Genomic DNA, 54,729 nt, shown 5'->3' on the forward strand with positions numbered 1-54,729 from the left:
GCGAGGGCGGAGGGGTCGTAGGTCGCGAATTGCTTGGTCGAGGCGTTGTAGAAGCCCGGAACGTCGCCGGAGATCACCGGATCGCCGCCGGTGATGTCGCCATCCAGCGTCCACAGCACCGAATGCGAGGCGCCGGTTTCGAAATTGACGGCGGTGCCGTCGGGGCCGAGGTGGATGGAACCGCCGATATAGCCGGGGGCCGACAGGTTGAGCGTGCTGTTCGTGCTGTCCGCAATGTACAGGGCGTCGCCCTGCTCGCTGACCAGGAAACCGCTGTTGGTCACGGAAACATTGGTCGCCTCGATCACAGTGATGCCGGTCGAGGCGGCTGCCGTGGCCCTGATCGAGCCGCTGTTGGATACGGTCGTGTTGTTCGAGAGGTAGGCATTGTAGATGCCGTAGGAGTTTTCACCCTCGACCAGGATGGAGCCGCTGTTGGTCACCGCCGCGCCGTCGGAGCTCCAGTAGAAGATGCCGTGCGTCTCGAAACGCCTCGTCGTGATCGAGCCGCTGTTGACGATGACAGTGCCGGCCGAAATGATCTGGAAGATCCCGTCGGCGCCTTCGCCTGCGGTGGAGATGACGCCGCTGTTCGTCACCATGGAGTTGTTGGAACCGGTGTTGTTTATCCCGTCCGCTCCATCATCCGACGTGAAGATTGATCCGGCATTGAGAACGGTCGAATTGTTCGACAGGCTATTGACAATCCCAAAGGATTCGTTGCCGGCCGTGGTGATGGTGCCGTTGTTCGTCACCGTCGTGCCGTACGAAATGGCGTTGAATATCCCCCCCGATTTGCTGGAAATCGAGCCGTTGTTGGTGATGGTCGAATGGTCCGAGTCGAAGTTGGTAATTCCGATTGCGCCAACGCCCTCGGTCTCGATCCGGCCGTCATTGACTACGACGATGTGGCCGCCGGTCGCCTCAACGCCGGAAGCGGCGCTTGTCTCGATGCTGCCGTCTTCGGTGATCGACAGCATGTCGTCTCCGTCGAGCGTGAAGCCGCCATTGGTGGTGTTTGTCGGGGTGTCGATCGTGAAATCGTCCGAGAGGGCCGAAGAGGCGAGCGTTCCCGTCACAATCAGAAGTGACGCAATACCGAGTTCGAGCCTTGCGGCATGGCGTTTCGACAGAAACATGATCCGGTCCCCCTTCGAAGCAAGCCCCGGCAGCCTGCCGACGGATTGCAACTTTGATAGGCCGACCGGCCGGAATACTCAAGTTTGATTGTCTGATTACCGAGATGGCGGTGTTTATGTATTTGAGATGCAAACTTTATTCAGTCATGCGTTTTTCAGTTTTGAAGTTGATATGTATTGGTCATTGCGGTCCGTTGCTATTCTTTGGAGAAGAAATTTCGCTATGAATTAGTATATATATTTTGATAACAGGTTTTTTCACTGATTTGCGTTTGGGTCGCCGGCCTCGCTTCGCCTTGGGTTTCTCGGTCGAGGCGCTGTTCGGCGCGATCTTTCTGCTTGTCGTCGTGCATGCGGCGGTTCGCGCAGGATGGGGAGGTGCGAATGCCAGGGTCGCGGCAGGCCTGTGATGCGGCATTTCCCGCATGCGTGGCGTCATTGGAACATTCCGGTCGCCGGAGCCGTTCTGCGGGGCGGGCAGGGTGGTTTTACGAGGCTGGCATTCCCGCCAAATCGCGGGCATGCTCGCGTCAACGCTCCGGAGACGACCATGCCCTCAGCCAAGCCTTCCTTCGCCCCGCCGAAACCCTGGACCGAATGCGCGCGCGACCTCGTCAATGTCGCCATGGGCCGCAAGCCCGCCGAGATGGTGGTGCGCAACGGCAAATGGGTGAACGTCCATTCGGGCGAGGTGATCCCGGCGACCGATCTCGCCATCATCGACGGCCGCTTCGCCTATTGCGGGCCTGACGCCTCGCATTGCATCGGCGAGGGCACTCGCGTGGTCGACGCGCGGGGCCGCTACCTCGTGCCGGGCCTGTGCGACGCGCATATGCATGTCGAGAGCGGCATGGTGACCGTGACCGAGTTCACGCGCGCCGTCGTTCCGCACGGAACCACCTCGATGTTCGTCGATCCGCACGAAATCGCCAACGTGCTCGGCCTGTCGGGCGTGCGCATGATGCATGACGAGGCCGAGGCCATGCCGGTCAACGTCTTCGTGCAGATGCCGTCCTGCGTGCCCTCGGCGCCGGGGCTTGAGCATGCCGGCGCGTCGCTCGGGCCGCACGAGATCGCGGAGGCCATGGCCTGGCCGAACATCGTCGGGCTGGGCGAGGTGATGAATTTCCCGGGCGTCGCCGCCAACGACCAGACCATGGTCGGCGCCATCGAGGCGACGGTGAAGGCCGGCAAGACGGTGGGCGGCCATTACGCCTCGCCGGATCTCGGGCTTGCCTTCCACGGCTATGTCGCCGGCGGGCCGGAGGACGACCACGAGGGCACGCGCGCCGACGACGCCATCGCCCGTGTCCGCCAGGGCATGAAGGCGATGCTGCGCCTCGGCTCGGCCTGGTACGACGTCGCCGAGCAGATCAAGGCGGTCACCGAGCAGGGGCTCGACCCGCGCAACTTCATCCTGTGCACCGACGACAGCCATTCCGGCACGCTGGTCAAGGAAGGCCACATGGACCGCGTCGTGCGCCACGCCATCCAGCAGGGCCTCGCGCCCGTCACCGCCATCCAGATGGCGACGCTCAACACCGCGCAGCATTTCCGGATGGAGCGCGAGATGGGCTCGATCACGCCCGGCCGCCGCGCCGACTTCCTGATCGTCTCCAACCTCGCCGAACTCGCCATTGACGAGGTCTACGGGCGCGGCGTGCAGCTCGCCAAGGGCGGCAAGCTCACCGTCGAGATCCCGCCCTACGACTATCCCGCCGAGGCCAAGAACACGGTCAGGCTGGGCAAGGAACTGCTGCCGGACGATTTCGTTATCCCGGCTCCGAAGGGCAAGGCGGAGGTCGACGTGCGCGTCATCGGCGTCATCGAGAACCAGGCGCCGACCCGCGCGCTGGAGGCGCGGCTGCCGGTCTCGGGCGGCATCGTCGAGATGGACCGGCCGAACGACGTCTGCCAGATCGCGCTTGTCGAACGCCACCGCGCCACGGGGCAGGTGGCCAACGCCTTCGTCTCCGGCTTCGGCTACACGCAGGACTGCGCCATGGCCTCGACCGTGGCGCACGATTCCCACCACATGATCGTCGTCGGCACCAATCGCGAGGACATGGCGATCGCCGCCAACCGGCTGGGCGAGGTCGGCGGCGGCGTCGTGATGATCTCCAAAGGCGAGGAACTGGCGTTGGTCGAGATGCCGATCGCCGGGCTGATGTCCGACGAACGCGCCGAAATCGTCGCCGCCAAGGCCGACATCCTCGGCGCCGCGATGCGCGAAATGGGCTGCACCCTCAACAACGCCTACATGCAGCACTCGCTGCTGGCCCTGGTGGTGATCCCGGAACTCAGGATCTCCGATGTCGGGCTGGTCGATGTGCGCACCTTCGAGAAGGTGGACGTGTTCGTGTGAGGACTGCGAAATTTTGCTGCTTCGTTTACGTGACCAAGAGTCGCTACGCCAATGGGATGCATATTCTGCAAAAGCTCGAATAATGGCTTTTCAAGCGTAGAGCACATTGTGCCAGAATCGTTGGGGAATTCTCGCCGTATTCTTCCGAAAGGGGCGGTTTGTGATAAATGTAATAGTTACTTCTCGCGACGTATCGAAGCACCAATCCTAAATCATCCGTCCTTTCGGAATCTTCGTGCGAGATATCAGATTCCGACTAAGAAAAACAAACTTCCCTTTATGCAGGGCTACTCCCTAGGGACCGATGTTGAAGTTGGCCTACGATTGGCGAGAGACCAACGAGGATTCGACTTCTTCCCCCTCTTAACGGGACAGACAAAGGAATTCGAACGTCTCGATAGATTGGATGCATTCGGATTGCGTAAGAACGTTCTCGTTTTTCCGGTTGATGTAAATCCACCGAAAAATGAAATGTCTAGATTCTTGGCGAAAATGGCGCTCGAAGCATTATTCGAACGATTTTTGATTACTGAACCGCAGAATGCCCGAGAAATTATTCTAGGTGATCACTACGACCGTATTCGAGATTGGGTGCGTTACGGAAAATGCGAATCTGAATGGCCTTACTATTTTCGGCAGTACTTTCCGGAAGAAACGCTCATGAAGTGCCCGTATACAGGAGTTTGGAAGCGTTTTGGATTTGGGTATGACTTGCTAATCACCGAGCTTCCTGAAACGTATTTCGTTTTCTTGTTTAGTGGGTATGAATTCGTAATAAATCTCGGCGGTCCGGGGATAAAAGGTTACGAGAATTGGCTTAAAAACAATGACGGCAAGAGTTGGCTTGTTGAAAAGAAAGGCTATTTTGTCCGCAAGGTAGCCTATTTAGGCGGTAGTCGCCATTACTTCTCTAAAATGGTGGAAATCTAAGGTCGGGCTGGCGAGCCGTGCGGCAAAGCGCGATTGGAACTGCCGGAATGTCGGAGCCGGCTAGTAAAGCGATATTTTAATTTGGACAAAAGCTGGATGATCAAAACCCTATTTCAACCGGACGACGTCCTCTCCCTCTGGTTTCCCGATAACGGCCACTGGAACGATACCGAGACGCACGCCGCGTTCTGGACGGAGCGCATGCAGGGCGGGATGGATGAACGCATCATCGCCGATTATGCCGATCTCGCGAAGGCGGCGGCCGCGGGGCTGCTCGACCATTGGGCGGAAACGCCGCGCGGGCGGCTGGCGCTGCTGATCGCGCTCGACCAGTTCCCGCGCTCACTGTGGCGCGACACGCCGGGCGCCTACGGGCAGGACATCAAGGCCTGCCGGCTGGCGCTCGCCGGCCTCGACAATGGCGATTTCGACGCGCTCGCGCCGTGGGAGCAGGCCTTCTTCATCATCGCGATCTCGCATTGCGAGGGGCCGGACCACCTGGAGCGGATGCATCGCCTGAAGGACGTCACCGAGCGCATCATCGCCGCGATGCCGCCGCAGTTGGCCGAACTCGCCGTCGGCTTCCGCGCGCAGACCGCCCGCGTGACCGGCATCATCGAGCGCTTCGGCCGGCATCCGCATCGCAACCCGATCTATGGCCGCGTCTCGTCTCCCGAGGAGCAGGCCTATATCGCCGAGGGCGATTTCCCGCATCTGAGGCGGGCCGACGCGCCGGACTGAGGGCCGCCCGCGGCGCCTTGACCGGCGTCAATGGCCGACAATTTCAGGCACGATACTCTGGTCTTGCGCGGGTTCGGATTGTGGGGGATCCGACCGCGACAAGGATGAGTACCACAATGAAAACAACAACAAGCATCCCCACACGCGGCATCATGCTCGCAACCGTGCTCGCATCCGCGCTGGCGATCGGCGCAGGCGCGCCTACCGCCATGGCCGAGGAGTTCACGACGGTCACCGATCTCGACACGTTCAAGGCGCATTTCATCGGGCCGAAGATCATGGACCCCGCCGACAGCGCCAATTTCTTCGTCGTCAGGGAGGACGGCACGATCGAGGGCACCTGGCACGGCGCGACGCTGACCGGCGCCTGGCGTTGGGAGGACGAATATTTCTGCCGCACGCTCTCCGCGCCGCGTCCTGCACCGGAGGATTGCCAGCAATGGGGCTATGCCGACGGCAAGGCGCAGCTCGTCAGGAATCGCGGCGCGGGCGACCCGACCGTCTATTCGCTCGGCGAATAGGGCAGGCGCCGGCCGCCTCAGCGGTCGTGCATGCCCTTGCCGGCGAGGATCTTCGGCGCCGCCTTGTCGATGCGCGAAACGCGCGTGGCCGACTGTTTGGCGCCGGAGAAATGCAGCACCCATCCGCGCTGCCGCCCGGGCGTCAGCCCCTCGAAGGCGTCGCGGAACTCCGGGTCGCCGTCGAGCCGGTCGACGAGTTCGGCGGGATAGGGGAGGTCGTCCTTCGGAAAGTCGACCTTCAGCCCGGCCTTCTCGTTGGCGATCGCGCCGGCGATCAGCGCCCGCAGCGCGGCTTCCTGCTGCGCGACCTCGTCCACGGAGGTGAATTTCACGAAACGCGAGGAGCGCGAATTCTCGCCCGGCATGCGCAGCAGCCCGTCGGGATCGTCCAGCAGCACGCCTTTGAAGAAGCCGACGACGGCGGCGTCCTTCATGTGGTGCAGGATGGCGATGTTGCCGTCATGGGCGGTGTAGACCGGCCCGCGCCATTTCCACTCCTCGCCCACGGGGCAGTCGAGCAGGATCGCGCGCAGCGCCCGCAATTCCTCGCGCCACCGGCCGTCCTTCTCGAAAAACGCATCGATCTTCGCGTTCACGTCAAATCCGCCTTCTCCTCGAATTTCGTGCGCGCCTTTGCCACCCGGTCCTCGTTCTCGACAGCCCAGATGCCCAGCGCGTGGATCGGTTCGAGCAACGATTCGCCGAGTTCGGTGAGCTGGTAGTCGACGCGCGGCGGAATGGAGGGCGTCACCGTGCGGTCGACGATGCCGTTTCGTTCAAGATCCCGCAACACACTGGTCAACACTTTCTGGCTAATCGTGCCGATTTCGCGCTTCAGCTCGGAGAAGCGCTTCGGCCGCTCCGACAGGCGTATCAGCACCAAAACCATCCATTTCGAGCCGATTGACTGCAATAATTCGCCGACTGGCCGGCACACATGGCCGATTTCATTGATGTGACTTGGTTTCTTCATGGTGACCCGGTTGCAAAAAAGTGCCGTCTTGTGCGGCGCACTCATCCTCTTAGATAGGATCCCGGTATCAAAAAGCGACGGCGGTATCAAATCGCTACCGCGGTTTCTTTTTCCTACCGCATGGACGCCCCGCAGCGGGGACAGCGAAGCAGAATTCGAGGGAACCATCATCCGGAACGGCCCGTTCCGGAAACGGGATCGCCTTGCCTGACGGCGCCCATGCCCAGGACACGCGACTAAACGGACACCCGATCAACCGGACCGCAGACCGGCCGGACAATCGATCAAGGAGAATGAACATGTCACTGAAGCTGAACGTTATCGTCACCTCCACGCGCCCGGGCCGCAACGGCCTCAAGATCGGCCAGTGGGTCGCCGACTTCGCCCGGGAGAATTCGGATTTCGAGGTCGAACTGGTGGATCTCGCCGATTTCGACCTGCCGCTGCTCGACGAGCCGAACCATCCGATGGCGCAGGACTACAAGCACGAGCACACCAAGCGCTGGAGCGCGGTCAACGCGAAGGCCGACGCCTTCGTCTTCGTCTCGCCGGAATACAACTACTTCCCGGCCGCCTCGACCGTGAACGCCATCCAGACCCTGCACAAGGAATGGCACAAGAAGCCGGTCGGCCTCGTCGGCTATGGCGGCGTGTCGGGCGGCGTGCGCGCCATGCAGTCCGCCAAGATCCTGATGACCACGGTCTCCATGATGCCGCTGCCGCAGGAAGTGCCGATCCCGTTCGTGTTCAACTTCCTGACCGAAGACGGCAAGTTCAACCCGGCCGACGAAGTCCAGCAGGGCACCAAGGCCATGCTCGGCGAACTCGCCGGCTGGGCCGAGACCCTGAAGCCGCTGCGCGCCGAAGAGCTGAAACAGGCCGCCTGACCGGTCCTGCGCCCCGATGCTTCCGGCCCCGCCTCTCGACACCGAGGGGCGGGGCTTTCGATGTCCGGGCCTCACCACAGCCGCGTCGGCCGCCAGACGATGATCTTCGGCCGCCGGTCGAGGTCGTAGTCGCGCGCCTCCACGGCGCAATTCCTTTCCCCGCACGCCCGGCAGCGAAACGGCAGGTCCTCCAGCGACCGGGCCGGATCGACGAAATGGGCGACGTCGCTCGCCAGAAACCGCGCAACCCGATCGCAATCCCGGCAGGCGACGATCAGCAACATGCGCCGTCGGGCTGCTTGGCGAAGGGTGCGGATGCTTGGTGCCATGTTACGGTTCTATCGAACAAAACATGAACATGGTCAATCGACCATAGGTGGAAGGCGAGGGGCATCGAGCTGTCACCCTCATCCGACGCGCTGCGCGCGCCACCTTCTCCCATCAAGGGAGAAGGTGGGTCCGGCGCCTTGGGCTGTCCTTCGGCGTGTTTTTTGAACATCCAACCACCTGCGGCGACACGCGCCCCTCCCTTCTCCCCTCGTGGGAGAAGGTGGATGCGGCGGTTCCGTGAACCGGCGCAGACGGATGAGGGGGCGCCGACACCACAGTAAAATCACCCCCAACTTATCCACCAACCCGCCACCGCCCATACCCTTGCCCGATGACCGACACGCATCGCCCCATCTTCGACTGGCAAGTCGCCATCGACCGCAACCGCGAGGCGTTGTTGCGCATCGTCGCGGTGCTGTTCGTGCGCGCCGGGCTGGACGAAGGCGGCGCGGATCAGGTGACGCGGCGCGCCTGGCGGGTGATCCTGCGTGTGTTGCGACCCGCCGAATCCGCCGCCCGCCGGCTGATCGTCATCGCCGCGCGCAGCATTGACGTCGGCCCCCTGAAACCGCGCCCGGCGAAGGAGCCGACTGCCCTCGAACAGCTCCAGGCGGCCGGCCTCGTCGTCACACACACCGGCCTCAATCTCGGCCTCGCCCGCATGTGGCAGCCACCACCCGAAGCCCCGCAACCCGCACAACCGCGCCTCTCGACCTTCGTGCTCACCGATCCGCCGCGCCGCTTCGACCCGAAGGGCTGGGACGGAAGGCGCCCGTTCCCGCGGGCCGGGTTCGACCTTGCCGACGACCACGAGGAGGTCAGCGCCGACCACCTCTGCGCCCGCCTCAAGGCGTTGAAGCGCGCGCTGGACGACATCGACGGACACGCCCGGCGTCTCGCCCGCCTGCAGGCGCGACGTGCCGCAGCCCTCGTCGCGCCAGCAAGCGAAGCGCAGTTCAAGGGCGTAGGTCGGCGAACACCCGCGAGAATCCGACAACCCCTCCGCCACGGCTGGCCACCCGGCCACCGTAAGCTCTCCGCCCACACCGTGGACAGCGTGCTCCGCGAATGCCACGGCCTCGCGCTCCAGGCGCTGCGCGACGACACGTCGTGAGAAGCTTCCACCGCTCCGGATCTTGTAATCCGCACTCGAAGACGAGCCGCGGTGCTGATGCTGCGCGCCTGTCTCTGCGTACGGATGCCAACTCCCCATTCGGACGCCTCAACTCACCTGTCCGCGTCACGGAATGGATCCTCGGCTCAAGGCCGAGGATGACGGCGGGGAGGAGGCATCGCGGCTAACGTCATGCATCGGCGATTAGCCGAGCCATATCCCCCACTCCGTCATCCTAGGGCTTGACCCTAGGATCCATTCCGTGAACGTCCCATTCCACAGAACATGCAGAAAAGGTGCCCTCCCATACGGCCCCCTCAGCCCAACCGCCGTCCGCACGGAATGGATCCTAGGGTCAAGGCCGAGGATGACGCGCTGGGAGATACGGCCCGCCAAGTCGCCCGCGTCCACCCTCCGCCAATATTCCTCCACCATCCCGCCGAGCCTGCTAGACTCGCGCCGGCACCGAGATCCTGAAGGGAGACGCCGATGCAGATCAATGTGAATTCATGGCAGCTCTGGGCGCTGCTCGCCGCCGTTTTCGCCGCGCTGACCGCGATCTTCGCCAAGGTCGGGATCGAGGGCGTCAATTCCAGTTTCGCCACGCTGTTGCGCACGCTGGTCGTCGTCGCGGCGCTGACGCCCTTGTTGTGGCTGACGGGCGAGTACCAGCCGCTCTCGACGCTGTCGGGGCGCACGGTGCTGTTCCTCGTCCTGTCCGGTCTCGCGACCGGGGCGTCGTGGCTTTGCTATTTCCGGGCGCTGCAACTGGGGCAGGCGGGGCAGGTCGCGCCGGTGGACAAGCTCAGCGTCGTCTTCGTCGCGATTCTCGGCGCGGTGTTCCTCGGAGAGCGGCTTTCGGCGGTCGGCTGGGGCGGCGTCGGGCTCATCGCGGCCGGTGCGATCCTGGTTGCCGTCGGGTGACGGGACAACACGCCGCAGGCGATCCAGTCTGGAATCGTTCCAAAGAGGAAAGGCATTGATTTTCGTCAATCGTCGCGTCGGCGCGGAGCCTAGGCTCGCCTTCGCAGATGCAACATCACTCCCGAAACGCATCTGTGAAAACGAGGTGGGACATGAAACCCGTACTGAAGACACTTCTCATCACCACAGCCGCCGCCCTGTTCATGGGAACGGCGGTCCAGGCCGATGAATTGCGCGACGAGGCGATCGAATATTTCAAACCCTTGCCGTCGACCATTCCGGCCGTCAACGACAACCCGATCACCGATGAAAAGATCGAACTCGGCAAGGCGCTGTTCTTCGATCCGCGGCTGTCGGCCTCCGGCGTCTTTTCCTGCAACTCCTGTCACAACCTTGCGACCGGCGGCGACGACAATCTGGAAACCTCCATCGGCCATGGCTGGCAGAAGGGCCCGCGCAACGCGCCGACCGCTCTGAACGCCGTCTTCAACATCGCCCAGTTCTGGGACGGCCGCGCCGAGGATCTGAAGGCCCAGGCCAAGGGCCCGGTTCAGGCCGGCGTCGAGATGGCCAACACGCCCGAGAACGTCGTCGTGACGCTGAACTCGATGCCGCAATATATCGAGTGGTTCAAACATGCCTTCCCGGACGAGGCGGAGCCGGTCAATTTCGACAACATGGCGAAAGCGATCGAGGCTTTCGAGGCGACCCTGATCACGCCGGCGCCGTTCGACGCCTGGCTCAATGGCGACGATTCCGCCATGAGCGACGATCAGAAGGCCGGTCTCGTGGCCTTCATGGACAAGGGCTGCATCGCCTGCCACAACGGCGTCAATGTCGGCGGACACGACTACTATCCGTTCGGCCTGATCGAGAAGCCGGGCGCCGACGTCCTGCCGGAAGGCGACAAGGGCCGCTTCGCGGTCACCGAGACGGTGGACGACGAATATGTCTTCCGCGCCGCGCCGTTGCGCAACATCGCGCTGACCGCGCCCTACTTCCACTCCGGCAAGGTGTGGGATCTCAAGGTCGCCGTTCAGATCATGAGCGAATCGCAGCTCGGCGAGGAACTCGGCGAGGACGAGGCCGACCAGATCGTCGCCTTCCTGAATTCGCTGACCGGCGAAATGCCGGAGGTGACCTATCCGATCCTGCCGGCCGAGACGTCCGCGACGCCGCGTCCGACGGCGGAGATCATGCCGACCGAATGAGCGGTCGCCACACGGACGAAGGGGCGCTCTCGGGCGCCCCGGTTCTGCGCTTTGCCGTTTCCTGACGCGGTGGAAGCGCCCGGGAGCGATCCGCTCCTACTCGCCGCCGGCGTTCCATCCCTCCGAAAGCCGGCGGTTGAGTTCACGCATGTCGGTCAGGATCAGGCCACCGCGCGCGCGTTCGACGACGTTCTCGCGCTCCATCTTGGCGACCTCGCGGCTGACCACCTCGCGGCGGCATCCGATCCGCTCGGCCAGTTCCAGCTGGATCGGCGGCGGCGAGATGATGCGCTGGCCGTCATGACCCTTGCGCGGCCGCGACAGGCGGATCAGTTCCGAATAGAGCCGGTACTTGGCCGGCAGGAAGGCGTGTTCGGCAAGCCGCGTGTTCAGCGAGCGGATCAGCGCCGACATCGAACGCATCAGTTGCAGCGACACGTCGGGCGAATCGCGCAGGATGGACAGGAAGACCTGCTGCGGCAGCGAGATCACCCGCGTGCGCGTCAGGGCGGTCACGTTGGCGGAGCGGGTCGTGCCGTCGATCGCGGCCAGTTCGCCGAAGAACTCGCCGTCGGCGAATTCGCCCAGGATGACCTCGCGGCCCGTGGCGATGCGCAGGATCGCGCGCACCCGGCCGGACTGGATCATGTAGACGTTGTGGCTGTCGTCCTCGTAGTCGAGAACCAGTTCGTCCTCGCCATAGTCGGTGATGTGGGCCAATGCGGAAAACCGCTCGTCCTGCTCGTCGGTCAGGGCGGCAAACAGCGAAAAAGATTTCAAAGACACCATGTGGGATGGTCCGGGCGCAAGGCATCGCCAAATGGATGCGGTATTATCGTCGCATACACTTCCGACGTGTCAAGCGAAACCCCGGAAGCCTTTCGGCTTCCGGGGCGGGAACGGAGAATACCGGGCGGGGCAATGACCGGTATCCTCCGGGAGGGGCCTTAGATGTAGGGCGAGATGCAGGGTTTGCGCGGGCCGACATAGGGCTGGTAGCTGTTGTCCATGACGCGGTACGTCTTGTACTTGGCGAAGCACCAGTTGTAGTGCGCCTGGGTCGCGTCGTGGGCGGTGGCCTGCTGGTTCTGCTGGTTGGCGATCGCCGCGCCGACGATGATGCCGCCGACGATGCCGATGGCTGCTGCCGCGCCGGCGCTCATGCCGGGCTTCGGTGCCGGCGGAGCGGGCGGTGCCGGGGGCTTCGGCGGGAGCTTGATGTTGCCCGGGCCGCACAGGCCGGGGTTGGCCAGGCAGGGGTTCGGCGTCAGGGGGTTGATCTTGCTGCTGAAGCCAGGTTCGGCGCTGACCGGGGTCACGGTGGCGACGCTGGAGGTCAGGACGGTTGCTGCGACTGCGATGGCGACGACGGTGCCGTTGAGGGATGCGAAGTTCATGTGAGTGTCTCCGTTTGGGTGCCGCCGATCATCTGTCGCGGCGTTGAGGAGACACTATGCCGGTCGCGATCCGGGCGATGTGCGATCAGTCACAAGTGCGAACGCGCTAACTTTGGCGGCCCTTTCTTGCCAGTGCGACGGCGATTTCCGCCGCCAGCCGGGCGTTGTTTTCCACGAGCGCGATGTTGGTCCTGAGGCTGCGCCCGTCGGTGATCCGCAGGATCCGTTCCAGGAGCCAGGGTGTCACCGCCTTGCCGCCGATGCCGGCCTGCTGCGCTTCGCCGACCGCGCGCTCGATCACGATTTGCATTTCCTCCGTCGGGATCTCGTCGGCCTGCGGAACCGGGTTGGCGATCAGCATGCCGCCATGTTCGAAGGCCGAAAGCTCCGCGCGCGTCGCGATGAAGCCGGCGATGTCGTCCGCGCTGTCCAGGCGCAGCGGCGCCTTCAGGCCGGAATCGCGGGACCAGAAGGCGGGAACCGCGTCCTGGCCGTATGCGATCACCGGCACGCCGCGCGTTTCCAGCACCTCCAGCGTCTTCGGAATGTCGAGAATCGCCTTCGCGCCCGCGCAGACGACCGCGACGGGCGTGCGCGCCAGTTCGTCGAGATCCGCGGATATGTCGAAGCTCGTCTCGGCGCCGCGATGCACCCCGCCAATGCCGCCGGTCGCAAACACGGCGATGCCCGCCGCGTGGGCCGCCATCATGGTGGCGGCGACCGTGGTGCCGCCGGTCAGGCCGCGCGCCATGGCGAAGGCGAGGTCCGCGCGCGACAGTTTCAGCGGCGCCTGCGCGGCGGCCAGCGCTTCGGCCTGGTCCTTGTCGAGCCCGACATGCAGCCGGCCGTCGATCACGGCGATCGTTGCCGGTGTCGCGCCCGCCTCCCGGATCAACCCTTCCACGGATCGCGCCATCGCCAGGTTGTCGGGATAGGGCATGCCGTGGGTGATGATGGTCGATTCCAGGGCGACGACGGCCGTGCCCGCGTCAAGGGCGGCGGCGACCTCGGGCGAAATGTCGAAAGCGGTCACGGGATTGTCTCCTCTGCGAGGTCCTGAAGGGTTTGGATGCGCGCGCCGTCGCGGATCGCCGCGAACGCCGCGGTCTCGAATTCCGGCGCCACCGGGCCTTCGCAGCGCAAGGTGATCTGCGCGGCGGCGATGCCGGAACAGACGGCTTGCGCGAGCGAGACGTCGGGATCGCGCAGGAGCGCGGCGATCGTCGCGCCCGCCAGGGCGTCGCCGGCGCCGGTCACGTCCTTTATCTCATCGGCGGCGGGCGGAACAACGGCATGGTGCGCGCCGTCCTCTAGAACGATGACCGGACCCGCGCCGTTCGTGACCACGGCGCCGCCGAAGCCAAGGTCGCAAAGCGCGGCGAGCCCGGCTGCAGCACCGTCCTGCCCGGTCAGCGCCTTCATTTCGCGGCGGTTCATGAAGACGGTATCGATCATCGTCGCGATGGCCTGCAGCCTTGTCGCCTTGGCGGGTGAGATCGCGATCGCGAAGATCGGACCCGGCGCCCGCAGCCCGATCGTCGTCAGCGCGGCGACCGGCAGGTTGGCGTCGACCAGAACGGCCTGCGCGGAAGACAGGGCTTCGCGCAGGGCCTTGCGGCGCAACTGCCGGGGCAGGGCGGTCTCGTAGATCTCCATGTCGGCAAGGCCCGCGACCTGGTCGCCCTCGGCATCGAGGATCGCGGTGTAGCTCGCCGTGCGCCGGTCCAGGAAGACGGCGGACAGATCGGCGATGCCCGCGGCCTCGATCGTGTCGCCGACGAGCCCGCCGTCGTAATCGCCCCCGCGCGCCGAGATCAGGCCGATCGGCTGCAGCCCGGCCAGCCGCACGTTGCGCAGCGCGTTGAACACGCCCCCGCCGACGGTCGTGACGAGACGCCCCGGATTGGAGGCGCCGGCATGATAGGGCCCTTCCACATGGCCTATCCGGTCCACATGCGCGCCGCCCACGCCGAGAAGCGCCCAAACGTCCTGTCTCAATTCCTGCATCTCTCCGGCGGTCTCCAGGTCCTCTTGCGCCTTCCTTGTCATGTTGCCGCACGCCTCGCCACTGTCGGGAGAATCAGCGCAAGGTCAATCACTGCGGCGGCGCATCCCCCGAACTTCGCGGCAGTCATGACGTCGGGTGACCGGAACATAAACAAAACAAATTTGGATTGCCTTTGAAAAACATGGGTTTGTCGTGATTGCCAAAATGGAACAAATCGCGTACAAACAAATCAGGTAATTTGAAGTTTGCGCGGTTGGCGGCGATAACCTAAGGGTGGATCAAATGGCTCAGAACAGTTTGCGACTGGTTGAGGACAAGCAGGTGGACAAGTCGAAAGCACTGGATGCGGCGCTCTCGCAGATCGAGCGGACCTTTGGCAAGGGTTCGATCATGCGGTTGGGCGCCAATGAACAGGTCGTGGAGATCGAGACGGTCTCGACCGGCTCGCTCGGTCTCGACATCGCGCTCGGTATCGGCGGCCTGCCCAAGGGGCGCATCATCGAGATCTACGGGCCGGAAAGTTCCGGCAAGACGACGCTCGCCCTGCAGACCATCGCCGAAGCCCAGAAGAATGGCGGCATCTGCGCCTTCGTCGATGCGGAGCATGCGCTCGACCCGGTCTATGCCCGCAAGCTCGGCGTCGCGCTTGAGGATCTCCTGATTTCGCAGCCGGACACCGGCGAACAGGCGCTGGAAATCGCCGACACGCTGGTGCGCTCCGGCGCCTGCGACGTGCTGGTGATCGACTCCGTCGCCGCGCTGACGCCGCGCGCCGAAATCGAGGGCGAGATGGGCGATTCGCTGCCGGGCCTGCAGGCGCGCCTGATGAGCCAGGCGCTGCGCAAGCTCACCGCGTCGATCTCGCGGTCCAACACGATGGTGATCTTCATCAACCAGATCCGCATGAAGATCGGTGTGATGTTCGGCTCGCCGGAAACGACGACCGGCGGCAACGCGCTGAAATTCTACGCCTCGGTGCGTCTCGACATCCGCCGCATCGGCGCGGTGAAGGATCGTGACGAGGTCGTCGGCAACCAGACCCGCGTCAAGGTGGTCAAGAACAAGATGGCCCCGCCCTTCAAGCAGGTCGAGTTCGACATCATGTATGGCGAAGGCGTTTCCAAGATGGGCGAGCTGATCGATCTGGGCGTCAAGGCCGGGATCGTCGAGAAGTCCGGCGCGTGGTTCTCCTATGACAGCCAGCGCTTGGGGCAGGGGCGCGAGAACGCCAAGCAGTTCCTGCGCGACAATCCGGAAGTCGCCGACGAGATCGAGCTGGCGCTGCGCCAGAATGCCGGCCTGATCGCCGAGCAGTTCCTCGATGACGGTCCGGGCGACGAGGACAAGGCAGCCGAAGGCTGATCCGCCCTCATACCCCTGATCGACACTGTCACATTTGCCCGGCCCGGCGCTCGAAAGAGACGCCGGGCCGTTCGCATTGTGACAATCGGGCTTGATTGCGCCCTGCGCTGCGCCGACATGCTGGACAGAATGCGGTCCGATTGAGTAAGGCAGTGGCCTTTCCGGAGCATTTTCAGGCTCTTTCCAGGCAGGTTTTCATGAGCAGCGTCAACGACATCAGAAAGACATTCCTCGACTATTTCGACCGCAACGGACATGAGGTCGTCGCGTCGAGCGCGCTGGTGCCGCATAACGACCCGACCCTGATGTTCACCAATGCGGGCATGGTGCAGTTCAAGAACGTCTTCACCGGCCTGGAGAAGCGTCCCTATTCGCGCGCGGTCACGGCGCAGAAATGCGTGCGCGCCGGCGGCAAGCACAACGACCTCGACAATGTCGGCTACACCGCCCGCCATCACACCTTCTTCGAGATGCTAGGCAACTTCTCCTTCGGCGACTATTTCAAGGACGAGGCGATCGAGCTTGCCTGGAACCTGATCACGAAGGAATACGGCCTCGACCGCGAGAAACTTCTGGTCACGGTCTACCATACCGACGACGACGCCTTCGCACTCTGGAAGAAGATCGCCGGTCTGCCGGACGAGCGGATCATCCGCATCCCGACCCACGACAATTTCTGGGCGATGGGTGATGTCGGTCCATGCGGCCCGTGCTCGGAGATCTTCTACGATCATGGCGAAGCGATCCCCGGCGGCCCGCCCGGAAGCCCGGACGAGGACGGCGACCGCTTCATCGAGATCTGGAACCTCGTCTTCATGCAGTACGAGCAGGTCACGCCGGACGAGCGCGTCGACCTGCCGCGTCCGTCGATCGACACCGGCATGGGGCTGGAGCGCATCGCGGCCGTCTTGCAGGGCCAGCACGACAATTACGACATCGACCTGTTCCGTCATCTCATCGCAGCGTCGGAAGAGCTGACCAAGACCAAGGCCGAAGGCGCGCATCAGGCGAGCCATCGCGTCATCGCGGACCATTTGCGCGCGGCGAGCTTCCTGATCGCGGACGGCGTGCTTCCGTCGAACGAAGGTCGCGGTTACGTCTTGCGCCGGATCATGCGCCGCGCCATGCGCCATGCCGAACTGCTCGGCGTGAAGGATCCGCTGATGCATCGGCTGGTGCCGACGCTGATGCACGAGATGGGCCAGGCCTATCCGGAACTGGTCCGCGCCCAGCCGCTCGTCACCGAGACGCTGTTGCTGGAGGAAACCCGTTTCCGCCGCACGCTCGATCGCGGCCTTGCATTGCTCAACGAGGCGAGTGCTTCCCTCGGCGAGGGCGACGCGCTTCCCGGCGAGACCGCTTTCAAGCTCTATGACACCTACGGTTTCCCGGTCGACCTGACGCAGGATGCGCTGCGCCAGCGCAACATTTCCGTCGACATGGACGGGTTTTCCGCCGCCATGGAGCGTCAGCGCGCCGAGGCCCGCGCCAATTGGCACGGCTCCGGCGAGCAGGCGACGGAAGGCGTGTGGTTCGCACTCCGCGACAAGCACGGCGCCACCGAATTCCTCGGCTACGAGGCCGAGAAGGCGGAGGGCGTCGTTCTCGCGCTCGTGCGCGACGGTGGCGAAGCCTCCGAGGCGAAGGAGGGCGACGAGGTCGCCATCATCGTCAACCAGACACCGTTCTACGCCGAATCCGGCGGCCAGCAGGGCGACCGCGGCGTGATGAAGGGCGAGGGCGTCGCCGTCACCGTGACCGATACGCACAAGAAGGCCGACGGCCTCTTCGTGCATTACGGCACGGTCACGGAAGGGACGTTGAAGACCGGGACCGCGGTGGAACTGGAGATCGATCACGAGCGTCGGGCGAAGCTGCGCTCCAACCACTCGGCCACGCACCTCATCCACGAGGCGCTGCGCGAGGTGCTGGGCACGCATGTCGCGCAGAAGGGATCGCTGGTTGCCGAAGACCGGCTGCGGTTCGACTTTTCGCATCCCAAGCCGATGAGCGAGGCCGAACTCGACGAGGTCGCGACGATCGCCAACGAGATCATTCTGCAGGACGCGCCGGTGAGCACGCGCCTGATGGCGCTGGAGGATGCCCGAGAGACCGGGGCGATGGCACTGTTCGGCGAGAAATACGCCGACGAGGTCCGTGTCGTTTCCATGGGTACGGCCAGGCGCGGCGAGAAGAAGGGCAAGACCTATTCGGTCGAGCTGTGCGGCGGCACGCATGTGCGTGCGACCGGCGAGATCGGGGTCGCGCATGTGGTCGCGGAATCGGCCGTCGCCTCGGGCGTGCGCCGCATCGAAGCGCTGACCGGCGAAGCCGCGCGCGCCTATCTGGCCGAACAGGACGATCGCGTGCGCGCCATCGCGTCGACGCTGAAGACCAGCCCGGACGACATCCTGCCGCGCATCGAGGCGCTGGTGGAGGAACGCCGCAAGCTGGAACGCGAGCTGACGGAAGCCAGAAAGGCGCTTGCGCTAGCCGGTCCCGCCGGCGGTGCCGCCGAAGGTCCGGAAGAGGTCGCGGGCGCGAAGTTCATCGGCCGCGTGGTCGAGGGCGTGTCGCCGCGCGACCTGAAGCCGATGGCAGATGACGCCAAGCAGTCGCTCGGCAGCGGCGTCGTGGTCTTCGCGGCCGCATCGGAAGACGGCAAGGGCAGCGTCGTCGTCGCCGTGACGGACGATCTGACGGACAGGTTCGATGCCGTGACATTGGTGCGCGCGGCGTCTGCGGCGCTCGGCGGCAAGGGCGGCGGCGGCCGGCCTGACATGGCCCAGGCCGGCGGTCCGGAGGGTGAAAACGCGAGCGCGGCAATCGAGGCAGTGCGGGCCGCGATGGCGGGCTAGGTCAGCCGGCCTTCCTGCCGTTTGCGCGAATGCGCCGCACGCGCAGGACGATCTGCCAGCCAAGAAACACCGTGACGACGGCTGCCGCGATCATCCAGGCGGCGTTGGCGACGATGTCGGCGATGTCCGAGATGGATTGCGCGAAGAGGTTGCCGAGGGTCAGGTAGCCGCCGATCCAGACCACCTCGCCGGCGATGTCGGCGAGGGTGAAGCGGTAGAGCGGATAGAGCGTCAGTCCGCTGGTCAGGTTCACATAGGGCCCGACCGGGCTGACGAGCCAGCGGCTGAAGAAAATGCCGCCGTCGCCCCATTTGCGCGTGAAGTCTTCCGCCTTTTGAAGATTGCCCCGTACGGACGGCCAGCGCTCCACCCTGGCGCGGATGGCGACCGCTGCGAAACGGCCGGCGCCATAGCCGATGTGATCGCCCGTCACCGCGCCGGCGAGCCCCCAGGCGAACAATTGCCAGAACGACAATTCGCCGCTTGCCTGCAAGGCGCCTGCGGTCAGAAGCAGGATCGATGTGGGAACCGGAATGCCGAACTGCCCGATCGCGATGATCGCAAAAAGTGCGGGTGCGCCATAGAGCGAGAAGATCGAGAGGATCGTCTCGGTCATTGGCGCTCGTCCGCAGCGTCGGGCTTTGCCGCGCGCAGGGCTTCGTTGATGTCGTCGATCAGTTCGATGACGGGAACGCCCCGGTCGGCGGCAATGCGGGCGATCGGCCGGCGGTCATGTCCTTCCGGGTCGAGGCCGATCGCTTCGCGCACGACCTCGATGTCCACGCGGTAGGATTTCGCGACATAGCCCGCCGTCATCCAGCCGGCGACCGGCAGGTTCTGGTGGCTGGACCAGTAGAGGAAAAAGGCGGTCGTGCGGATTCCGAACACGACCGTCAGTGTCAGGGCGACCGCAAACGCGATCACCAGAAGCCAGTTGGTGCGCCAGAGGGTTCGGATCGTCTCGTTCACACCCGCCCCTCCGGCCTAGTCTCGATGGCGCGTCAGGCCATCGCCTTCTGCAGGTTCTCGTCGATCTTGTCGAGGAAGCCGGTCGTGGAGAGCCACGGCTGGTCCGGTCCGATCAGAAGCGCGAGGTCCTTGGTCATGAAGCCGGATTCGACGGTGTCCACGCAGACTTCCTCCAGCGTGGCCGCGAATTTCGCCAGCGCCGCGTTGTCGTCGAGCTTGGCGCGATGCGCCAGGCCGCGGGTCCATGCGAAGATGGAGGCGATCGAGTTGGTCGAGGTTTCCTGGCCGGCCTCGTGCTGGCGGAAGTGGCGCGTCACCGTGCCGTGCGCGGCTTCCGCTTCCACGGTCCGACCGTCCGGCGACATCAGGACCGAAGTCATCAGGCCGAGCGAACCGAAGCCCTGCGCGACGATGTCCGACTGCACGTCGCCATCGTAGTTCTTGCAGGCCCAGACATAGCCGCCGGACCATTTCAGGGCGGCCGCGACCATGTCGTCGATCAGGCGGTGTTCGTACCAGATCTTGGCTTCCTTGTACTTGTCCTCGAACTCGGCCTCGTAGATCTCCTGGAAGATGTCCTTGAAGCGGCCGTCATAGGCCTTGAGGATCGTGTTCTTGGTGGACAGGTAGCAGGGCACCTTGCGCTGCAGCGCGTAGTTGAACGAGGCGCGGGCGAAGTCGCCGATCGATTCGTCGAGGTTGTACATGGCCATGGCCACGCCCGAACCCGGCGACTGGAAGACCTCGTGCTCGATCTCCTGGCCGTCCTCGCCGACGAACTTGATCGTCAGCTTGCCCTTGCCGGGGAACTTGAAGTCGGTGGCGCGGTACTGGTCGCCGAAGGCGTGGCGGCCGACGATGATCGGCTGCGTCCAGCCCGGAACGAGGCGCGGCACGTTCTTGCAGATGATCGGCTCGCGGAAGATGACGCCGCCGAGAATGTTGCGAATCGTGCCGTTCGGCGAGCGATACATGCGGCTCAGGCCGAATTCTTCCACGCGGGCTTCGTCCGGCGTGATCGTGGCGCATTTGACGCCCACGCCGTATTCCTTGATCGCGTTTGCCGCATCGACGGTGATCTGGTCGTCGGTCTCGTCGCGCTTCTGGATCGAGAGATCGTAATATTTCAGGTCGATGTCCAGATAGGGGTGGATCAGCTTGTCCTTGATGAACTGCCAGATGATGCGGGTCATTTCATCGCCGTCCAGCTCTACGACCGGATTGTCGACCTTGATCTTTTCCATGGAGGATCCTCGATTGATTGTGCGCCGCGGAAGCGGCCGGGAAGGTGGCGTGCCTATAGCAAAGGCGTCGGGCCGGTGCAAACAGGATAGGGTGGCGTGGCACGGGCGTTTGGCAGACTGCGGGCGTGAATTGGTGGTTTCCTTGCGCGCCGGATTGTGTCAGGTGCCGAGACCCGAAGACAACGGACAGGATCGATGGCGGGAACGGACAGAAATCGCGAGATGATCGCCGAGGGACCGGCCGTGATTCTGGTCGAGCCGCAGCTCGGCGAGAATATCGGCATGGTGGCTCGCGCCATGGCGAATTTCGGCCTGGCGGAGCTGCGTCTGGTCGCGCCGCGCGACGGCTGGCCGAACCCCAGGGCCGAGGCGGCCGCGAGTGGCGCCGTGCACGTTCTCGAAGGCGCCCGCGTGTTTGACAGCGTCGCCGATGCGCTCGCCGACAAGTCCTATGTGGTTGCGACGACCGCCCGGCAGCGGGAAGGGTTCAAGACCGTGCTCGGGCCGATGGAGGCCGCGGTCAACTTGCGCGCGCGCCATCGCGAGGCCGTCGATACGGCGATCTTGTTCGGGCGCGAGCGGTTCGGCCTTTATAACGAAGAGGTCGGCCTTGCCGACGATATCGTCACTTTTCCTGTCAACCCGGGCTTCGCGTCGCTTAATCTGGCGCAGGCTGTGTTGTTGATGGGATATGAGTGGATGAAGTCGGGATTGGAGACTGGCCGTGAGACGCCGTTCGCAGGTCCGGAATTCGCGCCTGCGCCCAAGGAAGAGCTGTTCGGCATGTTCGATCAGCTTGAGCGCGCGCTGGACGCGCGGGGTTATTTCCGGCCGCCGGAACGCAAGCCGGTGCAGCTCGAAAGCATGCGCGCGGTGCTGACAAGGCCGGGTTTCTCGGCGGAAGAGATCCGCGTGCTGCGCGGCATCATCTCCAGCCTCGACCGGTTTTCGCCGGCCAGTCCGCGCGGCGGCGGTTCGCCCGGCGACGATCCGCGCCGCATCTCGGCCGGCGGCAAGCGCTCCAGGAAGCGGCCAGGGCAGGCGGATGGCTGAGGCCCGGCCCCGCGTGGCGCTGTTCTTCGACAGCGGCATCGGCGGGCTTTCCGTCCTGCGCGAGGCACGCGTGCTGATGCCTGATTGGCGCTTCATCTATGTCGCCGACGATGCGGGCTTTCCCTATGGCGCGTGGGCCGAGGACGCCTTGCGCTGCCACATCACAGAGCTCTTCGCAAACCTGCTCTCGAGATACGAGCCCGCGCTCAGCGTGATCGCCTGCAACACGGCCTCGACCTTGGTGATCGATCATCTGCGCGAGGTGTTTCCCGACGAGACGTTTGTCGGCACCGTGCCGGCGATCAAGCCTGCGGCCGAACGCACGCGTTCGGGCCTCGTCTCGGTGCTGGCGACGCCGGGCACGGTGAAGCGCCAATACACGCGCGAGCTCATCCGGCAATACGGGCAGAAATGCCATGTCCGTCTCGTCGGCAGCGACGATCTCGCCGCCATGGCGGAAACCTATGTTCGCGGCCAGATGGTCGACGAGGCGGCGGTGCGCCGCGAGATCGAGCCATGCTTCATGGAGGAGGGCGGCCGGCGCACGGACATCGTCGTGCTTGCCTGCACCCACTATCCGTTTCTGGTCAACCGGTTCCGCAAGGTGGCGCCCTGGCCGGTGGACTGGATCGACACGTCGGAGGCGATCGCGCGACGTGCGAAAGCATTGGCCGATGACATGGATACGCTTCCGGGCAAGCCGGAGGAGCCGGACCTTGCGGTGTTCACCTCGGGCAGTCTGGCGCCGGAGCTTGTTCGCCTGATGCAGGGATTCGGCCTGACGGCCGTCGGGCTGGATGGCTCGTCAGACCTTCGCGCCCTGAACCCATGAAAAGGCGCGGCGGATTTGGCCGGTGCCGTCCTTCTCGAACCATTTGCCGTGGGCGATGACGACTTTTTCCGGTGCGCAGTCGATCATCCAGTTGACGACAGGCGCCAGCTTGTCGTGATGGCCGGCGAAGGTGGCGCGCAGGTCGCGCGGGGCGCGGCCGTGCGGCGCCATCACGCCGATCAGGCGGTACATGATCCGGGCGAGCCAGCCATGCAGGCGCTCGTCTTCGAAGTTCTCGATGAGATCCGTAAGGATCAGCACCTTCGAAGGTTTGTGAAAGAAGATCGCTTCCTCCAACACCTTGCTGCCGCGCGCGATCCGCTGATCGATCGTGGTTCCCCAATCCGCGGGCGGCGTGTCGGCAAGGTCGTCGGTGAAGGCGACATCCGATCGTGCGCGGACACCCGGTGAAGCCCAGACCTTGGCGTCCTGAAAGCGCGCGGCCCAGGCCTTGATGGAAACATGATGGATCATGTTCGGGGACACGATGTGGCGGACTGGCCCGAGGGCGCGGACATTCTCCAGCAGCTTCTCGTCGGGCCGCGTCGGCGAGTGGAGCCACAGCCCGCCATCCGGCAGGCGTATGATGGTCATGCGGGTCGGGAAGGGCCATTTGACCGGTATGCCGTACCCCCATTGCAGCACCGGTCCGTCGACGATCCAGATGTCCGGGCCGATCTCGTCGAGAGTATTGAGCGGTTCGTAGGCGTCGTATGATCCGACCATGGGTAGTCCCTGCGTTTGGGCGGTGCTATGGCAAGCGGCCTCGTGCAGCAGACCCGCCGACCATGGCAGCAATGGGGAGGGGCGCGAGGCGGATTCGCTTGACTATCGGGCAATTGGCTTATAAATCACCGCGCAGTGCAGGGTCTTTCGGCCCTGCATTTTATTTGACGTATCCCGTGGACAGGGTCGCAAAGCGTGCGTGGCCTGTCCTGTCAGTCGGCGAAAACGGTCGGCAGAGGAGGGTGCGTTTCCTTCGCCCGGTGCTTCGACGCCGGGTGCAACTGTTTGAAAGGAAATGCGATGAGCAAGCGCGAATCGTCCAAGTACAAAATTGACCGCCGCATGGGCGAGAACATCTGGGGCCGCCCGAAGTCCCCGGTTAACCGTCGTGAATACGGCCCCGGCCAGCACGGCCAGCGCCGCAAGGGCAAGCTCTCCGACTTCGGCGTGCAGCTGCGCGCCAAGCAGAAGCTGAAAGGCTATTACGGCGACATCTCCGAGAAGCAGTTCCGCAAGACCTACGAGGAAGCGTCGCGCCGCAAGGGCGATACGCCGGAACTCCTGATCGGCCTTCTGGAAAGCCGTCTCGACGCCATCGTCTACCGCGCGATGTTCGTGCCGACGATCTTCGCGGCACGCCAGTTCGTCAACCACGGCCACGTCACGGTCAACGGCACCCGCGTCAACATTCCGTCCTATCGCTGCCGTGTCGGCGACGTGATCGAGGTTCGCGAGAAGTCCAAGCAGATGGCTCTGGTCATCGAAGCCAGCCAGCTGGCCGAACGGACCGTGCCGGATTACATCGACGCCGATCACAACAAGATGGTCGCGACCTTCGCTCGCGTTCCGGCGCTCGCCGACGTGCCGTATCCGGTGATCATGGAACCGAACCTCGTGGTCGAGTTCTACTCGCGCTAATCACGGCGTCTCAGCCGCTGCATTCGAGCCGCCCCGCTTGCCGGGGCGGCTTTTTGTTTGCGCCGGCTTCGGCTAGGAGAGGGCAATGAACATCACGACGACAGCCACGCCGGCGGAAAACGCCGAAGCCTGCCATCCGCTTTTCGCCGATGCTCCGGGCTCGGTCGAGTTCAACAAGCTGCGCAAGCGTCTGCTGCGCAACATGCGCCAGGCGATCGAGGATTTCGCGATGGTCACGCCGGGCGAGCGCTGGCTCGTCGGCCTGTCCGGCGGCAAGGATTCCTTCGGCCTGCTGGCGCTTCTGTTGGACATGAAGTGGCGCGGCCTGCTGCCCGTGGAATTGCTCGCCTGCAATCTCGATCAGGGCCAGCCGAACTTTCCCAAGCACATCCTGCCGGACTGGCTGTCGCGATACGGTGTCGAGCATCGCATCGAGTATCAGGACACCTATTCGGTCGTGACCGACAAGATCCCGGAGAACCGGACCTATTGCTCGCTGTGCTCACGGCTGCGGCGCGGTCATCTCTATCGTGTCGCGCGCGAAGAGGGCTGTTCGGCGCTGGTTCTGGGCCATCACCGCGAGGACATCCTCGAGACCTTCTTCATGAACCTCTTCCACGGCGGGCGCCTCGCCTCGATGCCGCCGAAACTGGTCAATGACGAAGGCGACGTCATGGTGATGCGGCCGCTTGCCTATTGCGCGGAGAACGACCTGGAGAAGTTCGCGTCGGCCATGGCGTTTCCGATCATTCCCTGTGACCTGTGCGGTTCGCAGGACGGGCTGCAGCGCAATGCGATGAAGGCGATGCTCGCCGACATCGAGACGCGGATGCCGGGCCGCAAGGACACCATGATCAGGGCGCTCGCCAATGTGCGGCCGAGCCATCTTCTCGATCGAAAGCTGTTCGATTTCGCCGGTCTGGGCGTTTCGCCGGCCGAGCGCTGATCTATTCGGGATCAAGCACCAGGATTGCTGAAGAGCCGTCCTTTTTCGGCCAGTAGAACAAGGGCCAGTGTTGCCAGCGATGTCAGCGCGCTTCCCGCGACCAGCGGCAAAGCGCTGCCGTCGAAGGTCTGTCCGATCACCGCGCCCACAAGGCCGCCGCCAACGGTCTGGGTGAAGCCGAGCACGGAAGAAGCGGTGCCGGCGACCTTGCCGAGCGGTTCCATTGCGATGGAATTGAAGTTCGCGCCGATCAGCCCGAACAGCGGCATCATCACGAGAAGGATGGTCATGAACAGCCACAGCGGCACGTCATGGCTGAAGAACCAGAGCGCAGCGACACTCGAAAACGCCAGATGAGCGACGAGCGCGCCGTGCGACAGGCGGCGCATGCCGAGCTTCTCGACGATGCGGGCGTTCAGGAACGATGACATGGCCATCAGGACGCCGCCCGAGGCCATGGCGACCGGAAACAGCGTGTCGAGCCCGTAGACCTCTCCGAAGATCGGCTGGGCGAGGTTGAGGAAGGCGAACAGCGAGCCGAAGAAGAACGCGGTCGCCAGCGTGTAGAGGAGCGAAATGCGGTTCGACAGGACCAGCCTGAAACCCTGGATGATGACCTTTGCCGAAAGGGGGCGCCGGTTCTCCGGCATGAGCGTTTCCGGCAGGCGCGCCATGCTCCAGGCGGTGATCACCACGGCGAGCACCGCCATGAACCAGAAGATGTGCTGCCACGGACCGATCATGATGATCCCCTGGCCGATGAACGGCGCCACGATCGGCACGACCATGAAGACCATCATCACGAGCGACATCGTCGAAGCCATCGCGCGGCCCGCATGCGTGTCTCGAACGACGGCCAAGGCGATCACGCGGGTTCCTGCCGCGCCGAGCCCCTGGATGAACCTGAAAAGCAGCACCATCTCGAAGGTCGGGGCGAAAGATCCAGCGACGGCGCAGACGGTATAGATGGCGAGGCCGACATAGAGCGGGATACGGCGGCCGTATCGGTCGGAGATCGGCCCGAAGAAGAGCTGAGCCCCGCCGAAGCCGAGGACATAGGACAGCAGCAGATACTGCACCTGATTGCCGTCGATGGCATAGGCCGCCGAAATGTTCGGAAAGGCCGGCAGCAGGATGTCGATCGCCAGCGCATTGAGGGCCATCAGCCCGGCGACGATGGCGATGAATTCGGTGCGCCCGCCGCCCATGGGGGCGAGTTTTTCCGTGCCGTGCTCTGCGGATGCGTCCTGCATGAAATTGTGTCTTTCGCTTATTCGGCGGCGGCAGCCTGGTCCGTGTAGCCGGCCAGCTCGCCCTTGATGACATAGTGCAGGATGTCGACGACCTGTTCCGGTGTCCTGGTCACGGCCAGAGCGGCGGCATCAACTTCCTTGAGGGCGTGGGCGTGCTCGTCCTGGTGCATGACGATGAGCGGCTTGCCGAGGGCGGCGGCATAGCCCGCGTCGAAGGCGGCGTTCCACTGCTTGTATTTCTCGCCGAAGCGCACGACCACGACGTCGGCCTTCTCGATCAAGGTGCGGGTGCGGATGGCGTTGACCTGCGCGCCCTTGTGATCGTGCCAGAACTTGTTCGGCTCGCCGCCGAGGATGGCGACGCCACAATCGTCGGAGGCCTCGTGATGGGTCACCGGGCCGGTCACAGCAACGGGCAGGCCGGCCGCTTTGACACCGCGCGCGATCTGCTCGCGCCAATCGGTGTGAATCTCGCCTGAGAGATAGATGGTCCAGCTCATGTCTGAAGTCCTTTCAGGCACCTCATACGGGCCAGCGCAGCGCGCGTCCATCACCCGGCGCTATTTTCATCCCGTGAGACGGATGAACACACCGGCACCGGCTTCAGGACGCTGCGGTCCACTCGATCCAGCGGCCATGGTAGTCGCCGCGCCCGAGCGCGATCGTCTCGCCATTCGGGTGTTCGCCGTTCCAGATTGTCACCGTGAGGGCCGCGCTCTTCGGCTGGCCGTCGGGCTCGAAACGCAACCAGGCCAGGGGTGCCGCGGCCGTCGCGCGCCTGCCTGCGCTTTCGATGAGCCATTGGGCGTGCGCCTGTTCCTCGGAAGAGAGGTATTGCCACATGATCGTGTGAAAGACGATGTGGAGATGGCCAGCACGTTCGTCGCGCAACCGCTCGTCCAGCCAATCGCCTGCCTTCGCCTTCGCGACATTCGGCGGATGGTTGACGGCCATGGAGAGCGCTCCGGCCAAACGCATCAGGCGTGTTGGCTGGTCCGCCCACACATAAGATTGCAAACGCAGGCGGTCATCTTCCGTAGCGATCGGAATCGGGGCGATATCGCAACCGGCGCAATCCGCGACCTTGGCCGGAGGGTGCGCGGGAACCGTTTCGCCGAGCCATTCGCAGGCCAGCGTGACCGGCGAATCGAGGCTGCCCCAGGTCCACGGGCCGTATTCGTAGCGAAATCGCGGCCAGTTCTGGTTGAGCCCCGCACTGGCGCCCAACTCGGACAGGACGAGCGGCATGTCGAAGCGTGATTGCAGATAGAGAAAGGCGGGCAGAAGGACCGCCGAGCGGCCCGTCTCGTTGGTTTGCGGCGGGCTGTCGAGGTAGCGACCGATCAGGTCTCCGTGCCGCTCGACCGCCTCGTCGATCGCGGTCGCGATCGTGGCCTCATCGGCAGTCTGCGGGGGATAGATCCGCGCCAGCCCGTCGTCGTGACTGCTCAGCACCAGATAATGCAAGGCGCCGACGAGGCGCAAAGGCAGCGCGTCGCTCAAGAAGCCCGGCGCATCGCGCCAGGCCGACAGGCGATCACGGACGGGACCCGCCGGCAGTCCGCTTTCGCCGATCAGGCCGCATAGCATGGCGGTGAACGGCGATCCAAGCTCAAGACACGCCCGCTCCTGCCGCCGAAAGGCATCGACGACATGCGGAGGCAGAGTACGAGCGCTCACGGGAAGCGCGAGACCGGCGTCAGGCCGCACCCTTGGAGGCGACGCCCTTTTCCTGCAGGTGATCCTGCAACTCGCCGGCCTGGAACATCTCGCGAATGATGTCGCAACCGCCGACGAACTCGCCCTTCACGTAGAGCTGGGGAATGGTCGGCCAGTTGGAGTAGTCCTTGATGCCCTGACGCAGATCGTCATCGGCGAGGACGTTGACGCCCTTGTAGTTCACGCCAAGGTAATCGAGAATCTGAACCACCTGTCCGGAGAAGCCGCATTGCGGAAAACCGGGCGTGCCCTTCATGAACAGGACGACGTCGTTGGATTTCACTTCCTGGTCGATGAAGTCGTTGATTCCAGTCATTGATTTTGTCCTTTCGCTACCGGATTCAAGGTCCGGTGAGAGGTGGGAGTGTGACGGGTATGGCAATCTCCGTCATGTGTTCTCGGCTCAGTCGGGTGCGCTGGTTTGCAGGGCGAGCGCGTGCAGGACACCGCCCATGTTCCCTTGCAGCGCCTGATAGACCATCTGGTGCTGCTGGACACGCGACTTGCCGCGGAAGCTTTCGGAGACGACTTCGGCCGCGTAGTGGTCGCCGTCACCCGCCAGATCGCGGACCGTTACCCGTGCGTCGGGTATTCCGGTCTTGATCATCTTCTCGATATCGGCGGCGCTCATCGGCATGAGGCGGTCTCCTACTCTGCGGCTTCGGCGTGCCGGGAACGATCCATGAAGTCCGGGAACCAGGCCTCATGGATGTCGGCCATTTGCCTGACAGATATGGCGACCTGCACAGGCGCCGTCAATGCAAGCGTTTCGCCGCCCACCGTTCCCAACTCGCGGAACGGAACGCCGGCGCCTTCGGCATTCAGCGCGAAGAATCGCGCCGTTTCTGCCGGAACCGTGACGAGATAGCGACCCTGGTCCTCGCCGAACAGCAAGGCATGCGCGGGAAGCGCGTCGCCGGCATCAACCGTCGCACCCTTCCCGGACGCGATACACATTTCCGCGAGCGCGACGAACATGCCGCCATCCGACAGGTCGTGGCACGCCGTGACCTGGCCGTTGCGAATCGCCGAGCGGACGAAATCGCCGTTGCGCTTCTCGCAGTAGAGATCGACCGGCGGAGGCGGGCCGTCGCTGCGCTCGTTGACGATGCGGTTGAAGACCGACTGGCCAAGATGCGTGCCGTCGCCGCCGAGCAGGAAGATCGCGTCGCCGTCCTGCATGGTGGAGATGCGAGCCATGACCGAATAGTCCGGCAAAAGCCCGACGCCGGCAATGGTCGGCGTGGGCAGGATCGCCTCGCCATTGGTCTCGTTGTAGAGCGAGACATTGCCCGACACGATCGGAAAGCCCAGCGCGGTGCAGGCCTCGCCGATGCCTTCGATGGCACGAACGAACTGGCCCATGATTTCCGGGCGCTGCGGGTTGCCGAAATTGAGATTGTCCGTGGCCGCAAGCGGCTCGGCCCCCGTCGCGGTGATGTTGCGCCAGCATTCGGCGACCGCCTGCTTGCCGCCTTCATAGGGATCGGCTTCGCAATAGCGCGGCGTAACGTCGGAGGAGAAGGCGAGCGCCTTGGTTTCGTGGCCATCGACGCGGACAACGCCGGCGTCCCCACCGGGCAATTGCAGCGAGTTGCCCTGGATCAGCGTGTCGTACTGTTCCCATACCCAGCGGCGCGACGCCATGTTCGGAGACCCCAGCACGCGCATCAGAGCATCGGCATAATCTTCCGGTTCGGCGAATTGCGATGCATCGATCGGCTGGTACTGGCCCGGGATCATCCAGGGCCTGTCATATTCCGGTGCCTCGTCGCCGAGTTCCTTGATCGGAAGGTTCGCGACTTCCTCACCTTCATGCAGGATGCGGAAGCGCAGGTCGTCGGTGGTGCGGCCGACGATGGCGAAGTCGAGCCCCCATTTCTCGAAGATCGCCTTGGCGGACTCTTCCTTTTCGGGGCGCAGCACCATGAGCATGCGCTCTTGGCTCTCCGAGAGCATCATCTCGTAGGCGGTCATGCGCTCTTCCCGCACTGGTACCTTGTCGAGATCGAGTTCGATGCCGAGATCGCCTTTCGCGCCCATCTCCACAGCGGAACAGGTGAGGCCGGCCGCACCCATGTCCTGGATGGCAATCACCGCGCCGGATGCCATCAGCTCCAGACAGGCTTCGAGCAGGCACTTCTCGGTGAACGGGTCTCCGACCTGCACGGTGGGGCGCTTTTCGTCGATGTCGTCGCCGAACTCGGCCGAGGCCATGGTCGCGCCGCCGACGCCGTCACGTCCGGTCTTGGCGCCAAGATAGACTACAGGCAGTCCGACGCCCTTGGCTTCCGAAAGAAAGATCGCGTCCGTCTTGGCGATGCCGGCGGCAAAGGCGTTGACGAGGATGTTGCCGTTGTAGCGCGCATCGAACTCGACTTCGCCACCGACGGTCGGCACGCCAAAGGAGTTGCCGTAGCCGCCGACGCCCGCGACGACGCCAGAAACGAGATGCCGTGTCTTGGGATGGTCGGGTTCGCCGAATCGCAGCGCGTTCATCGCGGCGACCGGGCGCGCGCCCATGGTGAAGACATCGCGCAGGATGCCGCCGACACCCGTCGCCGCACCCTGGTAAGGTTCGATGTAGGAGGGGTGGTTGTGGCTCTCCATCTTGAAGACGACGCAATCGCCGTCACCGATGTCGACCACGCCGGCGTTCTCGCCGGGCCCCTGGATCACCTGCGGGCCGGTGGTCGGCAGGGTCTTGAGCCATTTCTTGGAGGACTTGTAGGAGCAATGCTCGTTCCACATCGCCGACCAGATGCCGAGTTCCGTGAAGCTGGGCTCCCGGCCTGTCAGTTCGAGGATGCGTTCGTATTCGTCGGGCGTGATGCCGTGGGCTTCGACAAGTTCGGGCGTGATCGGGATCGAGTTTCGAATGGTCATCTAGACTTGTGAACAGGTTGTCATCGGGATCGTGACAGCCGAATACACCAAAAGCCGCCGTCACCATAGGGGCGAAGGGCCTGCGCGCGGTTATGCCCGGCAATTTGCTCCGGGCGCGTTGAGAACCGGCTCAGTCGTAACTCTCATAGGCCCCGGCGCCGCTTTCCAAGAGGGCGCGCAGGCGGGCGAGGGCGCTTCGGACGGTGTCGCGGTTGACGGGATTGGAGAAGGCGATGCGGACGCGATGGAACATGCGCTCCGATCGTCCGGTCTTGAACTCGTCTTCCGTGTCGATCAGGACTTTCTCGCGCTCGGCTGCCGTCTTGAAGGTCGACGACAGCCACGGTTCAGGCAGTTTCAGCCAGATGAACGGCGCCGTCTCGGAGGAATTGAACTCGTAGCCGTCGAAGGCGTCGCGCACCATCGCAACGCGTTCGGCGATCTCGGCTGCGACGCGCTGCTTGATCGCGTCCGCTTCGCCGGACAACACCATGCGCGCGGCCAGTTCCGTCATGAGAAACGTCTTGCCGCCGGTCAGCAGTCGTGTCGCCGTCAGAACGCGCCCGGCGGTGTGCGGCGGGCAGGCGATCCAGGCGGCGCGCAGGCCGGCTGCGACGGATTTCGACATGCCCGAAACATGGAACGTCAGTTCCGGCGCCATAGAGGCGAGCGGCGGCGCGTCGTCCTCATGGAGGCAGCCATAGACATTGTCCTCGATGATCAACAGATTGTATCGGCGTGCAATCGCCGCAATCTCGCGCCGCCGTTCCTCCGGCATCACGGCAAGCGTCGGATTCTGCAACCCGGGCATCAGGAAGACCAACCGCGGGTGCTGTTGCGCGCAGATATGTTCCAGGGCGGCGGGGATCGCGCCATACTGGTCCATCGGCACGCTCAGGGGCCTGCGTCCGATCATCTGTGCAGCGCGCGGGACGTTGGCGTAGCTCAATTCCTCCACGGCGATCTTGTCGCCAGGCACGGTCATGGCCGCAATGATCGCCACAATTCCGGAATGAACCCCTTGCACCGGAGCAATGTTCTCGCGTTCCGGCCGCCAGTGGCGACTGCTCATCCATGCTTCGCCGGCGCTCTGCCAGTTCGGTGAAACGGACCGGATGTAATCCGAGATCTGCAGCGGGCTGTCTTCGATGATCTCGGCTGTCAGCCGCTCCAGCGTGTCGGCGATCGGCACGAGGGGCGCAGCCGAAGCGTCGAAACGGACCATTTCGCCGGCGGCGTAGCGGTCGGCGATGCGGGTGTTGGCGTCGGGCGTGAAGATGATGCTGTCGGCCTCGTCATGCGCCGTGCCGCTCTTGTTCGGGCCGGTGACATAGGTACCGCGGCCAACTTCGCCCGAGACGAGGCCGCGTTCGCGGACAATCGAATAGGCGCGGCTGACGGTTCCGACCGTGACGCCGAGGTCGTAGGCGAGATTGCGTTGAGGGGGCAATTTCGAGCCGACGGGCAGGGCGCCTTTCTCGATTGCGTCTTCGATGCGGCCCGCGAGCCGCACATAGAGCGGGCCGTCGCCGGAATTCAAATCTGGGAGCCAAGTTGTCATGGTGACAATTATTATATTGAGCCCATTCGGGAGTCAATATACGCAGACATTGTATCTCTCGAACCGAAAGAAAGGGTCAAGACAATGGCATCAATTGATACAATGTTCCATCATGATGGCCCTGTGCGCATTGGCGGCAGGACCTTTGCCGGAGTGGGGGCGGTACCCCTGCAAGTCTGGCTGAAAGCGTTCAAGGCCGCGCTTCGCGTACGCATGGTCAAACGCAGGACCCGCATGCATCTGCGCGACCTGACCGACGATCAGCTGCGCGACATCGGCGTGACGCGGGCGCAGGCCCGGTTCGAGGCCGAGAAACCGTTCTGGTGGTACCAGGACTGAGAATTCGGGCCGGGCGCCTCAGCAGGTGGTCCGGCCGGTTGTCCACGCCATCACATCTGCATTGATGCGCGCCGAGACAGGCGCTTCGGCCAGTGGACCGTAGGTGCTGATCTTCACGGGATCGCCATGCGCTTCAATCACAAGCTGCGGCAGGCCCGATGCCTTGCCGCGCTTCACGATCAACAGGCGCGGCTTGCCGGTGCGCGTATCGAGTTCCGGGATCAAGGCGAGATCGCGAAACGCCCGGTCGCCGGACTTCATCCAGCATTTCTGCGCCTTTTCGTTGACGTCCGCGAGGACCGTCGATGCCCGCGAAGCCTCAACCTCCAGCATCAGCGAACCGCCTGGCTTCTCGCCGACGCATCCGGCGAGGGCGAGTGCGGCCGCAAGCGCGCAGAGCGCCGACCGGAAGCGTGCGTTGGCGCGGCTCACGCGGCAGCCTTGCCGATGAGATCGAGCGCGCTTTCGAACACGCCGCGCCCGTCCGTGCCGCCATGGGCCGGTTCGATCAGGTTTTCGGGGTGGGGCATCATGCCGAGGACGTTGCCGGCTTCGTTGACGATTCCCGCGATGTCTTCGACCGAGCCGTTCGGGTTGGTGCCCTCGGCGTAGCGGAAGACGACCTGGCCGTTGCCGTTCAGCCTTTGCAGGGTGTCGGTGTCGGCGAAATAGTTGCCGTCATGATGCGCGACGGGGCATCGGATGACCTGACCGTCCGTGTAGGCCGAGGTGAACGCCGTCTGCGCGCTGACGACTTCGAGCTTCACTTCCTTGCAGACGAAGTTCAGCGAGGCGTTGCGCATGAGAGCGCCCGGAAGCAGTCCGGCTTCAAGCAGGATCTGGAAGCCGTTGCAGACACCCATCACCCTGACGCCTGCCTCCGCCTTGCGCCGAATCGCGTCCATGACCGGCATGCGTGCGGCGATCGCACCGCAGCGCAGGTAATCGCCGAAGGAGAAGCCGCCCGGAATGACGACAAGATCGACATCGGGGATTTCCGTGTCGGTCTGCCAGACGGTCACGGGGGCATGTCCGGAGATTTTGGTGATCGCGGCGATCATGTCGCGATCGCGGTTGAGGCCTGGAAGCAGAATGACGGCGGATTTCATCGAGACAGTCACGGTCGGAAAGATGTGGGGTTCAGCCGTGTCTTAGCCGATGCGGTGCGCGGACGCGAGGGGAATCGCCGGAATTCACTCCGCCGGAGCGGGTATCGGGCGCGGATTGTTGCTGCCGGGAGTGCCAGGCAGATGCGCCCAAGCCGGGCGCTCGAACAGGAACCGGCCATAGCCTACGCGCTGGATGATCAGGTAAAGGGCGACCGGCGCCAGGATCGATCCAACAAGAACCATGCAACTGAGCAGGCTCGTGTCCGTGAAGCCGGTTTTCATGGCGATGATCCGGATTGCGGACATCGGCAGGGTGAAGGCGAGATAGATCACCAGCGAGTGCTCGCCGATCCAGCGCAGCCAACCCATGCCTCGGATGCGAATCAGCAAGGCGCTGCCAATGCACAGCGCCAGCGCGCCGAGGACCGCGAGCGCAAAGTGCAGCGGCGGGAAGGCGGCGTAGCCCATCTGCATCGCCGTGGGTTCTGGCATGCCGTCCGGAAGGAAGACGAGCAGGGCTTCGGCCAATGCCCAGGCGACAAGTCCCGCGGTGGCGAGTGCCGGGCGCGCAACGGCGGCTTCCACAAGCCGGAAGACGAGGGGTGAGGCGGCGTAGCCGATGTAGAAGAAGACGAAATAGGCGCAGAATTGTGTGACGGCATAGCTCGCCACTTCGATCTGCGCCATCTGCAAGAGCGCCGACGCGGTGATCACGGCCCAATGCGGAACCCGGTATTGCCAGGCGAGCTTCGCGACGACGCTGAAGACACCAAGCATGTAGATGAACCAGAGCACGCCATAGGGCTGGACCAGGGCGAGCGCGAGGTCCGAAAGCATGCCGCCAATGTCTCCGCTGGCGATGCCCACCTTCAGGACGATGCTGATCGCGGCCCAGAGCGCGTAGAAGTAGAAGTAGTGCAGGACGCGACGATCGCCGTAGCGCAGCCAGTCGCGCCCGATCACTTGCGACAGGAACAGGCCGGAAATGAGGAAAAACTCCGGCATCCGGAACGGCGTCGCGAAGCCGATCACATAGTGGAGGATGCCGATGTCGCCGGTGTATTTTCCGACATTGTGGGCGGAATACATCATCACGACGAGGATGATCGAGATCCCCTTCGCCGCATCGACCCAATCGTATCGCCGCCTGTCTGTCATCGGTGCCTTCCGCCACGGTAATGAGCGGATACACCATCGGACCTGCCCCTTGGTTAAGAGGCGGGCGGTTCCTGCAGTATTCTCTCGGTATTGGTTAACCGCGGCAGGCCGATCGCGCAGAGCGCCGACCGGCCCTGGCAATGACTTGCGCGGTCAGTCGATCTCGACGCTGAAATCTTCGATCACCGTGTTGGCGAGAAGCTTCTCGCACATGGCTTTGAGATCGGCTTCCGCGCGTGAGCGGTCATCGGTTTCCAGTTCGACGTCGAAGACCTTGCCTTGGCGCACCTTGCCCACTCCGGAGAAGTCGAGCGCGTGCAACGCGCCCTCGATCGCCTTTCCCTGCGGATCGAGAACGCCGTTCTTCAGCGTGACGATGACGCGTGCCTTGATCATTGTCCGACCGCCGCCCTATTTCACCAGCACCGGGCCCTTCGGGCGCGGCGCGTCGTTTTCGTTCATGATGCCGAGCCGCCGGGCGACCTCCTGATAGGCTTCGACCAGTCCGCCGATGTCACGGCGGAAACGGTCCTTGTCGAGCTTCTCGTTGGTCTTGACGTCCCAGAGGCGGCACGAATCCGGCGAGATCTCGTCGGCGACGACGATGCGCATCATGTCGCCCTCATAGAGCCGGCCGCATTCGATCTTGAAATCGACGAGCTGGATGCCGATGCCGAGGAAGAGGCCGGTGAGGAAATCGTTGACACGAATGGCGAGCGCCATGATGTCGTCGATCTCCTGCGGGCTGGCCCAGCCGAAGGCGGTCACGTGTTCTTCGGTGACCATCGGATCGTCGAGCGCGTCGGCCTTGTAGTAGAATTCGATGACCGAGCGCGGAAGGACGGTGCCTTCCTCGATGCCGAGGCGCTTGGAAATCGACCCCGCGGCAATATTGCGCACGACGACTTCCAGCGGAATGATCTCGACCTCGCGGATCAGCTGTTCGCGCATGTTCAGTCGTTTGATGAAATGCGTCGGGATGCCGATCCGGTTCAGATTGGTGAAGATGTATTCCGAAATCCGGTTGTTGAGGACGCCTTTGCCCTCGATGACGTCGTGCTTCTTCTTGTTGAAGGCGGTGGCGTCATCCTTGAAGAACTGGATCAGCGTGCCGGGTTCCGGGCCTTCGTAGAGGATTTTGGCCTTGCCTTCATAGATGCGGCGGCGTTGTTTCATGTAGTGCGTACTCTGCCTGGGATTCGCGCGAAATGGTGCATCGCGCATGTCATCTGCGCCGTTTACTCCAATCCGTGCGCAATCACAAACCTCGGCGTCGCCATTCCGGTGTTTTTGCGCCGCTGATTTTGGGGAATGACGCGGCGTGCGGCTAGCATGTTGATCTTTTCATGGCCATTTGATTTAGACGTGCTGACAATCAACCGCTGGGCGCGTAGTCGCCAGCCATGCATTCCATGGAGACCGCCATGTCGATGAAAGACCGCGAAGACGCCTACGAGAACAAGTTCGCGCATGATCAGGAACTGCAGTTCAAGGCGGTTGCCCGGCGCAACAAGCTGCTGGGCCAGTGGGCAGCCGAAAAGCTCGGCAAGACGGGCGACGAGGTCGAGGCTTACGCTAAGGAAGTCGTGCTGGCCGATTTCGAGGAAGTCGGCGACGAGGATGTCTTCCGCAAGATCCGTGGCGACTTCGATGCCGCCGGCGTCGATCAGTCGGACCACCAGATTCGCCGCACGATGGAAGAGCTTCTGGCCGAAGCGGTCGAGCAGGTGCGCAACGACTGAGCCGGGGCGCACGCCATGCCGCATGATTACACGCTTGCCGAACGGCTTTCAGCCGGCGAGACGGTTCTGACCGTCTGGTCTTCCATTCCCGATCTGGGCTTGGTGGAACAATTGGCCGAGGGGCCGTTCGACTCCGTGACGCTGGACATGCAGCATGGCGGCCATCATGTCGAAAGCATTCAGAACGGCCTAGTTCCCGTGATCAAGGCGGGCAAGGCGGCCGTTGTCCGTGTGCCGCTCGGCGACTTCGGCATGGCATCCCGGGCGCTCGATTTTGGCGCCGATGCCGTCATCGCGCCGATGATCAACACGATCGAGGACGCGGCCGCGTTTCGCGACGCGATGAAGTATCCGCCGGTGGGTTGCCGCTCATGGGGGCCGACGCGTGCGTTGAAATTGCGTGGCGTTGCCGGCGGAACGGACTACCTGCGCTCCGCGGATCGACGGACGCTTGCCTTCGCGATGATCGAAACCAAGGAAGCGCTGGCGATCGCCGAAGACATCGCTGCCATGGACGGAATTGACGGCCTGTTTGTCGGGCCGTCCGATTTCTCCATCGCCTGGTCGGGCGGAGAATCCGTCGATCCCGGGCTCGATGACATGCAGGAAGCGGTCGCCCGGATTGCTGACATCGCGCGGGCGGCGGGCAAGCATGCCGGAATCTTCGCGGCCGCGCCCGCGATGGTGCCGCGATTCGTCGAGATGGGCTTCGGCTTCATCTCGGTTGCGATGGACTTCACGGTCGTCGCTGAAGGCCAGAAATCTGTTTTGGCCGCCGCCGGAGCCTGAAGCTCCGGCGATTACAGCCGTTTCATGAATTCCGCGAAGACCATCAGGCCCTCGGGCCAGGGGCCGTGGCCCGATTCGGGGTCGATATGTCCCGACTCTCCCGCATCGACCAGGAAGGCTCCCCAGTCATTGGCGAGCTCGGCCGCCCTGTCGTAGGACGAGAAGGGGTCGTTGCGGCTGGCAACCAGGAAAGACGGGAAGGGCAGCGGTGCGCTCGGATAGGGGCCGAAGGTCAACAGATGCTTCGGCCTGACACTCGGATTGTCGGTTTCGGGCGGCGCCACGAAGAAACCGCCGCGAACCTTGTCCGCGTTGTCCTCCACGGCGTGCACCGCGGTTGCGACACCAAGAGAGTGGGCGACCAGCACCACCGGCTTTTCGGCCCGCTCGATCTCTTCGCGCAAACGGACGACCCAGTCTTCACGAACGGGCTTTGACCACTCGGCTTGCTCGACACGACGGGCGTTTGTCATGCCCGTCTGCCAGCGGCTCTGCCAGTGGTCGGGTCCGGAGTCCTTGAAGCCGGGAACAATGAGGATTTCAGCGTCTTTGATTTTCATGCGCTGCAGGTCGGCATTGCCGCCCCATTTGTCAATCCGTTGCCCGGAATTCAGAGTGTCCGGGATGCCTCTTTCTCGGAAACGCGGCGGCGCAGGAACCGTCCGGCAAAGACGTTGATCGCTAGTCCAAGGAAAACCAGGGCCGAACCCGTCCAGACCGTCGGGCTCAAACTTTCTCCGAATACCAGCGCTGTCGAGGACATTCCGAACACCGGGATCAGCAGAGCGAAGGGCGTCACGGTCGCCGCCGCATGGCTGCGGAGGAGAAAGATCCAGGCGGCGAAGTTGAACACGGTCGTCGGGTAGGCGAGGAAGGCGATGCTGAGGACCGCCGTTATCGACGGAACATGGTCGGGCAGTCCGAAAGCGGTATCCTCGAACAGAATCGACAACAGGAACAGCGGAATGGGAGCGGCAAGGCTCGACCATCCCACGAAGCCCAGCATGGCATCCGTCTTCGCCATCTTGGCCAGCACGTTGGCCAGCCCCCATGCGGCGGCCGATCCGATCACCATCAGGAACGGGACGAAGGGGGTGATTTCCGCATTGGCGAAGGCGATGACGCCGATTCCGACGATGGCGACGGCCGCGCCTGCGATCTCATGGCGCCGCGGGCGCTCGCCGAACATGAGCATTGCGAACAGAACGGTGAAGAACACCTGCATCTGGACGACCAGCGATGCGAGGCCGGGCGGCATGCCCAGGCGGATCGAAGAGAAGATCAGCCCGAACATGACGACGCCCTGCGTCAGGCCGTATGCGATCAGGAGCCGCGCCGGAACCTTTGGAGCCGGCACGAAAAACACAAGCGGGAACGCCGCGAAGACGTAGCGATAGCCGGTGACGAGCAATGGCGGCAGCTCCGTCACCGAGAACTTGATGGCGACGAAGGCGACGCCGTAGATCGCGCTGACGAGGATGGCGAGCAGGATATGCGCAAGCGGCATCTGTCACTCCATCCTTCAGAGCGCCGGCGAACCCGGCATGCGTCAGCTTTCGCCGAAGACCCGGTTGAAGATCGTATCGACGTGTTTGGTGTGGTAACCGAGATCGAATTTCTCGCGGATCTGCTCCTCCGGGAGCGCAGCCCGGACATCGGCGTCGGCAAGCAGTTCCTCCAGGAAGTCCTTGCCCTGTTCCCAGACCTTCATCGCGTTGCGCTGCACAAGCCGGTAGGCGTCCTCGCGGCTGACGCCGGCCTGCGTCAATGCCAGCAGCACGCGCTGGGAGTGCACGAGGCCCCGGAACTTGTTCATGTTCGCCATCATCGCCTCCGGATAAACAACCAGCTTGTCGATGACGCCGGACAGCCTTGCGAGGGCGAAATCGAGCGTCACAGTGGCGTCGGGGCCGATCATGCGCTCCACCGAGGAATGGGAAATGTCACGCTCATGCCAGAGCGCGACGTTCTCCATCGCAGGCATGGCATAGGAGCGCACCATGCGGGCAAGACCGGTGAGATTCTCGGTAAGCACCGGGTTACGCTTGTGCGGCATCGCCGAGGATCCTTTCTGTCCCGGCGAGAAGTACTCTTCCGCCTCGAGCACCTCGGTGCGCTGGAGGTGACGGATCTCGGTCGCCAGACGCTCGATCGACGATGCGATCACGCCGAGCGTGGCGAAATACATCGCGTGACGATCGCGCGGAACGACCTGCGTCGAGACCGGCTCCGAGGCAAGGCCCATCGCCTTGGCGACGTGTTCTTCGACCGCCGGATTGATGTTGGCGAAGGTGCCGACCGCGCCGGAAATCGCGCAGGTCGCAACCTCGGCGCGTGCGTTGACCAGCCGGTCGCGGCAGCGCGCGAACTCGGCATAGGCCTGCGCCAGCTTGACGCCAAACGTCGTCGGCTCCGCGTGGATGCCGTGGCTGCGTCCGATCGTGATCGTGTTCTTGTGCTCGAAGGCGCGCTTCTTCAAGGCAGCCAGCAAGGCGTCCAGATCGGCGAGTAGCAGGTCGGTGGCGCGCGTCAGCTGTACGTTGAAGCAGGTGTCGAGGACGTCTGACGACGTCATGCCCTGGTGGACGAAGCGGGCATCGGGGCCGACGATCTCGGCCAGATGGGTGAGAAAGGCGATGACGTCATGCTTGGTCTCGCGTTCGATCTCGTCGATGCGCTTGATGTCGAACGTGGCCGCGCCACCCTTGTTCCAAATGGTCTTTGCCGCGCTTTCCGGAATGACGCCGAGTTCGGCCAGTGCGTCGCAGGCATGCGCCTCGATCTCGAACCAGATCCGGAACTTGGTTTCGGGAGACCAGATGGCGACCATGTCCGGCCGGGAGTAGCGGGGAATCATATCAGGGAACCCTTGCGGATGTTTCGTGTGGCGTGGGCCGCCAGATATCAGACCGTCGCGTCGCGCTCAACTTGTCCGTCGAGCGAGCCACCAGCTTGCGGGAACGAGCGCGACCACGCCGAGCGGCCAGTAGAGCCGAATACCGATGACGGCGAACTGATAGGTCGAGCCGAGCGCGGTGAAGACCTGCTGGTACAGCCACACCTTCGACAGGACCTCGCTATGCCATTGGGCGTAATACGCCCGGTAGTCCAACGCCAAGACAGCTGCGGTGGACGCGAGCGTGAAGCCGGTCAGGGCAAACGCCGCGAAAACGATCGATACCGTCAGGGACGATCGGTTCCTGACCCACAGGATGAACGGCCACGCCAGGAGACAGCCGGCGAACCCGCCGGCGAAATAGACGGCAAGGAGCGCGAACACCCTGCCGTCAATCGGCCTGCCATATTCGAGCGTGAGGCTCGTCAGGGCTGAGAGGAGCATCAGTGTCGCCCACACGACGCTTCCTGCCAGTGGTACGGCGAGCAGACCGATTCGGGGCGAGCGCCACGGGGGCGACCCGGCGCGCGTGCTCTGCCCTTGGTGCGTCATGGTTGGGTTGGGCGCAGGGTCACGGCCATCCACCGATGATCCGGGCCTTCGAAGCCGTAACTCTGAACGGAGATCAGGACGGCCGCCGCGGAGATTCCGCTGCCAGGCGCGAAGGTTTGGACGCCCGCAATCCGATAGCCGGTCGTGCAGCCGCGACTGGCCGGCACTGAGGCGTCCTCGTGGAGGAGCTGCGTCATGCCGCCGGGTTGGGCGTCGACCGAAAGCAGCCGGAAACCCATGACCGTGGCGAAGCCCTCGCAAGGGCCCGAAGCCTGCAGCGGGTATTGCTCGAGCCGGAACTCCAGCGGCGGATCAATGGGCGGGAAGACGGGGCGGGGATTGACGACGATCCGGAAAGGATCGGCAGAGATTTCCGTGATCGCATTGAAGCCGGCGAGATGGCCATGATTGGCGGAAAGCTCGGCATCGGAAATGATCGCTTGCCCGGAAGTGGCCGCCTGCTGACGGGCTTGCGCCAACGACGCCGTTTCGTCGTCGATGCGAACCCGGACCGGCGAGGGGCCGATGAAACTGTCGGCGGTGGTGTCGATGTAGAAGCGGTTGGCGAAGGGGAAGCCCGAGCCGTCCTGTACGCCATACTCTTCGAAGGCGAAACGCCCGCCATCGGCGCTGAAGCCAAGCACATTCAAGGTTGAGGCGTCACCGGCCCGGACAGGCGAAGAGACGACGGCGGCTGTGACGAAAAAGGCTGAAATCGCGGCGCGAATGTATGTCATGGGCCTCTCCCATTGTTTGCGACGACGCCCCAGTGCGCCCATTCTGCTGCCGGTCGCACAGCCTGTCCACTGCCGAACCTTGGGATCGATGAATGGGTGCTTCCCGATCAGGTACGAGCCGACCAGACCGGGCGTGGATCCTTTTCTGCCGGCTTCGCGTGAAACACGCCACGCGCGATGGCTCGGGCCATGGTGGCGGAAGCGGCGGCACACAGATCGATCATGTCTCCGGCACCATGCTTCAGTTCGCGCCGGCCCGTGGCGACGGAGAAGACGAGATCCCCGTCCAGCGGTGTGTGGCTGGGCCATATGGCACGTGCAAAGCCGTCATGCGCTGCGATCGCCAGCCGCTTGCATTCGGCTTTGGAGAGGCGGGCGTCGGTGGCGATGATGGCGATGGTGGTGTTTTCGCGGGGATTGTCGGCGGCGCGGTGTTTGAGCCGCAGCTGGGAGGCGTTCTGCGGGAAGGGCTCCGGCATGCCCAGGCCGCCGAATTCGCTTCCCATCTCGAACGGCGCCGCCCAGAAATGCCTGGTTCCGCCGACAGTCGCTGTGCCGACGGGATTGACGGCGGCTAGCGCGCCGACCGTCACGCCGACCTGCGGGAGGTGGGTCGATGCCGAGCCGAGGCCGCCTTTAAGGTCCGCCGTCATCGCTCCTGTGCCTGCACCATGGCTGCCGAGCGCGAAATCCCTTGTGCCTGCGCGAAGCGCTGCGTAGCCGAGATCGCGATAGGGCGGTGTGGCGCCCCACGCCTTGTCGCCGCCATTCAGGAGGTCGAACAGGATTGCAGCCGGGACGATTGGAACGCGTTGGGGCCCGACAGCGAAGCCGCGACCGCTTTCGGCCAATGCTGACATTGCACCAGAGGCCGCGTCGAGACCGAAAGCCGAACCGCCAGACAGGACGATGGCGTCGACCTTCTCCACCAGGTTGTGCGGTTCGAGAAGGTCGGTCTCGCGCGTTCCGGGCGCGCCGCCGAGCACCTGCACGGCAGCGGTAGCCGGTTCGTGGCACAGGAGGGCCGTGACGCCGGATTTGAGGCGCGTATCATCGGCATTGCCGACGGATAGCCCTTCCACGTCTGTGATCAGATTGCGCGAGCCGGGCGTCCAGCCATTCATTGGATGGAGCCCGTGTCGCCGGTTGCGGTCGCCGGCACGGGTTCGCCGTTCCTGATCACGAAGATTTCGAACAGGTTGCGGGTCAGATCGCCATTGCCATCGAAGCTGATCGGACCGAGTGACGTTTCGAAGGTGCGCCCGAGGAAATCGCCGAAGAAAACGCCGCTTCCGCCTCCGGCGACCCCTTGGAGCGCGATCTCGACGGCGGCGCGCGAAGGAACCAGATATCCGTCGCCAATCGCTTCAACCTTCCGGCCGGAGGCGGGATCGGACAGGATCCGGTCTGCCGCGGGCCATTCCGGAAGCGCGGCGAAGACCGTTCCGTCAGCGAGACCTCCGTCGGCTGGAGGCGCGACGAAGGCGCTGCCGCCGGCCAGGGTGAGGTCGATCCCGATGGATGCGGCATCGGCGCCGATGACGGCTGCGTCATATGCGTCGCCACCCATGAACACATGGGTTGCGCCGGCCTTCTGCAACCGGCGCACCAGCGCGATCTGGTTGTCGAGTTGAGGGCGATACGTGTCGGTGAAGACCGGGCGGAGATTGTCTTCCTCCAGCCGGAAGCGCACTGCTTCGGCGAGTTGGCGTCCGTACAGGGTGCCGTCGTCGATGATGGCGAAATGGGCGTCGCGCCAGACGCGTTTCATGTAGGTCGCCAATGCGTCGGCTTCGTCGGATGCCTTGGGCGCGAGGCGCAGGACGGGCCAGTTGCCCTTGCTGCGGTCCGCGGCGATGGCCTCGGATTGCACGCCGAGCAGGATGAGCGGGATGTTCGCTTCGGCGAGTTTCGGCATCGCGGCGTCGAAGGCTTCGATACATGGGTAGCCAATGGCGATATCGACGCCCGCGGCGATCATCGCGTCGGCGGTCTTTGCACCGCCTTCGGCCTCGCAGGCGTCGTCGAACATTGTGAGCGTGGCGAACCCGTTCTCGATCGCTGCGCGCGCACCGGCCTCGATTTCTTCGCCGAGGACCGCGAAGTATTCGCTCATCGGGGCAGATGCGCCGATCTTGATACCGTCTTGCGCATGGACTTGCCCGAGGGTCGGAAGCGAAAGCAGAGCGGCGAGCGCGAAGCGGAGCGCCTGGCATCTGAGTGGGGCGCGAGCGAAGCTTGCGATAGCGTGACGGATGGGCATGACGCTTTGATGCACGGCACATCGTTTGAGGGCAAGGCCCAAACGGCGCGAACTGTCGCTGCAGCGCCTTACTGGGCCTTGGCGAGCCGTGGCGCTCTGACTATGTTGCCTCTAGCCGGAATCTTAAGATCAGAGAAAGTCGTTTGAATGTCGACACCGATGCCCGCCTCGATCGATGAAACGTTGTCGATGTTGAACAGCCAGGATTATGTCGCTGACCGGGCGCTCGCGACCGTCCTCTTCCTCAGCCTGAAGATGGGGCGGCCGCTGTTCCTCGAAGGCGAGGCGGGCGTTGGCAAGACCGAGATCGCGAAGGTTCTCTCCAAGGCGCTGGATCGGCCGCTGATCCGGCTGCAATGCTATGAGGGCCTCGACATTTCGTCCGCGGTCTACGAGTGGAACTACCCCGCCCAGATGCTGGAAATCCGGATGTCTGAAGCCGCGGGCATTTCCGATCGCGACAGGCTCGAACACGACATCTTCGCCGACCGTTACCTGATCCGCCGGCCGGTGCTCGAAGCGCTGTCGGGCGAGCCGGGCCGTCCGCCGGTGTTTCTGATCGACGAACTCGATCGTACGGACGAGGCCTTCGAAGCCTTTCTGCTTGAGGTTCTGTCGGACTTCCAGGTCACGATCCCCGAATACGGAACCATCAAGGCCGCGGAACGACCGGCCGTGATCATCACGACGAACCGTACCCGCGAAATCCACGACGCCCTGAAGCGCCGCTGCCTCTACCACTGGGTCGATTATCCGAGCGCCGAGCGCGAGTTGGATATCGTCTCCCGCAAGGCGCCGGATGCCAACAGGCAGTTGTCGGAGGAAATCGTGCGCTTCGTTCAGAAGCTGCGGCAGATGGAACTGTTCAAGGTTCCCGGTGTCGCCGAAACCATCGATTGGGCAACGGCGCTGACCGAACTCGACAAGATCGCGCTCGATCCGGCGACGATTTCCGACACGATCGGCGTGCTCCTGAAATATCAGGACGATATCGCCCGACTGCAGGGCAGCGAGGGCAAGCGCATCCTCGATGACGTGAAGGCGGAACTCGCTTCGGCCTGACGATGGAGACCTTCACTTCCGATCCGCAGAAGAACCAGAAGCCGGCGGAAGGCCGCCTGGCCGACAATATCGTCTATTTCGCGAGGACGTTGCGCAAGGCGGGCATGAAGGTCGGTCCGGCGCAGGTGAATGACGCGATCCAGGCGGTTCTCGCGGCCGGAATCGGGACCCGGGACGATTTCTACTGGACCCTGCATTCGGTTCTGGTCACTCGGCACGAGGACAGTGTCGTGTTCGACGAGGCGTTCCGGCTCTATTGGCGTTCTCGCGAACTCGTCGAAAAGATGCTCCAGATGTTCTCCCCCAAGGCGGAGGACACGCGCGAAAGAGAGAAGAAGCGGGCGGCCGAATCTCGTGTTGCCGACGCGCTGTTCGAGGGTCACAAGAACCGCAAGCAGGAAGAAGAGCCGCCGAAGATCGAATTCGACGCGCGGATGAGTTTCTCGGGGCAGGAAGTGCTGCGCGAGAAGGATTTCGCCCAGATGAGCGTGGCTGAACTGGCCTTGGCCAAGAAGGCACTTTCCGAATTGCGCATGCCGCATGACGAGGTGAAGACGCGACGCTTCAAGCCGTCGAGCCGCCCGATGCGGGTCGATCCGCGCAGAACCATGCGCTACGCCATGCGCACCGGCGGAGACCTGATCATCCCGCAGTTCCGCGAACCGCGCGTCGTGCATCCGCCGCTCGTCGTGCTCGCGGACATCTCGGGCTCGATGAGCCAGTACTCCCGCGTCTTCCTGCATTTCCTCCATGCGCTAACCGAGCATCGCCGCCATGTGCACACGTTCCTGTTCGGCACACGGCTGACCAATGTGTCCCGCCAGATGCGCCATCGCGACATCGACGCCGCGATCGACGATTGCGCGAAGGCTGTCGAGGATTGGTCCGGTGGGACCAGAATCGGAGAGACATTGGCAAGCTTCAACCGGCATTGGTCGCGCCGGGTGCTTTCGCAAGGCGCGACGGTGCTGCTGATCACGGACGGGCTGGAGCGCGACGAGGTCGATGGCCTCGACCACGAGATGGAGCGCCTGCACAAATCCTGCCGTCGCCTGATCTGGCTGAACCCGTTGCTGCGCTTCGAAGGCTTTCAGGCGAAGGCCAAGGGGGTGCGCACGATGCTGCCGCATGTGGACGAGTTCCGTCCGGTGCATTCGCTCGATTCGATCTCGGATCTGTGTCTTGCGCTTGGAACGGGATCGTCGTCCAATCAACGCATGAGATCGCCGATGGATTGGCTGCGCGAGTTCGAGCGCGCAGCTTGATCGGCCGTGGAGGTGAGATGATGTCCGAGCAGTTTCACGACGACCCGCTGAAGGTGGCGGAAGACTGGATGCGCGAAGGGAGGCCCTTGGCCGTGGCGACGGTGGTCGAAACCTGGGGGTCCGCGCCCCGGCCGGTCGGGAGCCATCTGGTCATCGACAGCGAGTCGAATTTCGAGGGCTCGGTCTCCGGTGGTTGCGTCGAAGGGGCCGTGATCGCCGACGCGCTCGAAGTCATCGAGACCGGTGAGCCGAAGATGCTGGAATTTGGCGTGGCAGACGAAACCGCATGGCGAGTCGGCCTGTCATGCGGCGGGCGCATTCGCGTCTATGTCGAACGGGTCGGGTGACGCTGCCATGGATCCCTTGTCGTTGAAAAAACTCAATGCCGCCCGTGGCGCCCGTCGGGCGATCGCGCTGGTGACCGATCTGGGCGACGGCCGCGATCGGGTGGTCGAGGAAGGCGATCCCGTCGCTGGCGATCTGGGCGACAGTCTGACCAAGGCGTTCCGGACCGGAAAGTCAGGTGTCGTTGAGGCCGACGGCCGTGAATTCTTCGTCAATGTCCACCTGCCGCCGCCACGGCTCGTGGTGATCGGGGCGGTGCATATCAGCCAGGCCCTGGCGCCGATGGCGACGATCGCGGGCTTCGACATGGAAGTGATCGATCCGCGGACAGCATTCGCGACGCCTGAGCGCTTCGAAGGCGTTCTTCTGGATGCCGAGTGGCCCGAAGAGGTGTTCAAGCAGCGCCCGCTCGATCCGTATTGCGCGCTCTGCGCGATCACGCACGATCCGAAGATCGATGATTATCCGCTGAAGGCCGCACTGGAAGCGAAGTGCTTCTATGTCGGCGCGCTCGGCAGTCGCAAGACGAACGCGAAACGCGTGGAGCGCCTGCTGGCGGAAGGCGTGCCGCAGGCGGCGATCGATACGATCGCCGCGCCGATCGGTCTCGATATCGGGGCGTCGAGCCCGGCCGAGATAGCGGTCGCGGTCCTTGCACAGGTAATCGAGGCGTTTCGCAAGCGGGAGATCGCGGCGCAGTTGGCGGCCGCCTGATCCCATGTGGTTCGGAACCCGGCCGCTGGACGGAACTGACGCCCTCGTCGGCTCCATTCTGGCCCATTCGCTTCTGCTGGCGCCGGGGCGCAAGCTGCGCAAGGGGCACGCCCTAACCAGCGGCGACCTGTCGGCGATGCGGTCGGCGGGTGTTGAGGCGATCACCGTCGCCGTGCCCGAAGCCGGCGACATTCTGGAGGACGAAGCGGCTGGCCGGATCGCGGACGTTTTCGCGCTCGACGGGTTTCGCCGGGAGGACGTCGGTACCGGTCGCGTCAATTTTCACGCGGAGGCCGACGGCGTTCTCGTCGTCGCGCCGGACCGGATCGACGCGCTCAACCGGATCGATCCTGCGATCACGCTCGCGACGCTGCCGAACCATGCACATGTGCGCTCCGGTCAGATGGTCGCCACCGTGAAGATCATTCCCTTCGCCGTGGCGGGTTCGCTCGTGGAAACAGCCGTCGCCGAGGTGCGCCAACCGGCGACCATCGCGGTCCGGCCTTTCAGAGCCGGGCTCAAGGTCGCAGTGGTGCAGACACGGGTGAAGGGGACGAAGGCTTCGGTCCTGGACAAGACCTGCCGCGTGACTGAGGCTCGGTTGACTGCGTTGAGCGCCACGCTGGCAAGCGAAAGCCGCACGGACCATGTCGCGGACGACCTTTCGGCCGAGATCGCGGCACGGATCGCGGAGGCCGACATGGTGCTTGTGTTCGGCGCGTCCGCCGTGACGGATCGGCGCGATGTCGTGCCGCAGGCGATCGAGAAGGCCGGTGGCTCGATTCTGCATGTCGGTATGCCTGTCGATCCGGGCAATCTGCTGGTTCTCGGAGAGATCGACGGCAAGCCTGTGATCGGCGCGCCAGGATGTGCGCGCAGCCCGAAGGAGAACGGGTTCGACTGGGTGCTGCAGCGGCTCTGCGCGGGCATCGCCGTTACCGGCGAGGACATCGTCGCGATGGGCGTCGGTGGTTTGCTGACCGAGATTCCGGTGCGGCCACACCCACGCGAGACTGCCAGACCGGTGGATCGTAAATGACTGCGGATTTGCGGCGCCCGGACGCCGTAGCCGCGGTCGTGCTTGCTGCGGGCAGGTCGACGCGCATGGGCGCGGAGAACAAGCTGCTGCTGGAGATCGAGCCGGGCGTGCCCGTCATTCGTCGGACGGTGGAGCTGGCGCTTGATTGCAGCCTCGATACCGTCTTCGTCGTGACCGGGCATGAGGCCGAACACGTGTGTCGGGCGCTGGAAGGGTTGCCGTGCCGCTTCGTGCACAATCCGGACTATGCGAACGGGCTTTCGGGATCGGTTCGCGCCGGATTTCGCCAGGCCGTGGGAGAGGGCGCCTCAGGTGTTCTCGTCATGCTCGGCGACATGCCGTCCTTACCGAAAGAGGCGATCGCAGCGGTGCTTGAGGCGGCGGTTGCCGATCCCGACCGCGCCGTGCAGGCCACGCATGCGGGAAAACCCGCCCATCCGATCTGGCTTCCGGCGCGGCTTGTCATATTGGCTGACCGGCTTGAGGGTGATCGTGGCCTGCGGGGCCTGATTGCTGAGAGTGACGAGCCGATGCTGGACGTCGAGGTGGAGGTCGCGGCCACCGACGACATCGACACGCCGCAGGATTTCGCCCGGGCGCTGGAGCGATCATCCGCCGCGCGTGGTTGAACACGATCCCGAATCGACATTAGGCTGGTTGCATGGTCCAGGTGCGGATTTCAGTCGAAGACAGGTATGCGGTCCGAGGGGGGCAGTTTCGCTTCCTGTTCGTGCTGTGGGCGGTGATGGCGTGCCTTCTGGCAACCGCGCCGGCTTCGGCGTTCCAGCTCGATCCGTTCAAGGATCGCCTGTTTTCTTATCCCGGCATTATCGAGCGCCGTGACGACGGCGCCTATCTCGTCGTCGATTATCGTGAGCTGCGCGACATCAACAAGCGCGACAGCGTCCCCGAGCGCCGCGTCAATCGCCGCTATGTCGATCTCATGCCCCGCCGGCGCCAGACCGAGCAGACCTTTCCCACGCAAGCGGGCGAGATCGACTATTTCGTCGTCGGCAATCCGGTCAATGCGCGCATCGTCACCGTCTATGTTCACGGGCGTGGCGGAGACCGCAAGCAGGGCGTCAACGACTTCTCATTTGGCGGCAATTTCAATCGCATCAAGAACCTGATGGTGCGCAACAGCGGCGTCTACATCACGCCAGACGGCGGCCAGTTGGACGATCATGCGGCTGCCCGGATCCGCTACCTGCTGGACGCCGTTCTCAAGCAGGTGCCGAACGGCCGGCTGGTGCTCGCCTGTGGGTCTGCTGGCGGGTCGGTCTGTCACGCGCTGGCGCAGAACGAGGCGATCGCCTCGCGCATGGCCGGGATTGCCCTTCTCGGGTCTTTCGGCGCTGACAACTTCGTCGGTTCGGCCGCCTGGCGACACCGTGTTCCGGTTTTCCTCGGGCACGGCAGCGCGGATTCGGTCATTCCGATCGGCAACGTCGAGGCGTTCTACCGGCGCTTGCGCGAGACGTCCGGCTATCCCGTGCGCATGGTGCGCTTCGAGACTGGCGGCCACGGCACGCCGATCCGGATGACCGACTGGCGTGACATGATCAACTGGATGCTGGCCGCGTCATAGACGCGTCTCGGGCGACGGAAATCGTGCGTATCGCACAGGGTCGCAAGTCCCCGTGGAACGCAATCTATTCGACACATCTTTGAAGAAAGCTGTGGCACGCCCAACGGGACTCGAACCCGTGTTTCCGCCGTGAAAGGGCGGCGTCCTAGACCGCTAGACGATGGGCGCGGATCAGGTTCCGGGTCTATAGAAATATTCTCCGCCGACCGCAAGCCCGTTTACCGCGCCTTGTCATGTTTTTTTCAACGGGATGGAGAAAGCGTCGGGTTGGGCGCTTTTCGAGGGCGTGCATGACCGCCGCCGGAGCGCAGCGGAATTCTGGACGTCAAGAAGAATCAAGAGTTTGCCGCTATTTCTTGCGACGGCAGCGCCAGTTCCAGTCGCGCGCCGGGCCGATGTCGATATGCACCGACTCGGTGTGGCAATAGGTGCCGACGCCGCCGCGTCCCGGCATGGAGCGCAGATAGGAGGCAAGCTCCCATTTGCTGACCCCTTCGATCTGGATATCGGCGGCCGAACAATACATGTGCAGCGAGTTTTCCGAGCCGCTCGCCTTCTTGTTGCGCGTCGGATTGCGGTAGCCGGAAGTCACGACCACGTCGCGACCGTAGTGACGTTCGATCTTGTTGAGCACCTTCACCAGAGCCGGTTTGAGGCAATTGACGTCGACGCCGCTGTTCTGCACGCGCAGTCCGTTCGGAGCGAGGCGGGCAAGCCCCGCAGCGGAGGCCACCCGGACCGGTTCATTGCTGCTCGGCGCCGTGTCTTCAGATGATGACTTCAGTCCGAGGACGCGGTCGCGATCCACTCCGGGCAGGCTCGACAGGTTTGCAGAGGCGATCGTCGCCCGTGCCGCAGTCGTGTCGTTTGTCGTCGGTGCACTCCAGGCTTCGGCCTGGGCGCTTTCCTGCGGCAGCGGCGCCGGCGGAACCAGCGCCGTCCGTGCTCCGCCCGAGGACGGCTTGTGGGAGAACATTGCGAGAAGGCCACTCGTCCGTTTCGCGATGCCTGCAAGCGGCTGCGCGGGGGCGGGTGCCGGTGTCGGGGCGGAACCGACCGCGGCATAGATCCGCGCGGTTGCCGGATCAACCGGTTCAGCGACATCGTTCGCCGGGGTCGGGGCGCTCATTGAAGCGCTGGCTTGAACCGATGCATCGGCGCTATCGGCAAACGGGTTTGAAGCGCCAGCGGATGCCGGCTCGCTTCCAGCCATCGCGGTGATCGCTTCAGCGGGTGCCGCCGGGGCGGCGTAGCCAAATCCCTGCTCGGTAGGAGCGGGATAGATCGATGCCGTTTCCAGCGCCGAGACCATGCAACCGCTGAGGCTCGTCGCAGCCGCGAGAAGTGCGAGCCACTTTGTGCACCGGGCCGCATGCCCGTTCGCGAAGATGCCTGTCACTGTCCCGCCTTTATCCCCAACTTCGTGCAATTTTAGCCTAATTGAACTTGACCAGGTAAACGAAAAGCTACCAGACAATTGCCTGATTCGACAAATGCACGACGTTTTCCCCAGCGCCGCTAGGGCGCAAATGGGGCTAAATGATGATTCGGCCGGGGCGTCCGATGCTTACCAGGAGCCGGTGTTCTCCATCGATGCCCAGGGTTCTGCCTTCGGCAACGGGTCGCCTTTTTGCAGAAGCTCGATCGAAATGCCGTCCGGAGATCGCACGAAGGCCATGTTGCCGTCGCGGGGCGGCCGATTGATCACGACGCCGGCATCGGCAAGCCGCTGGCATGTTTCGTAGATGTCGTCGACCGCATAGGCGAGGTGCCCGAAATTGCGGCCGCCCTGATAGTCCTCGGGGTCCCAGTTGAAGGTCAGTTCGACCGTCGGCGCACCGCCGGCTTCCGCTGCCTCCTTGTCGTCGGGCGCGGCAAGAAAGATTAGCGTGAAGCGGCCGGCCTCGTTGTCGATCCGGCGGACCTCGGTCAGCCCGAGCTTGTTGCAATAGAAATCCAGCGACTCGTCGATGTCGCGGACGCGGACCATGGTGTGCAAATAGCGCATGTCGGTTCTCCCATTCGCGGGCCTTTTAGACCGTCGTGGCGCCGAGGCAAAGTACCGGCGTCTCCTTGTCGGCAGCAGGGCATGGGGTTCCCTGATGACATCTCGATTTTCCGCAAGGATATGTGAAAAACAAAGTTTGTGCCTTGTGGTCTTCGGATGTGCCGATGCTATCCTCCGAAAAGAGAATCACCAAAGCAAACCGGGACTCAAGTGCGGCAGATGGGGGACAAGCGAGATATAGCGGTCGGTCAGGAACGCGCCGCTGCCCGTGCCGATGACACGGAGGTGTTCGAGGTTTCCGGCTCGATCAAGTGGTTCGACGTGGCGAAGGGGTTCGGCTTCGTCGTGCCCGACGAAAGCGCTCTGGGCGACGTGATGCTGCACGTGACCTGCCTGCGCCGCGACGGCTATCAGACAGCGCTCGAGGGCGCCCGAATCATCTGCCAGGCGCGCCGGGGCGAACGGGGGCTGCAGGCCTTTCATGTCGTCTCCATGGACAATTCCACGGCGGTGCATCCCGGTGAGACCGAACAGAAGACCCATGTCCACGTCACGCCGACCAGCGGATTGGAGCGGGTGATCGTGAAGTGGTTCAATCGTACCAAGGGTTTCGGCTTCGTGACCCGCGGCGAGGGGACAGAAGACATCTTCGTCCACATGGAAACTCTGCGGCGTTTCGGGTTGACGGAACTGCGTGCCGGCCAGGTTGTCATCGTTCGCTTCGGCGATGGTGACAAGGGGCTGATGGCCGCCGAAATCTATCCCGATCTCGGCACACAAATGCCATCATCGCATTGACAGTGTTCGCCGTTCCCGAGGCGAAATTCATGAACCGATCCAGACATTTTTCCCGTGCTCTTCTTGTCGCGTGTGCGCTCGTCGCGACCGTTCCGGCGTTCGAAACGTCGACAGCGCAGGAGGCTGCCGTGCAGGCTCCGATGCTGCTGCCGGTGGACGAGGCAGCGTTGACGATCCAGCGCGGCGACGTGGAAATCGCGCGTTTCGCAGTCGAGATCGCGGACGACGCGACAGAGCGGTCGCGTGGGTTGATGTTCCGCACCGAGTTTCCAGGCAACCGGGCGATGCTTTTCGTGTTCGAACAAAGCCGGCCGGTATCCTTCTGGATGAAGAACACACCGCGTTCTCTCGATCTCCTTTTTGTCGCCGACGACGGCGAGCTGAAGACGATCGCGCGTGATGCGACGCCATTTTCGGTCGCGTCGATCCCCTCCGGGGTTCCGGTTCGCTATGTGGTCGAGATCAATGCGGGTCTGGCCAATCTGCTCGGGTTGCAACCTGGCGACCATGTCATTCATCCGAGGATTTCGGAACGCGGCGAATAGAGACAGTTGCCGCCGGTGGTCAGCCGTTGTATGCGGGTCGAGTCCGCGCATGTCCGCGGTCTGAGTTCGGAGCGTAGCGCAGCCTGGTAGCGCATCTGGTTTGGGACCAGAGGGTCGCAGGTTCGAATCCTGCCGCTCCGACCAGTTCGGACTGTCGGACACCTGGTTCGAAGGCAACGCAGCAGAAAAGAGGCCGCCCGTGTCCGCCCGTATCTACAGTCCTTCCAAGACCGCCATGCAGTCCGGCAAGGCCAAGACCGGCCTTTGGCTGCTCGAGTTCGATCGCAATTCGCCGCGCACGGTCGAGCCGCTGATGGGTTACACGTCCTCCTCAGATCCTTTCGCGCAGGTGCGCCTGAGGTTTTCGAGTCGCGAAGATGCCATCGCCTATGCCGAAAAGCACGGCATCGCCTATCGAATCGATGATCCGAAATCGGCGAAGAGACGCGTGATTTCCTATTCCGACAATTTCAAGTTCGACCGCAAGACGCCTTGGACGCACTAACTGCGTCGATGGCGCTTGACCGCGTCATCCGTCACGGTCACAAGAGCCCGGAACGGCCCCGTAGCTCAGCTGGATAGAGCACCGGCCTTCTAAGCCGATGGTCGCAGGTTCGAATCCTGCCGGGGTCGCCAAACGACAACCAATCACGCGACGTTCGCCTCGTGACGTTCCGTCACCGACGCTGTCGGCAGAGGTAGGGCCGCCCGCCGCGTCCATGGCGATTTGCGCTTGCGATTGGCGCCTTAAAGCCTTATGTCCCCGGCCCAAACATGGGCTCCCATGTTCTGCCACCAAACAGACAGGATAGGTAAATGGCTAAGGGTAAGTTTGAGCGCACGAAGCCGCATGTGAACATCGGCACGATTGGTCACGTTGACCATGGCAAGACGTCGCTGACGGCAGCGATCA

Annotated in this window: 61 protein-coding genes and 3 tRNA genes; 30 read left to right on the top strand and 34 right to left on the bottom strand. The window is 63.7% G+C overall.

The window, feature by feature from the left end; translation table 11 throughout:
* Positions 1-1,139: hypothetical protein (locus MRY80_RS10210; RefSeq protein ID WP_293290663.1), on the bottom strand; the 1,139-nt coding region annotated here is incomplete at its 3' end.
* 550 nt (positions 1,140-1,689) lie between these two features.
* Between MRY80_RS10210 and ade the strand changes: the two genes are divergently transcribed.
* The 4 genes from ade (at position 1,690) to MRY80_RS10230 (ending at position 5,696) form a co-directional block, all read left to right on the top strand.
* The gene (ade, locus tag MRY80_RS10215; RefSeq protein WP_293290666.1) at positions 1,690-3,504 is read left to right on the top strand and encodes an adenine deaminase; all 1,815 of its coding nucleotides are present in this window, start codon (positions 1,690-1,692) and stop codon (positions 3,502-3,504) included.
* Positions 3,505-3,783: 279 nt separating this feature from the next.
* Positions 3,784-4,434 carry a hypothetical protein gene (locus MRY80_RS10220; protein ID WP_293290669.1) on the top strand — a complete coding sequence of 217 codons (651 nt, stop codon included), beginning with the start codon at positions 3,784-3,786 and terminating at the stop codon, positions 4,432-4,434.
* A gap of 96 nt (positions 4,435-4,530) precedes the next feature.
* Positions 4,531-5,175, top strand: a complete 645-nt coding sequence (locus tag MRY80_RS10225) for a DUF924 family protein (protein ID WP_293290671.1) — start codon at positions 4,531-4,533, stop codon at positions 5,173-5,175.
* 116 nt (positions 5,176-5,291) lie between these two features.
* Positions 5,292-5,696: a hypothetical protein gene (locus MRY80_RS10230; RefSeq protein WP_293290674.1), complete on the top strand. Its 405-nt coding sequence runs from the start codon at positions 5,292-5,294 to the stop codon at positions 5,694-5,696.
* A 17-nt stretch (positions 5,697-5,713) separates the two neighbouring features.
* Here MRY80_RS10230 and MRY80_RS10235 read toward each other — a convergent pair whose 3' ends face one another.
* Both MRY80_RS10235 and MRY80_RS10240 read right to left on the bottom strand, forming a co-directional pair.
* A complete protein-coding gene (locus MRY80_RS10235) occupies positions 5,714-6,292 on the bottom strand; it encodes a YdeI/OmpD-associated family protein (RefSeq protein ID WP_293290676.1) in 579 nt (192 codons plus the stop codon).
* Entirely contained in the window at positions 6,289-6,714 is a 426-nt protein-coding gene (locus MRY80_RS10240) for a helix-turn-helix domain-containing protein (RefSeq protein WP_293290679.1), read from the bottom strand. The genes MRY80_RS10235 and MRY80_RS10240 overlap by 4 nt, the downstream gene beginning before the upstream one ends.
* Positions 6,715-6,968: 254 nt before the next feature.
* On the opposite strand from MRY80_RS10240, the gene MRY80_RS10245 reads away from it, so the two are divergent.
* A complete protein-coding gene (locus MRY80_RS10245) occupies positions 6,969-7,556 on the top strand; it encodes an NAD(P)H-dependent oxidoreductase (protein ID WP_293290681.1) in 588 nt (195 codons plus the stop codon).
* Positions 7,557-7,627: 71 nt separating this feature from the next.
* Here the strand turns inward: MRY80_RS10245 and MRY80_RS10250 are convergent, their stop codons facing one another.
* Positions 7,628-7,885, bottom strand: coding sequence for a hypothetical protein (locus MRY80_RS10250; protein ID WP_293290683.1), 258 nt, complete (start codon positions 7,883-7,885; stop codon positions 7,628-7,630).
* A gap of 332 nt (positions 7,886-8,217) precedes the next feature.
* Between MRY80_RS10250 and MRY80_RS10255 the strand changes: the two genes are divergently transcribed.
* The 3 genes from MRY80_RS10255 to MRY80_RS10265 all read left to right on the top strand — a co-directional run bounded on the left by MRY80_RS10255 (position 8,218) and on the right by MRY80_RS10265 (position 11,135).
* Positions 8,218-9,000 carry a hypothetical protein gene (locus tag MRY80_RS10255; protein ID WP_293290685.1) on the top strand — a complete coding sequence of 261 codons (783 nt, stop codon included), beginning with the start codon at positions 8,218-8,220 and terminating at the stop codon, positions 8,998-9,000.
* Positions 9,001-9,489: 489 nt separating this feature from the next.
* Positions 9,490-9,924, top strand: a complete 435-nt coding sequence (locus tag MRY80_RS10260; protein WP_293290687.1) for an EamA family transporter — start codon at positions 9,490-9,492, stop codon at positions 9,922-9,924.
* A gap of 203 nt (positions 9,925-10,127) precedes the next feature.
* The gene (locus MRY80_RS10265) at positions 10,128-11,135 is read left to right on the top strand and encodes a cytochrome-c peroxidase (protein ID WP_293290793.1); all 1,008 of its coding nucleotides are present in this window, start codon (positions 10,128-10,130) and stop codon (positions 11,133-11,135) included.
* A 96-nt stretch (positions 11,136-11,231) separates the two neighbouring features.
* On the opposite strand, the gene MRY80_RS10270 is transcribed toward MRY80_RS10265, so the two are convergent.
* The 4 genes from MRY80_RS10270 to MRY80_RS10285 form a co-directional block, all read right to left on the bottom strand.
* Positions 11,232-11,924 carry a Crp/Fnr family transcriptional regulator gene (locus MRY80_RS10270; RefSeq protein ID WP_293290689.1) on the bottom strand — a complete coding sequence of 231 codons (693 nt, stop codon included), beginning with the start codon at positions 11,922-11,924 and terminating at the stop codon, positions 11,232-11,234.
* A gap of 158 nt (positions 11,925-12,082) precedes the next feature.
* The gene (locus MRY80_RS10275) at positions 12,083-12,532 is read right to left on the bottom strand and encodes a BA14K family protein (protein ID WP_293290691.1); all 450 of its coding nucleotides are present in this window, start codon (positions 12,530-12,532) and stop codon (positions 12,083-12,085) included.
* Positions 12,533-12,638: 106 nt separating this feature from the next.
* Positions 12,639-13,565: a pseudouridine-5'-phosphate glycosidase gene (locus MRY80_RS10280; protein ID WP_293290693.1), complete on the bottom strand. Its 927-nt coding sequence runs from the start codon at positions 13,563-13,565 to the stop codon at positions 12,639-12,641.
* The gene (locus tag MRY80_RS10285) at positions 13,562-14,530 is read right to left on the bottom strand and encodes a carbohydrate kinase family protein (RefSeq protein WP_293290696.1); all 969 of its coding nucleotides are present in this window, start codon (positions 14,528-14,530) and stop codon (positions 13,562-13,564) included. The genes MRY80_RS10280 and MRY80_RS10285 overlap by 4 nt, the downstream gene beginning before the upstream one ends.
* A 292-nt stretch (positions 14,531-14,822) precedes the next feature.
* On the opposite strand from MRY80_RS10285, the gene recA reads away from it, so the two are divergent.
* Together recA and alaS are read left to right on the top strand one after the other, a co-directional pair.
* The gene (gene recA, locus MRY80_RS10290; protein ID WP_293290699.1) at positions 14,823-15,902 is read left to right on the top strand and encodes a recombinase RecA; all 1,080 of its coding nucleotides are present in this window, start codon (positions 14,823-14,825) and stop codon (positions 15,900-15,902) included.
* A 197-nt stretch (positions 15,903-16,099) separates the two neighbouring features.
* A complete protein-coding gene (alaS, locus tag MRY80_RS10295; protein ID WP_293290702.1) occupies positions 16,100-18,760 on the top strand; it encodes an alanine--tRNA ligase in 2,661 nt (886 codons plus the stop codon).
* A 1-nt stretch (position 18,761) separates the two neighbouring features.
* On the opposite strand, the gene MRY80_RS10300 is transcribed toward alaS, so the two are convergent.
* Genes MRY80_RS10300 through MRY80_RS10310 form a run of 3 tightly spaced genes read right to left on the bottom strand, consistent with a single transcriptional unit; the run spans position 18,762 to position 20,973 of the window.
* Positions 18,762-19,376 carry a DedA family protein gene (locus tag MRY80_RS10300; protein WP_293290704.1) on the bottom strand — a complete coding sequence of 205 codons (615 nt, stop codon included), beginning with the start codon at positions 19,374-19,376 and terminating at the stop codon, positions 18,762-18,764.
* The gene (locus tag MRY80_RS10305) at positions 19,373-19,729 is read right to left on the bottom strand and encodes a hypothetical protein (RefSeq protein ID WP_293290706.1); all 357 of its coding nucleotides are present in this window, start codon (positions 19,727-19,729) and stop codon (positions 19,373-19,375) included. Before MRY80_RS10305 ends, MRY80_RS10300 begins: the two co-directional genes overlap by 4 nt.
* 32 nt (positions 19,730-19,761) lie before the next feature.
* Positions 19,762-20,973: an NADP-dependent isocitrate dehydrogenase gene (locus MRY80_RS10310; protein WP_293290709.1), complete on the bottom strand. Its 1,212-nt coding sequence runs from the start codon at positions 20,971-20,973 to the stop codon at positions 19,762-19,764.
* A 195-nt stretch (positions 20,974-21,168) separates the two neighbouring features.
* Between MRY80_RS10310 and MRY80_RS10315 the strand changes: the two genes are divergently transcribed.
* Together MRY80_RS10315 and murI are read left to right on the top strand one after the other, a co-directional pair.
* Positions 21,169-22,026 carry an RNA methyltransferase gene (locus tag MRY80_RS10315; protein WP_293290712.1) on the top strand — a complete coding sequence of 286 codons (858 nt, stop codon included), beginning with the start codon at positions 21,169-21,171 and terminating at the stop codon, positions 22,024-22,026.
* Complete coding sequence (murI, locus tag MRY80_RS10320; RefSeq protein ID WP_293290714.1) at positions 22,019-22,858, top strand: glutamate racemase; 840 nt, start codon at positions 22,019-22,021, stop codon at positions 22,856-22,858. Before MRY80_RS10315 ends, murI begins: the two co-directional genes overlap by 8 nt.
* Here murI and MRY80_RS10325 read toward each other — a convergent pair.
* Entirely contained in the window at positions 22,832-23,584 is a 753-nt protein-coding gene (locus MRY80_RS10325) for a DUF4336 domain-containing protein (RefSeq protein WP_293290716.1), read from the bottom strand. The genes murI and MRY80_RS10325 overlap by 27 nt on opposite strands.
* 300 nt (positions 23,585-23,884) lie before the next feature.
* On the opposite strand from MRY80_RS10325, the gene rpsD reads away from it, so the two are divergent.
* Positions 23,885-24,502, top strand: a complete 618-nt coding sequence (gene rpsD / locus MRY80_RS10330) for a 30S ribosomal protein S4 (RefSeq protein ID WP_293290719.1) — start codon at positions 23,885-23,887, stop codon at positions 24,500-24,502.
* Between the two features lie 85 nt (positions 24,503-24,587).
* Positions 24,588-25,448, top strand: a complete 861-nt coding sequence (gene ttcA, locus MRY80_RS10335) for a tRNA 2-thiocytidine(32) synthetase TtcA (protein WP_293290722.1) — start codon at positions 24,588-24,590, stop codon at positions 25,446-25,448.
* Positions 25,449-25,459: 11 nt separating this feature from the next.
* Here the strand turns inward: ttcA and MRY80_RS10340 are convergent, their stop codons facing one another.
* The 7 genes from MRY80_RS10340 to MRY80_RS10370 form a co-directional block, all read right to left on the bottom strand.
* Positions 25,460-26,701, bottom strand: coding sequence for a multidrug effflux MFS transporter (locus MRY80_RS10340; protein WP_293290724.1), 1,242 nt, complete (start codon positions 26,699-26,701; stop codon positions 25,460-25,462).
* Between the two features lie 17 nt (positions 26,702-26,718).
* A complete protein-coding gene (locus MRY80_RS10345; protein WP_293290726.1) occupies positions 26,719-27,201 on the bottom strand; it encodes a YtoQ family protein in 483 nt (160 codons plus the stop codon).
* Positions 27,202-27,304: 103 nt separating this feature from the next.
* On the bottom strand, positions 27,305-28,411 hold the full coding sequence (locus tag MRY80_RS10350; RefSeq protein ID WP_346433395.1) for a DUF2332 family protein: 1,107 nt from the start codon (positions 28,409-28,411) through the stop codon (positions 27,305-27,307).
* On the bottom strand, positions 28,401-28,736 hold the full coding sequence (gene grxD / locus MRY80_RS10355; RefSeq protein ID WP_293290729.1) for a Grx4 family monothiol glutaredoxin: 336 nt from the start codon (positions 28,734-28,736) through the stop codon (positions 28,401-28,403). The genes MRY80_RS10350 and grxD overlap by 11 nt, the downstream gene beginning before the upstream one ends.
* A gap of 87 nt (positions 28,737-28,823) precedes the next feature.
* Positions 28,824-29,057 carry a BolA family transcriptional regulator gene (locus MRY80_RS10360; protein WP_293290730.1) on the bottom strand — a complete coding sequence of 78 codons (234 nt, stop codon included), beginning with the start codon at positions 29,055-29,057 and terminating at the stop codon, positions 28,824-28,826.
* 11 nt (positions 29,058-29,068) lie between these two features.
* Positions 29,069-31,306, bottom strand: a complete 2,238-nt coding sequence (gene purL / locus MRY80_RS10365; RefSeq protein WP_293290733.1) for a phosphoribosylformylglycinamidine synthase subunit PurL — start codon at positions 31,304-31,306, stop codon at positions 29,069-29,071.
* A gap of 130 nt (positions 31,307-31,436) precedes the next feature.
* Positions 31,437-32,867, bottom strand: a complete 1,431-nt coding sequence (locus MRY80_RS10370) for a PLP-dependent aminotransferase family protein (RefSeq protein ID WP_293290735.1) — start codon at positions 32,865-32,867, stop codon at positions 31,437-31,439.
* A gap of 153 nt (positions 32,868-33,020) precedes the next feature.
* Between MRY80_RS10370 and MRY80_RS10375 the strand changes: the two genes are divergently transcribed.
* Positions 33,021-33,206, top strand: a complete 186-nt coding sequence (locus tag MRY80_RS10375) for a DUF1127 domain-containing protein (protein ID WP_293290737.1) — start codon at positions 33,021-33,023, stop codon at positions 33,204-33,206.
* A gap of 18 nt (positions 33,207-33,224) precedes the next feature.
* Here the strand turns inward: MRY80_RS10375 and MRY80_RS10380 are convergent, their stop codons facing one another.
* The 5 genes from MRY80_RS10380 to purC all read right to left on the bottom strand — a co-directional run bounded on the left by MRY80_RS10380 (position 33,225) and on the right by purC (position 36,649).
* Positions 33,225-33,638 (bottom strand): hypothetical protein, encoded by a 414-nt coding sequence (locus tag MRY80_RS10380; RefSeq protein ID WP_293290740.1) that lies wholly within the window; start codon positions 33,636-33,638, stop codon positions 33,225-33,227.
* Positions 33,635-34,315: a phosphoribosylformylglycinamidine synthase subunit PurQ gene (gene purQ, locus MRY80_RS10385; protein WP_293290742.1), complete on the bottom strand. Its 681-nt coding sequence runs from the start codon at positions 34,313-34,315 to the stop codon at positions 33,635-33,637. The genes MRY80_RS10380 and purQ overlap by 4 nt, the downstream gene beginning before the upstream one ends.
* Before the next feature lie 84 nt (positions 34,316-34,399).
* Positions 34,400-35,473 carry an acyltransferase family protein gene (locus MRY80_RS10390; protein ID WP_293290744.1) on the bottom strand — a complete coding sequence of 358 codons (1,074 nt, stop codon included), beginning with the start codon at positions 35,471-35,473 and terminating at the stop codon, positions 34,400-34,402.
* Positions 35,474-35,626: 153 nt separating this feature from the next.
* Positions 35,627-35,869, bottom strand: a complete 243-nt coding sequence (gene purS, locus MRY80_RS10395; protein ID WP_293290745.1) for a phosphoribosylformylglycinamidine synthase subunit PurS — start codon at positions 35,867-35,869, stop codon at positions 35,627-35,629.
* A 15-nt stretch (positions 35,870-35,884) separates the two neighbouring features.
* The gene (purC, locus tag MRY80_RS10400) at positions 35,885-36,649 is read right to left on the bottom strand and encodes a phosphoribosylaminoimidazolesuccinocarboxamide synthase (protein WP_293290747.1); all 765 of its coding nucleotides are present in this window, start codon (positions 36,647-36,649) and stop codon (positions 35,885-35,887) included.
* A 248-nt stretch (positions 36,650-36,897) separates the two neighbouring features.
* Between purC and MRY80_RS10405 the strand changes: the two genes are divergently transcribed.
* A complete protein-coding gene (locus MRY80_RS10405) occupies positions 36,898-37,215 on the top strand; it encodes a DUF1476 domain-containing protein (RefSeq protein WP_293290749.1) in 318 nt (105 codons plus the stop codon).
* 15 nt (positions 37,216-37,230) lie between these two features.
* Positions 37,231-38,004: an aldolase/citrate lyase family protein gene (locus MRY80_RS10410; RefSeq protein ID WP_293290751.1), complete on the top strand. Its 774-nt coding sequence runs from the start codon at positions 37,231-37,233 to the stop codon at positions 38,002-38,004.
* 11 nt (positions 38,005-38,015) lie between these two features.
* Here the strand turns inward: MRY80_RS10410 and MRY80_RS10415 are convergent, their stop codons facing one another.
* The 7 genes from MRY80_RS10415 to MRY80_RS10445 all read right to left on the bottom strand — a co-directional run bounded on the left by MRY80_RS10415 (position 38,016) and on the right by MRY80_RS10445 (position 44,452).
* A complete protein-coding gene (locus MRY80_RS10415) occupies positions 38,016-38,564 on the bottom strand; it encodes an alpha/beta hydrolase (RefSeq protein ID WP_293290754.1) in 549 nt (182 codons plus the stop codon).
* 50 nt (positions 38,565-38,614) lie between these two features.
* Positions 38,615-39,511, bottom strand: coding sequence for an EamA family transporter (locus tag MRY80_RS10420; RefSeq protein WP_293290757.1), 897 nt, complete (start codon positions 39,509-39,511; stop codon positions 38,615-38,617).
* Positions 39,512-39,553: 42 nt separating this feature from the next.
* Positions 39,554-40,861: an adenylosuccinate lyase gene (gene purB / locus MRY80_RS10425; protein ID WP_293290759.1), complete on the bottom strand. Its 1,308-nt coding sequence runs from the start codon at positions 40,859-40,861 to the stop codon at positions 39,554-39,556.
* A gap of 66 nt (positions 40,862-40,927) precedes the next feature.
* Positions 40,928-41,344 (bottom strand): hypothetical protein, encoded by a 417-nt coding sequence (locus MRY80_RS10430; protein ID WP_293290761.1) that lies wholly within the window; start codon positions 41,342-41,344, stop codon positions 40,928-40,930.
* A 104-nt stretch (positions 41,345-41,448) separates the two neighbouring features.
* Positions 41,449-42,231, bottom strand: a complete 783-nt coding sequence (locus tag MRY80_RS10435) for a DUF2259 domain-containing protein (protein WP_293290763.1) — start codon at positions 42,229-42,231, stop codon at positions 41,449-41,451.
* Between the two features lie 65 nt (positions 42,232-42,296).
* Positions 42,297-43,313, bottom strand: coding sequence for a P1 family peptidase (locus MRY80_RS10440; RefSeq protein WP_293290766.1), 1,017 nt, complete (start codon positions 43,311-43,313; stop codon positions 42,297-42,299).
* Positions 43,310-44,452 (bottom strand): ABC transporter substrate-binding protein, encoded by a 1,143-nt coding sequence (locus tag MRY80_RS10445; protein ID WP_293290768.1) that lies wholly within the window; start codon positions 44,450-44,452, stop codon positions 43,310-43,312. The genes MRY80_RS10440 and MRY80_RS10445 overlap by 4 nt, the downstream gene beginning before the upstream one ends.
* A gap of 147 nt (positions 44,453-44,599) precedes the next feature.
* Here MRY80_RS10445 and MRY80_RS10450 point away from each other — a divergent pair, with 147 nt between their 5' ends.
* The 7 genes from MRY80_RS10450 to MRY80_RS10480 are packed head-to-tail and all read left to right on the top strand — an operon-like array spanning position 44,600 to position 50,465.
* Positions 44,600-45,514 carry a MoxR family ATPase gene (locus MRY80_RS10450; protein WP_293290771.1) on the top strand — a complete coding sequence of 305 codons (915 nt, stop codon included), beginning with the start codon at positions 44,600-44,602 and terminating at the stop codon, positions 45,512-45,514.
* A gap of 2 nt (positions 45,515-45,516) precedes the next feature.
* Positions 45,517-46,779, top strand: coding sequence for a VWA domain-containing protein (locus MRY80_RS10455; protein WP_293290773.1), 1,263 nt, complete (start codon positions 45,517-45,519; stop codon positions 46,777-46,779).
* 20 nt (positions 46,780-46,799) lie between these two features.
* Complete coding sequence (locus tag MRY80_RS10460) at positions 46,800-47,126, top strand: XdhC family protein (protein WP_293290775.1); 327 nt, start codon at positions 46,800-46,802, stop codon at positions 47,124-47,126.
* Positions 47,127-47,133: 7 nt separating this feature from the next.
* Positions 47,134-47,838 (top strand): XdhC family protein, encoded by a 705-nt coding sequence (locus MRY80_RS10465; RefSeq protein ID WP_293290777.1) that lies wholly within the window; start codon positions 47,134-47,136, stop codon positions 47,836-47,838.
* 4 nt (positions 47,839-47,842) lie between these two features.
* On the top strand, positions 47,843-48,877 hold the full coding sequence (locus MRY80_RS10470; protein ID WP_293290779.1) for a molybdopterin-binding protein: 1,035 nt from the start codon (positions 47,843-47,845) through the stop codon (positions 48,875-48,877).
* Positions 48,874-49,506: a nucleotidyltransferase family protein gene (locus MRY80_RS10475; protein WP_293290781.1), complete on the top strand. Its 633-nt coding sequence runs from the start codon at positions 48,874-48,876 to the stop codon at positions 49,504-49,506. The genes MRY80_RS10470 and MRY80_RS10475 overlap by 4 nt, the downstream gene beginning before the upstream one ends.
* 32 nt (positions 49,507-49,538) lie before the next feature.
* Positions 49,539-50,465, top strand: coding sequence for an alpha/beta hydrolase (locus tag MRY80_RS10480; protein WP_293290783.1), 927 nt, complete (start codon positions 49,539-49,541; stop codon positions 50,463-50,465).
* Between the two features lie 92 nt (positions 50,466-50,557).
* On the opposite strand, the gene MRY80_RS10485 is transcribed toward MRY80_RS10480, so the two are convergent.
* The 3 genes from MRY80_RS10485 to MRY80_RS10495 all read right to left on the bottom strand — a co-directional run bounded on the left by MRY80_RS10485 (position 50,558) and on the right by MRY80_RS10495 (position 52,473).
* Positions 50,558-50,633, bottom strand: a tRNA-Glu gene (locus tag MRY80_RS10485).
* Positions 50,634-50,814: 181 nt separating this feature from the next.
* Positions 50,815-51,864, bottom strand: coding sequence for a D-Ala-D-Ala carboxypeptidase family metallohydrolase (locus MRY80_RS10490; RefSeq protein WP_293290784.1), 1,050 nt, complete (start codon positions 51,862-51,864; stop codon positions 50,815-50,817).
* A 168-nt stretch (positions 51,865-52,032) separates the two neighbouring features.
* Positions 52,033-52,473 (bottom strand): VOC family protein, encoded by a 441-nt coding sequence (locus tag MRY80_RS10495; RefSeq protein WP_293290785.1) that lies wholly within the window; start codon positions 52,471-52,473, stop codon positions 52,033-52,035.
* 219 nt (positions 52,474-52,692) lie between these two features.
* On the opposite strand from MRY80_RS10495, the gene MRY80_RS10500 reads away from it, so the two are divergent.
* The 6 genes from MRY80_RS10500 to MRY80_RS10525 all read left to right on the top strand — a co-directional run.
* Positions 52,693-53,271: a cold-shock protein gene (locus MRY80_RS10500; protein WP_293290787.1), complete on the top strand. Its 579-nt coding sequence runs from the start codon at positions 52,693-52,695 to the stop codon at positions 53,269-53,271.
* Between the two features lie 128 nt (positions 53,272-53,399).
* Positions 53,400-53,816 carry a DUF192 domain-containing protein gene (locus tag MRY80_RS10505; protein ID WP_293290789.1) on the top strand — a complete coding sequence of 139 codons (417 nt, stop codon included), beginning with the start codon at positions 53,400-53,402 and terminating at the stop codon, positions 53,814-53,816.
* A gap of 67 nt (positions 53,817-53,883) precedes the next feature.
* Positions 53,884-53,960 (top strand) — tRNA-Pro (locus tag MRY80_RS10510).
* Between the two features lie 55 nt (positions 53,961-54,015).
* Entirely contained in the window at positions 54,016-54,321 is a 306-nt protein-coding gene (locus MRY80_RS10515; protein ID WP_293290791.1) for an ETC complex I subunit, read from the top strand.
* 54 nt (positions 54,322-54,375) lie between these two features.
* A tRNA-Arg gene (locus MRY80_RS10520) sits at positions 54,376-54,452 on the top strand.
* A gap of 180 nt (positions 54,453-54,632) precedes the next feature.
* On the top strand, positions 54,633-54,729 hold a 97-nt coding region (locus MRY80_RS10525; RefSeq protein ID WP_293290799.1), incomplete at its 3' end, for a GTP-binding protein.

It is taken from the genome of Oricola sp., from assembly GCF_022763245.1.
Taxonomy (GTDB): Bacteria; Pseudomonadota; Alphaproteobacteria; order Rhizobiales; family Rhizobiaceae; genus Oricola.

Coding starts and splice junctions, on each gene's coding strand:
- purB (WP_293290759.1), bottom strand. CDS start 40,861: ATGATTCCCCGCTACTCCCGGCCGGACATGGTCGCCATCTGGTCTCCC.
- MRY80_RS10255 (WP_293290685.1), top strand. CDS start 8,218: ATGACCGACACGCATCGCCCCATCTTCGACTGGCAAGTCGCCATCGAC.
- MRY80_RS10230 (WP_293290674.1), top strand. CDS start 5,292: ATGAAAACAACAACAAGCATCCCCACACGCGGCATCATGCTCGCAACC.
- MRY80_RS10225 (WP_293290671.1), top strand. CDS start 4,531: ATGATCAAAACCCTATTTCAACCGGACGACGTCCTCTCCCTCTGGTTT.
- purQ (WP_293290742.1), bottom strand. CDS start 34,315: ATGAAATCCGCCGTCATTCTGCTTCCAGGCCTCAACCGCGATCGCGAC.
- MRY80_RS10435 (WP_293290763.1), bottom strand. CDS start 42,231: ATGGGCGCACTGGGGCGTCGTCGCAAACAATGGGAGAGGCCCATGACA.
- MRY80_RS10415 (WP_293290754.1), bottom strand. CDS start 38,564: ATGAAAATCAAAGACGCTGAAATCCTCATTGTTCCCGGCTTCAAGGAC.
- MRY80_RS10445 (WP_293290768.1), bottom strand. CDS start 44,452: ATGCCCATCCGTCACGCTATCGCAAGCTTCGCTCGCGCCCCACTCAGA.
- MRY80_RS10500 (WP_293290787.1), top strand. CDS start 52,693: ATGGGGGACAAGCGAGATATAGCGGTCGGTCAGGAACGCGCCGCTGCC.
- MRY80_RS10470 (WP_293290779.1), top strand. CDS start 47,843: ATGTGGTTCGGAACCCGGCCGCTGGACGGAACTGACGCCCTCGTCGGC.
- MRY80_RS10475 (WP_293290781.1), top strand. CDS start 48,874: ATGACTGCGGATTTGCGGCGCCCGGACGCCGTAGCCGCGGTCGTGCTT.
- MRY80_RS10250 (WP_293290683.1), bottom strand. CDS start 7,885: ATGGCACCAAGCATCCGCACCCTTCGCCAAGCAGCCCGACGGCGCATG.
- recA (WP_293290699.1), top strand. CDS start 14,823: ATGGCTCAGAACAGTTTGCGACTGGTTGAGGACAAGCAGGTGGACAAG.
- MRY80_RS10300 (WP_293290704.1), bottom strand. CDS start 19,376: ATGACCGAGACGATCCTCTCGATCTTCTCGCTCTATGGCGCACCCGCA.
- MRY80_RS10340 (WP_293290724.1), bottom strand. CDS start 26,701: ATGCAGGACGCATCCGCAGAGCACGGCACGGAAAAACTCGCCCCCATG.
- purS (WP_293290745.1), bottom strand. CDS start 35,869: ATGATCAAGGCACGCGTCATCGTCACGCTGAAGAACGGCGTTCTCGAT.
- MRY80_RS10310 (WP_293290709.1), bottom strand. CDS start 20,973: ATGGAAAAGATCAAGGTCGACAATCCGGTCGTAGAGCTGGACGGCGAT.
- MRY80_RS10420 (WP_293290757.1), bottom strand. CDS start 39,511: ATGCCGCTTGCGCATATCCTGCTCGCCATCCTCGTCAGCGCGATCTAC.
- MRY80_RS10325 (WP_293290716.1), bottom strand. CDS start 23,584: ATGGTCGGATCATACGACGCCTACGAACCGCTCAATACTCTCGACGAG.
- MRY80_RS10440 (WP_293290766.1), bottom strand. CDS start 43,313: ATGAATGGCTGGACGCCCGGCTCGCGCAATCTGATCACAGACGTGGAA.
- MRY80_RS10360 (WP_293290730.1), bottom strand. CDS start 29,057: ATGCCGATGAGCGCCGCCGATATCGAGAAGATGATCAAGACCGGAATA.
- MRY80_RS10450 (WP_293290771.1), top strand. CDS start 44,600: ATGTCGACACCGATGCCCGCCTCGATCGATGAAACGTTGTCGATGTTG.
- MRY80_RS10370 (WP_293290735.1), bottom strand. CDS start 32,867: ATGACAACTTGGCTCCCAGATTTGAATTCCGGCGACGGCCCGCTCTAT.
- MRY80_RS10265 (WP_293290793.1), top strand. CDS start 10,128: ATGGGAACGGCGGTCCAGGCCGATGAATTGCGCGACGAGGCGATCGAA.
- MRY80_RS10220 (WP_293290669.1), top strand. CDS start 3,784: ATGCAGGGCTACTCCCTAGGGACCGATGTTGAAGTTGGCCTACGATTG.
- MRY80_RS10405 (WP_293290749.1), top strand. CDS start 36,898: ATGTCGATGAAAGACCGCGAAGACGCCTACGAGAACAAGTTCGCGCAT.
- MRY80_RS10465 (WP_293290777.1), top strand. CDS start 47,134: ATGGATCCCTTGTCGTTGAAAAAACTCAATGCCGCCCGTGGCGCCCGT.
- MRY80_RS10345 (WP_293290726.1), bottom strand. CDS start 27,201: ATGAGCTGGACCATCTATCTCTCAGGCGAGATTCACACCGATTGGCGC.
- ttcA (WP_293290722.1), top strand. CDS start 24,588: ATGAACATCACGACGACAGCCACGCCGGCGGAAAACGCCGAAGCCTGC.
- MRY80_RS10315 (WP_293290712.1), top strand. CDS start 21,169: ATGGCGGGAACGGACAGAAATCGCGAGATGATCGCCGAGGGACCGGCC.
- rpsD (WP_293290719.1), top strand. CDS start 23,885: ATGAGCAAGCGCGAATCGTCCAAGTACAAAATTGACCGCCGCATGGGC.
- MRY80_RS10480 (WP_293290783.1), top strand. CDS start 49,539: ATGGTCCAGGTGCGGATTTCAGTCGAAGACAGGTATGCGGTCCGAGGG.
- ade (WP_293290666.1), top strand. CDS start 1,690: ATGCCCTCAGCCAAGCCTTCCTTCGCCCCGCCGAAACCCTGGACCGAA.
- MRY80_RS10390 (WP_293290744.1), bottom strand. CDS start 35,473: ATGACAGACAGGCGGCGATACGATTGGGTCGATGCGGCGAAGGGGATC.
- murI (WP_293290714.1), top strand. CDS start 22,019: ATGGCTGAGGCCCGGCCCCGCGTGGCGCTGTTCTTCGACAGCGGCATC.
- MRY80_RS10275 (WP_293290691.1), bottom strand. CDS start 12,532: ATGAACTTCGCATCCCTCAACGGCACCGTCGTCGCCATCGCAGTCGCA.
- MRY80_RS10270 (WP_293290689.1), bottom strand. CDS start 11,924: ATGGTGTCTTTGAAATCTTTTTCGCTGTTTGCCGCCCTGACCGACGAG.
- MRY80_RS10260 (WP_293290687.1), top strand. CDS start 9,490: ATGCAGATCAATGTGAATTCATGGCAGCTCTGGGCGCTGCTCGCCGCC.
- MRY80_RS10460 (WP_293290775.1), top strand. CDS start 46,800: ATGTCCGAGCAGTTTCACGACGACCCGCTGAAGGTGGCGGAAGACTGG.
- MRY80_RS10410 (WP_293290751.1), top strand. CDS start 37,231: ATGCCGCATGATTACACGCTTGCCGAACGGCTTTCAGCCGGCGAGACG.
- MRY80_RS10240 (WP_293290679.1), bottom strand. CDS start 6,714: ATGAGTGCGCCGCACAAGACGGCACTTTTTTGCAACCGGGTCACCATG.
- alaS (WP_293290702.1), top strand. CDS start 16,100: ATGAGCAGCGTCAACGACATCAGAAAGACATTCCTCGACTATTTCGAC.
- grxD (WP_293290729.1), bottom strand. CDS start 28,736: ATGACTGGAATCAACGACTTCATCGACCAGGAAGTGAAATCCAACGAC.
- MRY80_RS10245 (WP_293290681.1), top strand. CDS start 6,969: ATGTCACTGAAGCTGAACGTTATCGTCACCTCCACGCGCCCGGGCCGC.
- purC (WP_293290747.1), bottom strand. CDS start 36,649: ATGAAACAACGCCGCCGCATCTATGAAGGCAAGGCCAAAATCCTCTAC.
- MRY80_RS10455 (WP_293290773.1), top strand. CDS start 45,517: ATGGAGACCTTCACTTCCGATCCGCAGAAGAACCAGAAGCCGGCGGAA.
- MRY80_RS10430 (WP_293290761.1), bottom strand. CDS start 41,344: ATGCTCCTCTCAGCCCTGACGAGCCTCACGCTCGAATATGGCAGGCCG.
- purL (WP_293290733.1), bottom strand. CDS start 31,306: ATGACCATTCGAAACTCGATCCCGATCACGCCCGAACTTGTCGAAGCC.
- MRY80_RS10495 (WP_293290785.1), bottom strand. CDS start 52,473: ATGCGCTATTTGCACACCATGGTCCGCGTCCGCGACATCGACGAGTCG.